Below are 57,330 nucleotides of genomic sequence, written 5' to 3'. Positions count from 1 at the left end.
CAAATGGTGAGATTATGGATAAGTTTAATTTACACGAGCATATAAAAGGTAAGTATGGCCTCGTATTTTTTTATCCTCTAGATTTTACATTTGTATGTCCTTCTGAGTTGATTGCTTTAGATCATCGGATTGATGAATTCAAAAGTCGTAACGTTGAAGTGGTCACTGTTTCTATTGATTCACACTTTACTCACAATGCATACAGAAATACTCCAATTAATAAGGGCGGCATTGGTTCTGTTCGATATACTATGGCTGCAGATATGACGCATAGCATCTGTCAATCTTATGGAGTTGAGCATCCAGCTGCAGGTGTTGCATTCCGTGGAGCATTCATTATTGATACCAATGGAGTAGTTCGTTCACAAATCGTTAATGATCTGCCTATTGGTCGTAACATGGACGAAATTTTAAGAATTATTGATGCTGTTCAGCATTTTGAAGAAAATGGTGAAGTTTGTCCTGCGGGTTGGCAAAAAGGGAAGGCGGGAATGAAAGCATCTACAGAAGGTGTTGCTGCTTACCTAACAGAACATTCTGACGCATTATAATATTTAACCCGGGCATCGCGAAGCGTAGTCCGGGAAATCTTTCTTTTTTTATCTGAATTACTCTTGCATCTAAATGATTCTGGTCTTCGCAAGACGTATCAAATATAATCCTTCCTTGCCAGGGGTGAGCTCCTCTCTCCGCGATATGCAAGCTAAGCATTTTGCTGTATGCTTTTCCACAAGTTGGCCATGTGGCAAAATAAATCGGCTGTTTTTTCTGCGTCATAAATGGCTGAATGTGCTTCCTGAGCGTTAAAAGGAATTCCTGCTGCTTGTGTTGCTTTGGCTAATACAGTTTGTCCATAAATAAATCCACCTAAGGTAGCTGTATCAAAGCAGGTAAAGGCGTGAAATGGCGATTTTAACCCGGTTCTTTTTATGGCCTCCTTGATAAACAATAAATCAAACCATGCATTATGGCCAACTAAAACAGCGCGCTGGCATTGAGTTTTTTTTAGTGCGGCAAAAATGGGACGAAACAAATTTTCTAAAGCAATTTTTTCATCTATAGCAAAGCGTAGTGGCTGGTAAGGATCAATTTGATTGAACTCAAGAGATTTTTGGTCCAGCTCTGCTCCAGGAAAGGGTAAAATATGTTCAAAATGACTTTCTCCTCGGTAAAGATCACCTTGTCCATCCATAAAAATTAATACAATACACATTTCCAACAATGCATTTTTATAAGGATCAATACCAGCAGTTTCCACATCAACTACTACGGGCAAAAAACCACGAAATCGCTCTTTTAAATTCATATAAAATAAATTATCGGGTGGATTCATGAATGCTCCATTGAATAATTTCACCCGCAGCGATTGGTACCACTTTATGGGGACCTAATGGCAGATAATCAGGTATCGTTTGTGGGGATTTAATTAATTCAATGAGTTGTTGATTGATGGGGAGTTGATAAAAGTCCGCACCAAAACGACTGAGAAAATGGTTGAGTTGTTTTAATTGATTCAACTCATCAAATATTTGTGTATATAAAGCGAGGGCGAATGGAGCAGAATAAATTCCTGCACAGCCACAGGCATTTTCTTTTGTGCTTACGATATGAGGCGCGCTATCTGTCCCGGCAAAAAACTTTGGGTTGCCACTGCACGCAGCATTTTGTAATGCTTTCTGATCTTTTTCATGCTTTAAAATAGGAAGGCAATAATAATGAGGCCTGATTCCTCCAACGAGCAATTTATTTCGATTATATAATAGATGATGGGGGGTAATCGTTGCAGCAACCGTTGCAGGGGCCTCTGTAACATATTCGACCGCTGCTTGTGTCGATATATGCTCAAGGACTATTCTTAGTTTGGGAAAATTTTTAACGATCGGTTTTAAATACTCATCAATAAATAAGGATTCGCGTTCAAAAATATCACTATGAGTGACTTCTCCATGAATTTGGAGTACCAGGTTATTATTTTGTAATACTTCAAAAAGAGGATAAAGATCTTTTAGTGATTTTGCTCCTGCTTCAGAGTTGGTTGTTGCACCGGCTGGATAAAGTTTTGCGCCGAGAATATAAGAAGTATTTGCTGCCTGATGTAATTCTTCGGCGCTTACTGAATCATTTAGGTAAAAAGTCATATAGGGTTCAAAAGTAGTACCTTTAGGCAGTGCAGTTAAAATCCTACTTCTATACTCATCAATGGATGCCAACGATGTTAGTGCTGGCTTGAGGTTCGGCATGACCAACGCGCGAGCAAAATGTTGCGCGCTGTCTGCTACCGTATGGTGTAACATTTCATTATCCCTAAGATGGATATGCCAATCGTCAGGGCGATTAATCATTAGCGTTTGCATAATAAAGATTCCTGCGTTTTTGCCGATAGCTAAGAATAACATGAAATAAGTCGCAGGAATGAATAAAAGATGGCATTTGTGGACCAGAAAGGACAATTTATAGCATGTATTGCCTTAAGTGCAGTACTTACAATGGACACCGGGTACGCAATGACCCAAGTTCATTTTGCAAATCCTTTAGGTGCAAAGGGATGGCGCGTGAGCCGTAACCAAATTCGTTGCGGATTGTCACTTACGATTCCCAACTATGGTATTGCTTATTTTGAACAATATGCAGCAAAACCACCTCATTTTATTTTACGTACATGGGATGAGGTGCAACGATTTTTACCTGCAAAAATTATTGTAACAACTCCAAACTGGAAAACAGAAAAGCCACCTATTTTAGTTGGGAGGCTGATGGTTAAGCCAGGGGAGTATGGAATTTATCTAAGACGAGATGGTGCTTTAAAATTACTCGCTTTTCTAGCTCAAGGCTACGAACCAAATTTTACTTATCGTGCGGAAACAGGGTTTAACACGATGGTTACATTGTCGCCAGTCGGCTTTCAAAAACCATATTCTCGCTATCAAGAATGTATTGGAAATTTATTACCATTTGGTTATCAACAAGTTAGAGAAAGTATATTTCATTATAAAGAAGATAGCGGAGAGTTGACTGATGAAGATAAAGAGCAATTACGGCGTATTGCACGATATGTAGAGGCCGATGCGCAAATAAAAGAAATACGAGTTATTGGTTATGCTGATGCAAATGGTCGTAAAGGGTACAACAATGCGATATCTGAAGAAAGAGCACGAACTGTTGAAAAATATTTACTTAAACTTGGCGTACCTACAGAACAACTTTCAGTAACTTGGGTCGGTGAACTCTATCCTGTTGCGAGAAACGATACCGATGCAGGTCGAGCTGCAAATCGAAGAGTTGTGATTACTTTAATAAAAAAATGAGGACAATTAAGGTATCAAGGAATGCGATGCATGACTCATTGAATCTTAAAGGTTGCATGTTTTAATAGATATTTTATAGTACTTGTCAAGCATATGATGCTTGCTCTCCTTAAGGAGTAGTGCAAACAAGTCGTTTTTTAACCATAAATAAAAAGAAATATCATGCTGAGCAAAAAAAGAATTCTATGGATAAAAAATGCATATCTACTTGAAAAATATTAATTTTTTTTAATAAAATTCCTTGACTTATTCTATTCCACTGCTAATACTCACACTGTTGCATGCATCGACCTGAAGCGACGAAGGCATGCTAATGACAACTCCTAGTAGAGAGTTATCAATTAAAGAAAAACCAATAATAATAATTTATGCGGAGACATAAGCATGTTAAGTTTAAAGAAAACCACTATAGCAATTTTAGCTTTAGGCAGCAGTGCAGTATTCGCTGGCACTATGGGCCCAGTTTGCACTCCCGGTAACGTCACTGTTCCTTGCCCAGCTACCGGATGGGATATCGGCGGACAAGCATTAATTTTACAAACCATGACCGATAACGATGTATCATTAAATATCGCCAGCACTCCAACAGGTGTTGCGATTAACACTGAGCTGGATGCGCAATGGAACTGGGGATTCCAGATTGAAGGTTCTTACCATTTCAATACTGGAAACGACATTACTTTGACTTGGTATCATTTGGATACAAGTTGGAACAATCATGAATCCTTCCTTAATGCTCCAAACGGATTGGTTGATACTGAAGAAGTGTTGGTTGGCTTTGGCCACAAGAACAGATGGGATGCAGTGAACGGTGAGTTCGGTCAATTTGTTGATTTCAGCGCGAACAAGAAAATCCGTTTCCATGGTGGTTTCCAATTTGCGAGCATCAAGAGAAGCGTTCATGCGTTTGCAACAGATTTTGATGCCGGTATCCCTGACTATACCGTTGGATTCAATGGCGATACTCAATATAATGGATTTGGTCCACGTACTGGTATTGACATGAACTACGTATTTGGCAACGGGTTCGGAATTTATGCTAAAGCAGCTGCTGCAGTATTAGTTGGTTCGCAAAAGCATGGCTACAATGTTGGTTTCGTTGATGCAGATGGTTCTGTTCCTTTACTTCCTGTTGTGTACACAGCTGATGTAAGCGGCACCAGAACATCAATCGTTCCAGAATTAGAAGCCAAGCTAGGTGCTAGCTATGCATATCCAATGGCGCAAGGCAACTTGATTCTAGATGCTGGATACATGTGGTTTGACTACATCCATGCGTTAAACACAACTGTATTACCAGTTACTTCAACTGACTTCGCTGCTGCTGGTCCTTATTTCGGCCTGAAGTATATAGGAAACATTTAATTCGCTATCATTTTAAAAATTTAATTAACACTGTTGACTTTATAAGGGTCAGGTAAGATAATTGAGCAAGGTACGCTCTCGGTATAGAGCGAAAATGCGTACCGTTGCTCAATTTAAAATTGGTAACGAACGGAAATAATAATAAAAAGTGGAGATAAGCATGTTAAATTTGAAAAAAACAGCGTTAGCTGTTCTTGCTTTAGGTAGCAGTGCAGTATTCGCTGGTACCATGGGTCCAGTTTGCACCCCAGGTAACGTCACTGTTCCTTGCCCAGCTACTGGATGGAACATCGGCGGACAAGCATTAATTTTACAAACCATGACCGATAACGATATTTCATTGAATATCGCTTCTACTCCAACAGGTGTTGCTATTAACACTGATCTGGATGCGCAATGGAACTGGGGATTCCAGATTGAAGGTTCTTACCATTTCAACACTGGTAACGACATCACTCTGACTTGGTATCACTTGGATACTGGTTGGAACAATACTGAATTTGCTCCTGCTTTTGATCCAGATACATTAGTTGGTTTTGGCCACAAGAACAGATGGGATGCAGTAAACGGTGAGTTCGGTCAATTTGTTGATTTCAGCGCGAACAAGAAAATCCGTTTCCATGGCGGTTGGCAATTTGCTAGCATCAAGAGAAGCGTTCATGCGTTTGCAACAGATTTTGATAACGGTGTTCCAGACTATACAGTTGGATTCAATGGCAGCACTCAGTACAACGGATTTGGTCCACGTACTGGTATTGACATGAACTACGTATTTGGCAACGGTTTCGGAATTTATGCTAAAGCAGCTGCTGCAGTATTAGTTGGTTCGCAAAAGCATAACTACAACGTTGGCTTCGTTGATGCAGATGGTTCTGTTCCTTTACTTCCTGTTGTGTTCACAGCTGATGTAAGCGGCACCAGAACATCAATCGTTCCAGAATTAGAAGCCAAGTTAGGTGCTAGCTATACTTACGCAATGGCACAAGGCGATTTAACTCTGGATGCTGGATACATGTGGTTTGACTACATCCATGCGTTAAACACAACTGTATTGCCAGTTACTTCAACTGACTTCGCTGCTGCTGGTCCTTACTTCGGCCTGAAGTATGTAGGAAATGTTTAATTTCTTAATAGATTAAGATTTTATAAAGCCCATCTTCATGATGGGCTTTTTTTTTCTAATGGAGTATTCATGTTTAAGAAAGCAACTATAGCTGGATTGGGATTGGCAGCAAGTGTAGCTACTGCCGGAAGTATGGGCCCAGTTTGCACCCCAGGTAATGTCACAGTTCCATGTGTGACGAATTTCTGGGACTTCGGTGCGCAAGCACTGTATTTAAGATCGATTTATGGTGCTGAGAAAGCATTTCAACCTGGAACAGTACCTTTAAATAAAGAATTAAAAAATGAATTGGACTGGGGCTATCTTTTAGAAGGCTCTTACCATTTTGGTACAGGAAACGATATTACTGTCAACTGGATGCATTACAGTACATCTGCAGGGCCAACAGAGCTTTTCGGTTTTTTAACCATTCCGGCAGTAGATATTCCAGAAATACCCGCGCCATTTGAATTCATTAATCGCAATAGAATTGATCAAGTTAATGTAGTGATGGGGCAACATACTGATTTCAGCATAAGAAAAAAAATACGTTTCTATGCTGGTGTGCAATATGCAAATATACAATCAACAGGTAACAATTATTATATAACCTCAATAATTCCTTCACTTGCGAGCAATCCATTTAGCAAGTTTGACAATACTGATTATAAAGGCATTGGTCCTGTAGCGGGAATTAATTATGCCTACAAAATGACCGACTCATTTAGCATTACCGCAAATGGAGGCGGTTCTATTCTCTATGGAACAAACCGATATCATGCGGGTTTTGTCGCCTCTCCTGTTCATGCTATTGTTGAGCAAGTATCCTTACGAAAAAATGGTATAGTTCCGAGCCTGGAAGCAAAACTTGGAGTTAATTATTCTCATGCAACGCCTGTAGGCATTGCTAATATTCAGGCAGGTTATCAAGTCGTCAATTATTTCCATGTGCTGCAAGAGCAGACTCTTCCTAACTTATTTGGTTCTGTCCGCCCAGTTGATTACGGAGTTTATGGCCCATACTTCGGCCTTAAGTTGATCGGTAGCGCCTAATCAAATCATCATAGCTGTATTCGTTAAAGCCCATACTTCCATATGGGCTTTTTTTATACAAATAATAGTTACAAAATTTAAGCAAAAAATGTAAAAAAGAGGCTAGCCACTCCTTGTTTCCCAAGCTATAATTTTCTGCCATTCCGATGTGGAAGTAAAAATAATGAACAGGAGTACCGCATGCAGTATAAAAAAATAATATTGGCCCTAGTCTGTTTGTCAACGCCACTCTATGCGGAACATGATCAACAGTTGCAACGTCAAATAGCGCGTCTACAGAAACAAGCACAACAATTACAAGCACAATTAGACTCATTACAAAAGGAACTGGTTTCTCATAAAGTGAAACATGTGGATAAGCCGAGCAAAAAGGAAGCAAAAAAACAGGAGCCCAAAGATCGTGTAAAACATGGGAAAAAGCACGAGCATGACCAGGTAGCACAAGGCAACATGGTCAAATATCACTCATCAACGCTTTCGGTGCATACACCCGAAGAACATCCAGAATCAGTAGGATTCTATCCAACTGCTTTAGTTGCTGAAGGTCGAGTGGTTACCTACATTGCAGGAACACCGGTGATTGCTTCCCCATATTTAGGGGATAGGCCTGCGTTTGATGGGTCAGATTATATTGTTAATATCTCGAGTATTAATCGGGACATCCGTTTGTTGCAACAACGCCGAAGATTATATAGAGCATATCGGAATATGGGCTACCCCATACCTGAAAGACCAATCATTGCACTTAGTGGTAAAGCCGAGCCCGTAGGCATGCTCAATAGTGATTATGTTGGCGGTACAAATGTTGACTTAACTCTTGGCTCAAGTGAGCTCAATGTTGCTGCAGCGCTAAACCAAAATGTTGAAGCCTATATAGCAATCGCTTATGATGCAAGCCCACCAGAGGTAGGTCCAAGGATTAATAATTCAGCATTTAACCTCAATATGGGCTTTGTGAATATTGGTAATCTGGACAAAACACCTTTTTATTTTACTGCGGGCCAGGTATACGTACCCTTTGGTCGTTATTCCAGTTCGATGATCAGTTCTCCATTAACGTTAGATATGTCTCGCACTAAAACAAGGCCCTTTATAATAGGCTATAAGTCCCAAGAAGATACTGGCCCATTTGTTTCAACATATATTTATCGAAGTGATACCACACTGGGGAGAGCTGGGGTTGGCGGTGTGAATGGTGGGTATGTCTTTGCATTGGACAAAATGAGTGGTGAAATAGGCGCAAGTTACATAAGTTCGATTAATGATGCAGCTGGAATGCAAAATACTGCCGCAAATCCTGGAACTTTTGGCGGTTTTGGCTCCTTACTCAATGGAAGTGAGCTAGTACGAAAAACGCAAGCTATAGATGTACACGGTAACATAGCTTACGATCGATTTAATTTTGCTGCTGAATGGGTCGGAACAATTGATGCGTTTAGAGCTCAGGATTTAAGCTTCAATGGCCGTGGCGCAAAACCACAAGCATTACAAACAGAAATTGATATGACATTTAGGGCATTCAATAGACCTGCATCTATTGGTGTTGGTTACCAAAGGACTCAAGAGGCACTCGCACTAAATTTGCCAGAACATCGATTTATTGGAGTATTTAATATTTCTATTTGGAAAGATACTGTAGAAAGTATTGAATACCGACATGAAATTGATTATGGCTCGAATGATATTGCCAATGGTGCTGCACCACCTGGTCTTGTAAACGCACCGACAATAGGAACTGGAGGCACAGCAGATACAGTTTCGGCACAGATTGGCGTATATTTCTAAAACTATCTCTAATATGAAGCAGCCCGGGCATGTGTGCACATAGCCTGGGTTTATCTGGAAAAACTCCATAATACAAGCGATTTATTAATAATCATGCAAGTGTTCAGCCAATAAATGAATCAAAGTGTGCTATCTTTTATCATATGCATATATTCATGAAGGAAAGGAGCATGTGTGAACCTTACAGCATGCCAAAGTCCATATTCTCACCTACAGGTCGGAGCGTATTCTTATCGCGAATAGGCTTACTCCTAATTCTTTTATTCATTTGTACTTCCAGCTCTTATGCAGCAAAAATCGTCGAACTTAAAATCAAAGGAGCAATAGGACCAGCCACATCTGATTACATTATACGCAATATTGATAATGTGCAAAATGCAGATTTAATCCTGATTACTCTTGATACTCCAGGTGGGCTTGATGAGGCTACACGAGAAATTATACAAAAGTTTTTATCATCTAATGTTCCAATAGTGACTTACGTCAGTCCAAATGGTGCGCGAGCCGCAAGTGCAGGAACTTACTTACTCTACGCTAGTACCATAGCAGCTATGGCACCAGGAACTCAATTAGGAGCAGCAAGTCCAGTCAATATCGCTATGACTGGTTTTACTGAGGAAACCAAATCAAATAAGCAGACAACGATGGAGAAAAAAATTACTAACGATGCAGTGGCAACTTTAAGATCATTGGCGCAATTGCGGGGACGCAATCCAGATTTTGCTCAAAAGGCAGTTTTAAATGCTGAGACTTTAACTGCCACAGAGGCTTTAAAGGAAGGTGTTATTAACTATATTGCACGTGATGAGCATGACTTACTTTCACAGTTGCATGGCATTTCAGTAATGCAAAATAATCAGAAAATAACACTCAACACAAGCAATGCACAAATCGAGTTAATCGAACCTGATTGGCGTACACGATTTTTATCAATAATTACTGATCCTACAGTTGCTTATCTCCTTCTTTTGCTGGGAATATATGGCATTTTCTTCGAATTAGTTAACCCAGGTCATATACTACCTGGAGTAATCGGTGCCATATCAATGTGTATTGCACTGTACGCACTGCAATTATTACCGATTAGTTATGCAGGTTTCTTCCTTATTATATTGGGAATAGGATTTGTTATCGCGGAAGCATTTGTCCCGGCATATGGTTCTTTAGGCATCGGGGGCACAATAGCATTTATCATCGGATCCATTATGTTAATTGATAGCGACAACCAGGCATATCAAATTGCATGGTCGGCAATTGGAGCAATGGCTCTCGTGAATATTTTTTTCTTTGTGATCGTACTTGGGATGGCGCTAAAAGCGCGACGACAAGGTGTAAAACATGGTTTAATTGTTTTAATAGGGGCCAAAGGCCGTACGCTTGGTGACATTAATCTTGACGGGCAGGCATTTATTCGTGGTGAGATTTGGAGTGTACATTCGAAAAAGTTTATTGCAGCAAGAAAACCAATAAAAGTAATCGGAGCCTCAGGGCTCGTCTTAGAAATTGAAGAAGATTTAGGTAATCAAGGAGGGTAAAATGGGACCTTTTTTCACGGTGATCGTTATTGCAATCGTATTGCTTTTGGTATCAGCAATTAAAGTATTTAGAGAATATGAGCGCGGTGTTGTATTCATGTTGGGGCGCTTCTGGAAAGTGAAAGGACCTGGATTAGTACTTATTATTCCCGTGATCCAACAAGTGGTACGAGTCGATTTACGTACTATAGTTATGGATGTGCCAAGCCAAGATGTTATCTCCAAAGATAACGTCTCAGTAAGAGTAAATGCAGTTTTATACTTTCGTGTGGTGATTCCAGAAAATGCAATTATCCAAGTAGAAAATTATTATGAGGCAACCAGCCAATTGGCACAAACGACTCTGCGTTCTGTGTTAGGACAGCATGAGTTGGATGAAATGCTTTCTGAACGTGAACGATTAAATAGCGACGTACAAAAAATACTGGATTCCCAAACAGATACCTGGGGGATTAAAGTATCTAATGTTGAAATTAAACGTGTTGATTTGGATGAAAGCATGATACGTGCCATTGCAAGACAGGCTGAGGCAGAGCGTGAGCGACGCGCGAAGGTGATTCATGCTGAAGGGGAGTTGCAAGCTTCTGCTAAGTTATTACAAGCGTCACAAGTTTTAGCGCAACAACCACAGGCAATGCAATTACGCTATTTGCAGACATTAGCAGCTATAGCAGGTAATAATAACTCTACCATTGTGTTTCCAATGCCAATGGAGCTGGGCGATGTTTTGTCCAGTATGGCTGCAAAGAAAAAATAGATTAAATTCCAACGCTCATATTTCTGGACAAAAATAAAGTATTCTTCTTTTTGTCCAGAATAAGCATAAGGGACAATTACACCTTTCGGGATATAAATGAAATTAGCACAATAATCCTTATTATAGGTATAAAGTGCAAATAACATTGTTAAGATTAGATCCTCTCTCCTTTCTTTAAAATTATGAAATGATCCGCAGAATAAACAGGATTATCAACTTAAACTTTCGTTTAGTTCACTTTTATGATAGAACACTTATTTTCAAAGAAGTCATGAGGTTTTTATTGTGTCGATTAAATCAGATAGATGGATAGAAAAAATGGCGCTTGAACATGGAATGATATCTCCATTTCAACCCGGACAAGTGCGTGAAAATAACAATGGAAGGATCATTTCATACGGCGTATCCAGCTATGGGTATGATGTCCGCTGCTCTAATGAATTTAAAATTTTCACCAACATTAATTCTGCTATTGTGGATCCTAAAGCTTTTGATGAAAACAGCTTCGTTGACGTGCAATCAGATGTGTGTATTATTCCGCCCAACTCTTTTGCATTAGCAAGAACCGTAGAATATTTCCGCATTCCACGCAATATACTGACTATTTGTCTTGGCAAATCGACTTATGCACGTTGCGGCATTATTGTTAATGTGACTCCTTTGGAGCCCGAGTGGGAAGGTCATGTAACTTTGGAGTTTTCGAATACGACTACTTTGCCCGCTAAAATTTATGCGCATGAAGGCGTTGCACAAATGCTATTTTTAGAAGCTACGGAAATTTGCGCTGTTTCATACCGAGATCGCAATGGAAAATATCAGGGACAAACAGGAGTTACTTTACCTCGTACTTGATATTTATAATAAAAAATAAAAAGATTCCTGGGGAATTGAAGAAACCCAGGTTTTGTTATGAAATTCCTGAGTGCAACAAAAGCAGTACCCAGGAACCACCTCTTTCGTAAGTGCTCAAACCCATCGTTCAACTACATATTTTGGGAACCTGAGTTATTACCTTATTCTTCATCAGGTAATTTATATTTATCACGTGATACATCGACTCGTTCCCGTAATTCTTTTCCTGGTTTAAAATGAGGGCTGTATTTAGCTTTTGTCACAACTTTTTCACCAGTTTTAGGATTATGAGCGTTGCGGGGTGGACGATAATGGAGAGAAAAGCTGCCGAATCCCCTAATTTCTATCCGTTGATTTTTAATGAGTGCTTCACTCATTAACTCCAATATTCTATTTATGCCATCAGCCACTTGCTTTTCAGTAAGATGCGTCATTCGAGCAGCGATGTGTTCTATGAGTTCCGATTTGATCATACCCACCTCGTGTTGTCGCGTGTTTCAAAGTCTGCTACCAATACAGATTAGGTGCTGACAATTGTCCTTGTTTTATAAGTATAGACTGGGAAAAAAATTATTCAATCTTTTCAAGACAGTTAGTCGAAAGTTGTTTTCGCTTATGGATATAAGCAAACACAACCCCCCAACTCATTTCAACTTTAGTGCGTGTCATTACAGTAAAATGAGTACTAGATAATGTTTTGCTGGTGGTAATCACTGTGGTGAGATGGGGTAAATGATCGAGTTTAGTACATAGTTTTTCCCATGTTGGACCAAAAAAAGCAGTAGAATTAATAAAAACAATCGTTGCATCATCCAAATTTTCCTTGAGAAAATCCCCCAAAATAAACTGAATTTTTTTTGCTTGTACGGCATAGTTTGCCACAGCAGCTAATTGATCACGTCGTTTGCAGGCATCGAGGTAGAGTTCTGGAAATAATTCGATGCCAATACTTTTGCATATTGGGAACACCATACTGCAGGCTAATACTGCTTTCCCTGTTCCCGAACCCAAGTCATAGAAGACGGTGTTTTCATTAGGGCTTGTTAGAGATAACAGCGCAATAAATGATAAAAATTTGATTTCTCCATAAGCATATTCCATTGCATCTTGTTCGTGACGCGCATTCTGAGACAGCATAAAGCCATTAGCTCCAGCGTAAATTTGATGGAAAACGTCAAAGTGTTCTTGCAAATTTAATTTTTTTTGCCAATGGGTCACGTTGATTTGTTTTCTTTTATATTTTAAATGAAGAAGTAACGTAAAGAGCACAGGGAGCAAACAAATAAGATAAGGGGTCAAATGGCTCAAGAGTAAGTCCTTAATTGATGTAAATCTGATTTAGCAGTAAAAAACCATTTTAGCTTCTTGGTATATTGAGAAGCTACTTAACGGTAGTAACTTTTGAACGCAAACTCAATTATTTTCTTGACGACGTGCCAATAAATATTTCCTTAAGTCATAAGATCGCTATAAACTTCATGTAATCATCATAAATATGTATATAAAGTATAAGCATTGTCTTATTGCGGCTTAATAGAGTAAAATTATTACATGTAGTATAGAATTGTAATATAACGTACTATTTTGTTGCTGTGGGTTGTTTGAAAAATGGGATTAACTGTAAATTTAGATCTCATAATGTTACTACTAGTTAATATTTCCTTAATTTTGATTCATTAGAATGAAGTTATATTGAGGTTGGGAGAGCATCATGGCGGGTTTTTTTAGTAATAGAGCTTATGTACAGCATGAACCTAGACCACGTGCAGAATATAGTTTTATCAATGTCGGTAATGAGCAATTTCATGCCGTTGCTGTGGCTTTGATTGATTCTTTGCAGAGTAATAGCCAGCGTGGTAATGATGCAACGTTGAAAAAAATTTTGGAGCGCTTTTATCAGCACTTTCCCAAGTATATAAGCAACCAACCGTATTTAACACTTCCTGAACGCATGGGCATGTTACTTAATAGCTCTCGTAAGTCAGAATTAGTGGAGTGTATGGCATACGTATTACGCCAGTTAGTGGTGGATGAGTTATATACCCATCCTTTAAAGTATATTGAGGTATTTGATGGGTTGAGTGCGGAAACACCCAAAAGTTACTTACGCGATCCCGAAGTCCAGCTGCCACCAAGTGCTTTAAATGCCTTGGCTCAGACACTAGGGATTACTGTTACTCTATCTTTTAAAGAACTTGGCAAAGAGCTGAGAAAAAGAGAAGTATATGATGGAGAAGAATAATGGCTAATAAAGTTCATTTAAAGATTCAGATTCAAGATAATAAATATTTCCCAGCTGTAACTGATAAAGCCAGGTTTGCTTATGTTGGTCAATTAGCCATTCCGGGACCTAAGCCTGTCGAAAATACAAATGAACAGGGGCAAACCCTAGGTGGTATTATTAGTATGATTGCGGAACATAAGAAACATCGTGCGCAATCTCACGACCAATGGTGTAACACTATTTTAAGCATGGTTGCTGCGGGCGAATTAACTCGTGAACAACTTATGACGCTCTACATTAAATTTTTACCTGTCCAATTGAAGAATGCCGTATCTGTATCTGACTTAACTCAAACAAGGCAAAATTCTGTTATTGCCGGAGAGCCACAAGAACAAGAAAAATACACAATAGATCTGTTGGCTAACTCTATAGCGGCTTGGATTGTTGCAGGACAAGTTGAGCCTGATGACTTGTTTGATCAATTAGAAAAAGAAAATCAATCCACTATGTCATTGAGATAAAACCGGTAGTCAATGAAGCAGAATCAGCTCGGTTAAAGTAATTCTGCTTTGAGTGTTTACTTACAGAAATCCGTGTTTTTTCATCCATTCATCGTTAGCAAATTTAGACATGTAATTGCGAATTGAATCAGGTAGGATGACCAGGCATTTTTGGCCATTAACTAGGGATTTTGCAGCATGCAGCGCAGCCCACATCGCCGCTCCTGAAGACCCTCCTACTAATAAACCTTCTTTACGAATTAAATCTCTTGCCGTTCGAAATGAATCCAGATCATTCGTTTTAATGTACTGATCAATTAAATTGTTATCTAAAACCTCCGGAAAGAAATCATAGCCTATTCCCTCTACTGCATAGGACTTTATTTCAGTTCCACCGCCTAGAATCGAACCCTCGGGGTCAACGCCTATGATTTTAATTTGCGGATTATATTCCTTAAGCCGTTTGGCAATCCCGGTAATTGTTCCTCCAGTTCCTACTCCGGCAACAACCATATGCAAGTCTTTGCCAAAATCATCAATAATTTCCTGGGCAGTACCGTGGTAATGGGCATTTGGGTTATTAGGGTTAGCATATTGATCAAGGATATAAGAATGGGGAATTTCTGCCTTCAGCTTTTTAGCCAAAGAAATGTGGCTTTCCGGATCATCATACGCCGCTTCTGTTGGAGTACGATAAATCTTTGCTCCTAAACGTTCCAGCACAGATTGTTTTTCTTGGCTCATTTTTTCAGGCATGGTAATGATTACTTTGTAGCCTAATACAGCACCTGCCAGTGCAATGCCGATCCCTGTATTTCCAGAAGTAGGTTCAATTAGTGTATCGCCAGGCTTGATATGTCCGTCGCGTTCTGCATTGACTACCATTTCATACCCAATGCGATCTTTAACAGAGCCGCCTGGATTAAAAAACTCGCATTTTGCATACAGCTCGCAATCAAGATCATGGCCGAGACGATTAATTTTTACTACAGGAGTTTGTCCTATGGTGGCAAGGATATTGGGGTAGATCATAATAAGTCCTTTATTGAGAATGGTATGATTTGATTATATGGTTTTTTAGGTGAAAAAAAAATTCTTACTGGATTTTGGTGGTGATTTTAAGTTTTTTAATCTATATTTATCTTTTGAACTAACAAAGCAGGGAGCTAAATATGATAAAATTAAAGTCACTTAAGTTGGGTTTTGGTATTGCTTTATCCTTAGGATTGTGTGCATGCATGGACATGCAACGTTCAGAACAAAATACCCAGGGCTATGAGAAAATAAATACCCAGCAGGGTCAACAACAAACAACAAATAAGCAGCCTAAAGCGCAAAAGACTTATGCCTCAAAAGATCCTACTCAACGATCAACTCCAGGACCTAAACGCAACGCTGCGCCACAGATTCCAGTGATAGAATAATTTTATTATCTGAATTGGCTTTCCTGCTGCTAATGTGGGAAAGCAATGTCGACGCTGTTGCATGTATTATTGGTTCAATAGAGTTCTAGCATAACCTGTGAATTTTGCTTTAGTGCAAAATGCAAATGTTTTCGGGAGTGGAGTTTACATTGAGTAAATAAGGACCGGAGAAACGATTGCAACGCAGCAATAAAGTAAAAGACGTAGGTTATGCAAGAGCTCTAATATAAGAAGTATTTATTCATGCTCGCAGAGTTGAGGGTTCAACCCCACGCTACAGAATTACCAGGGAGTAAAGCTTGTCGTTTCCTCCTCCTTGGCTTTACCAGCTTCTTCCATTTCTATTTTTATTTGCATTAAATCCAGCCCGTCCTTAATCATTTCATCTCTCACAAATTGTCTGCAAGCACGATCCCCAAAAAAACTCATTTTTTTATGACTTGCTTTTTCGAGACTTTGATGGGATGCCCTTGCGTTTTTATGATCTATTGTTTCAGATTTTTGTGTCAAATGAATAATTGTTTTTTGCTTCATACTTGAACCTTATTTTCCTATAAACTTTTTAAGAAGTTCGTCCTTGCATAATATTATTAAAGCAAAAATTCCAGTTTTGCTCCCAAATGAGTTAACTTGATTCAATTTAGTAAACTCTCCCTTTACGAGAGAGCATACTTTCAAATTAACAGGGGCACACTATGCAATAGAACAGCATCGTTTTTCAAGAAATTTTCCCATGGAATCACTGCGGTCCAATCATCTCTTCAGGCCTTACCAGTTCTGCAAAGCGTTCTGCAGTTAAAAAGCCAAGTTTGACTGCAGCATCTTGTAAGGAAGAATTGTCTTGGTGAGCTGTTTTAGCAATTTTAGCTGCCTTGTCATAGCCTATATGTTGGTTGAGTGCGGTAACCAGCATTAGGGAGTGATGGAGATAATAGTTAATAACCTTATGATTTGCTTCAATTCCTTCTGCACAAAACTCCTGGAATGAACGGCAAGTGTCTGTCAGTAAATTAAGCGAATGAAGTACATTAAAAATAATCACGGGTTTAAACACATTCAGTTCAAAATTACCTTGGCTGTCGGCTATTCCTACAGTTGCATCATTCCCCAGAACCTGGGCACAAACCATAGTCATGGCTTCACATTGAGTTGGATTGACTTTTCCTGGCATGATGGAAGATCCGGGTTCATTTTCTGGAATGATTAATTCACCAATACCACAACGTGGTCCCGAAGCTAGCCATCGAATATCATTCGCAATTTTCATTAAGGCACACGCCAGTGCTTTCATTGCACTATGGGCATTAACTAACGCTTCATGGGAGGCCAGCGCAGCAAATTTGTTGTTTGCGGTAATAAATGGCAATTGAGTGATTTGGGCAATGTACTCTGCTACTTTGGTTGCAAATTGGGGGTGGGTATTTAGCCCGGTTCCTACAGCTGTTCCTCCCGCTGCCAACTCGTATAATTCAGGCAATGTACTCTCAAGTCGACGAATACAGGCATCAAGTTGGGCAACATAGCCAGAAAACTCCTGACCTAAGGTGAGCGGCACAGCATCTTGTAAATGAGTTCGTCCGATTTTAATTATATCTTTGAAAGCAGCCATTTTAACAGCCAGGGCCGCGCGCAAGTTTTTTACTGCTGGGATTAGTTTATTATTGAGGGCAATGGCGGCTGCAATATGCATAGCGGTGGGGAATGTATCATTCGAAGACTGAGACATATTCACATGATCATTAGGATGAACCGGCGATTTACTACCCATAGTTCCGCCTGCTAACTCAATAGCACGATTGGAAATGACTTCATTGGCATTCATATTGGATTGAGTACCGCTTCCGGTTTGCCAGACATGCAAAGGAAAATGGTCGTCCAACATCCCTTTGCTGACTTCATCAGCCGCTTGAATAATTAAATCTGCTTTGTCTTTCGGTAATTTACCCAAGTCAAGGTTTGTTAAGGCTGCAGCTTTTTTTAAGATACCAAAAGCGTGGGTGACTTCACGTGGCATAATGTCTTTGCCTATGTTAAAGTGATGTAGCGACCGCTCGGTCTGTGCACCCCAATACCTATCGGCGGAAACAGTGATTTCACCCATGCTGTCAGATTCAATACGTGTTTTGCTCATTATTTTTAATTTCCTTACAGTGTTTAGTCAAATAAAAAATTCTACCACATAGGGTAAAAATAAGTAATTTTTGTTATAGTATTGGGCAAGTACAAAGAAGTAACTGAATGCAGTTTCACTGCATTCAGTGAGGGTTATACTCCCATTAGTTAGAAATGCACCCTACGTTCTGCAGCTTGTCCGCGTGATTCAAGATAGGTATCATTTCTGGAGCCTGCAGACAAGCAGCAGAACGTGGGGAGTAAGTCAAAAATTGTTCTTCATATAGCGAGACTTAAGTTTCAGAGTCATTAAAACACATGAGAGCCGTACGCATTTATCAACCTGGAAACTACCATACAGGTCAACTTTTAGAATTATCTCCTGAGGCGAGTCAGCATGTCGGTGTTGTTTTGCGCATGCAGGTTGGCGAGCATATTACTTTATTTTGTGGTGATGATCGTGAGTTTGATGCAACAATAAAAGTTGTGAAGAAAAGACAGATTACTGTAGTCATAGGCGCAATAAAAGATGTGAGTCGAGAGTCCCCATTAGCTATCCACTTAGCACAAGCTATTTCCAAAGGAGAGCGTATGGAGTTTGTAATGCAAAAGGCAGTTGAACTTGGTGTTGCCAGCATTACCCCTATTATTACGGAGCGTTGTGTTGTTAGGTTAGATAAGGAACGGATGACAAAAAAACTTCTTCAATGGCAGGCAATTGTCATTGCAGCGTGTGAGCAATCGGGGAGAAATACAGTTCCCACAGTACATCCTTTTGTTATGCTAGAGCATTATGTCGGTGAGGTTCAGGCGACGCAATTAAAATTGATTTTGCATCCAGGTGAAGATAAAAACTGGAAAGATTACACGATCGGGCCTTCTGAGGTCGCTTTGCTTATTGGTCCTGAAGGGGGGCTCAGTGATAATGAAATCCAGTGTGCTCGCCAGCATGGGTTTCAGCCTTTATCCTTAGGTCCAAGAATTTTACGCACGGAAACAGCTGCAATTACTGCATTGAGTATGTTGCAAGCCGTGGGGGGTGATCTATAATAGAAGTTGCAGCCAGTTTCTCTTAATGCAAGAATCTGGGATAGTAGATTTGAGCGCAGATTGAATGAGCAGTCTTTTGGGTCGGGTAACATGAGTTTTCAGAGGATTTTTCATTCAAGCTATGCCCAATATGAGCATTCCTTAATGCAAAGTGAATGTTTGGCAATTAACGAATTTTAAATAACCGAGGTTGATACATGAGTGATCTTATTAAAACGATAACAGATGCAAGCTTTGAACAGGATGTGCTCAATGCAAATAAGCCTGTATTAGTTGACTTTTGGGCTGAATGGTGTGGTCCATGTCGTGCATTGACACCTATATTGGAAGAAGTGGCTGTTACTCATGGCGAGCAAGTAACTTTCGCCAAAATTAATATTGATGAACACCCACAAACTCCTGCAAAGTTTGGTGTGATGAGTATTCCTACATTGATTTTATTTAAAAACGGCCAAGTCGAAGCAGTTAAAATGGGTTTGCTTTCAAAGTCTCAATTAAGTGCTTTTGTTGAGAGTCACGTTTAATTTTTATTTTTGTATATAAAAAATGTTGTATCTTTTACTAAAGCTGTGATAGCCTGTCTGCAATATGTGATATAATATAAATATGTCACATAGGCAGCAGAATCCTTAGCTGCATTCTTAATAATATTTTTCCCGGATACCCAATTCAATTAATCAACAAATCAAGTGAGAAGTATGAATCTTAGTGAACTTAAGCAATTGCCTATTGCCGATCTTTTTAACATCGCACAAGAGATTGGCGTCGAAAACCCTTCCCGTATGCGCAAACAAGAAATTATTTTTGCCATTCTTAAGGCGCACGCCTTAAAAGGTGAAGACATCCACGGAGATGGTGTTTTAGAAGTCTTGACTGATGGTTTTGGTTTCTTGCGTTCTGCCGATGGCTCTTATTTGGCGGGCCCTGATGACATTTATGTATCCCCCAGCCAAATCAGACGTTTTGGTTTGCGTTCTGGTGATACTATTTCAGGTAAAATTCGTCCTCCTAAAGACAGCGAACGTTATTTTGCTTTGTTGAAAGTTGATGAAATCAATTATGATTCACCTGATAGTGCCAAACGAAAAATTTTATTTGAAAACCTTACTCCTTTATTTGCTACAGAGCGCTTGGTTATGGAGCAAGGAAATGGCAGTACCGAAGATTTGACTGCGCGGGTAGTTGACTTATGTGCTCCTTTTGGTCGAGGTCAACGTGGCTTGATTGTTTCCCCTCCTAAAGCGGGTAAAACATTAATGCTGCAAAACATCGCACGTTCTATAGAAAAAAATTATCCTGAATGTTATCTCATTGTATTATTAATTGATGAGCGTCCTGAAGAAGTAACTGAAATGCAACGTTCTGTAAAAGGAGAAGTGGTTGCCAGTACTTTTGATGAACCTGCAAACCGTCATGTCCAAGTTGCTGAAATGGTAATCGAAAAAGCCAAGCGCTTGGTCGAACACAAACGTGATGTGGTGATTTTACTTGACTCGATTACTCGCCTGGCCCGAGCTTACAACACAGTGATTCCCTCATCAGGTAAAGTACTGACTGGAGGGGTTGATGCTAATGCATTACAAAGACCTAAGCGTCTATATGGTGCTGCACGAAATATTGAAGAAGGCGGCAGCTTGACAATTATCGCTACAGCTCTGGTAGACACCGGTTCTAAAATGGATGAAGTGATTTACGAGGAATTCAAGGGAACGGGTAATATGGAAATCCACTTGAGCCGAAATATCTCTGAGCGTCGTGTATTCCCTGCGATTAACATTAATCGTTCCGGTACACGCCGTGAAGATCTGTTATTATCTCCAGAGGATCTACAACGTACCTGGATATTGCGCAAAATCCTGCAATCTATGGACGAGTGTGATGCAATTGAGTTCTTGCTTGAGCGCATGAAGAATCATAAAACCAATGCTGAATTCTTTGATGCAATGAAACGCCAAGAGTAATTTAAGTATTCTAACCGTCTTAAATGCAGCCTGGGAAAAGCACAGCGGAGGTTTTTCCGGGTATGGCTGTTGCTCATCTTAAGTTAAGGAAGCAAGCGTCCTACTTCCCGCGGACAAAACGGGGGAAGTAGGGTATGGAAGCTACTCACTTAAATTGGCAGGCTGTGTCTTCACCCAGGCTACTCCAGGGGATTATTAATGAAATACTCTGATCTAAGAGATTTTATTGCACAATTAGAAGCACGAGATTTATTAAAACGCGTATCCTATCCTGTATCTCCTTATCTTGAAATGACAGCTGTCAGTGATCGGGTATTACGCGCAGGCGGCCCGGCTCTTCTCTTTACCAATACTCCAAATCATCGAATGCCTGTTCTGACCAATTTGTTTGGTACCGTTGAGCGTGTAGCTCTGGGAATGGGTGAAGAAAACATCAGTGCATTGAGAGAGGTGGGAAAATTATTGGCTGCATTAAAGGAACCTGATCCACCTAAAGGATTTAAAGATGCATTTAATAAGCTCCCTTTATTAAAACAGGCATTAAATATGGCACCAAAATATGTAGGAGGTGCGGAATGCCAAACTCATGTTTGGGAAAAGGATCAGGTAGATCTAAATTCTTTACCTATTCAAACCTGCTGGCCTAAAGATGCTGCCCCATTAATAACCTGGGGGCTTGTAACCACTAAAGGGCCTCATCAAACACGTGAAAACATGGGGATTTACCGGCAGCAAGTATTAAGCAAAAATCAATTAATCATGCGTTGGTTATCCCATCGTGGAGGCGCATTGGACTATCAAGCATGGCAAAAAGCTTATCCCGGGGAACGTTTTCCAGTTGCAGTGACATTAGGTGCAGATCCAGCAACCATCCTTGCCGCGGTGACCCCAGTCCCGGATACTTTGTCTGAATATGCTTTCGCTGGACTATTGCGGGGTCAACGCACGCGTCTCACTCGATGTATTGGAAATGAGTTGCATGTTCCAGCTAGTGCAGAAATTATTTTAGAGGGTTATTTAGAGCCTGGAGTAGAGGCACCTGAAGGACCTTATGGAGATCATACGGGCTATTATAATGAAGTACAATCTTTTCCGGTGTTTACGGTGGAACGTATCAGCCATCGAGACGCTCCCATTTATCATAGCACTTACACTGGTCGACCTCCTGACGAACCTGCTATTTTAGGTGTTGCGTTAAATGAAGTATTTATTCCCTTACTGCAAAAACAATTCCCTGAAATTGTTGATTTCTATTTGCCCCCAGAAGGGTGTTCTTATCGTTTGGCTGTAGTCACAATGAAGAAACAGTATCCTGGGCATGCAAAGCGCATTATGATGGCGGTTTGGTCTTTTTTAAGACAATTTATGTATACCAAATTTGTCATTGTTTGTGATGATGATATTGATGCGCGTAATTGGAAGGATGTGATTTGGGCAATGACTACACGCATGGATCCTGCTCGAGATACGGTCATGATGGAAAATACACCGATTGATTATCTGGATTTTGCGTCACCTGTTTCAGGTTTGGGTTCTAAAATAGGAATGGACGCAACCAATAAATGGCCAGGTGAGACACAAAGAGAATGGGGGGAGCCCATTGTAATGGATGAAGAAATACTAAATAAAGTCAATGGTTACTGGTCTTCTCTGGGGTTAGGTGAATGAAGAAAAAAACAATTCAAGCTATTGTAGAGGACATTTCACCCTTGACAGACAGCATCATGCGTTTGATTTTAACTCCTGAAAAATACATTGATTATCAAGCGGGGCAATATCTGCAAATTCTTTTTGGTGAAGAGGCATTTAGTTATTCTATTGCTAACGCGCCATTAGGATCTCATAAATATGAGCTCCACATTCGTCATAGCTTGGAAAATCCCTACAACCAGCGCTTATTTGCCCACATCAAGGAATATGGTTTTGTGAATATCCGCCTGCCCTTTGGTGAATGCTCCATTAAACATTTGGATCCGCGACGCCCTATATTATTTATTGCAGGTGGGACTGGGTTTGCACCAGTAAAAGCGATGATTGAACAGTTATTATCTACTTCAGATACTCGAACTTTTGAATTATTTTGGGGCGCACGGTTGCAAAATGATTTATACATGGATGAAAAGGTAAGCAGTTGGCAGAGCCATGTGAGCCATTTTAAATATTTTTCTTCGGTTTCTGAAGACAATGCTGTTCCTCTTGCTTCTATTGTACTAAGCAAGCATCCACAAGATCTGGGCGAATGGCAAATAGTTATTAGTGGACCTTTTGATATGGTATACAGTACTCGTGATGTATTAGTAAACAGCGGTGTTTCCTCCGCACATTTATTTTCAGATGCATTTAGTTTTGAAGCAAAATAAGGAAGAGTTTTATGGAGACTTTGTATCAAATTCTAGGTCTTATGGGTGCCGGACTAATCATTTTCATTTTGTACCGTGCAATCAAAGGACGTCCGGAGCAATTTAGTAAGGAAAATTTAAACAAAAGTTTTTTTACTATGGGAGTGTTGGCTCTTGTTTTGATTGGCTTTATTGCCCTTTTGGTTTTAATTTTAAGGAATACATAACAACATGTAACTTGGTGCAGCGAAGTGCAACGGGTTTAGAGCAATCAAATAAAAAACTTAATCCCGAGTTCCGCTTTGCTGCATCCAGGTACAAATTAGCGCGCTTAGTGTGTGGGATTTGCATTAAGGTAATACCCTTCTTTTTCTTTTAAATAAAAACGAATATTCGGGTTGTTAATTGGCCTTTGGCTTGTGTCCGCAATGAGCATGCATTCTTCAACATACGTGATTTGGCTGCTGTCATCAACCAACAAGCGATACCAAGGATTTCGTGTAGCAAATTCACGTTTATGAGCTTGTGGATTATAACGTCCTGAAGCTTGAAACAGTGGGTCTACATCCACCACGATTGCTCTGTAGCGACTGTTTTTATGGATCACGAAATCTCCAATGTTAAATTGTGCGATTTTATTCATATAAGCCTCTTTGTTGAGCATCTTGAGTAATATATCGGTAGAATTGAATTAAGCTTGAAGCTTATAGAAAATTTAAAAGAAAAAATAATGAGGAGAGTAATAAATAGGAGCCAAAGAGATGAAGTTATATGGCGGAAAAACCTCTATGAATCTAACGCCTGAAATTGATTCGGTTTCTGCACAAAGTAACTACAAAGTTAAAGCGTGTTCATTATTGAGTAACAGGTGTTTTCGTTGACTTTGCCATTCAGGATTTGATTGAAAATCAATGAGTTCAATCGAGCTTATCCCTCTTGCAGTATAAGATTTTTGTACTGTTGCCCATACTTCATCATAAGAGCTCATATTGGGGATTATCAGGTAATGCACGCAGGGATCAAGTACGCTTACTTTTTTCCCTGCTTTTGCCAGACCTTCGGCTGCTTGTTGCACACAAATATTTCCGCAGATTCCGGTAATCAATAGTTCGTTATACGCTTTATTTCGAAAAAATTGGAGAAAAGACAAAGCATCCTCGTCATAAATATTATCCATCTCTTTTAAAAAACATGGAGTACTTAAATCAACTCCTGCCTTAAGTTTCATTCCAGCTTCAGGAGCAGAGAAATTAATTTTAGCAAAGCGGTAAATTGAAATGCTTTGTTCCAGAGTTTTCAGGCGTTCTTCAATAGGCTGGGAAATGGCGGCACCTATTGTACCGTATAAGCAATGGAGCCCATATTGTCCGTTTTCTGGATTAAGTTGTTGCAATTCATGGTGCTCAATTTTGAGCATTCTCTGCGTATGTATGTCCCCATAACCTTGCGTCATAATTTGTACATCGATATGGTCTTGGGTTCGTCCAAAAACATGTGCATCCTGAGTAGTAATGATCTCGATTTGCTGACAGATCTGAGGGTGGTTTGCAATAAGCTCAATCAACGCATCAAGTAATGCCATATTGCTGAGCACGGTATTTTCGCCAGCGGGGGCATATAAGGCAAAGTCATGCAGCACGAAATCATTTTGTATGTCGATTAAAATAAAGGCTAATTTATGAGAGGCGCATAATTTTTTGAGAATAATCTTTTGTAGTTCTTCTTTTAAGCTAGATCCTGATTCAGCATATATTTTATTGATTTCATTGAAACGGTGAGTTGTACTTTGGCGTAAATGCTCTTGAATTTGCAGATGTACAGTAAGTCTTAATTCATTAGATGTATTCATTTTTGTAATAAAAAACATTTTGCGATGAATAATACAATATAAAAGGGGTATTACCCACGGAAAAATTAAATAGGGCATAATAGATGATGTACAGCGACATTTGGGGCAAGTAGTCTGGGTTTCGCTCTGTCATTCCTGTGCAGGACAACATTCGCTTCGTTTGGCTACCCAGACTATGCATTATTTAGATTGTATTAAGACTTAAAAAATCGCCTATATCTTCCAGTATTTCATCAACCGGGGCTTCGCTTGCTTTTTGCTCTTCAGTTTTATCAAACCAGAAAGATGCTCTTCCAGTTGTTACTTTCGAATAAATCAATTTACCTATAGTTGCTAGACTAAACAAAATATTGGCTAAAACCACTGGCCAAGATGTATATTCACTCATCAAATCATCTTGACTGTGTAATCGTGCTTTAACTTTCATTTTAAATTTTTGATATGCTTCTTTTTCTGGAATGTCATCCCGATTTTGATAGATAAACTGGTCCACATCATTTTTAAGATCACCAGAGAGTTGATTGATGATTTCTTTTTCCTGTTCGGATAAATCTTCCGCAAAAGTTGTTATCCCGGCAATTTTTTCATATAGACCCCGCATTTTCAGGGCATATTCTTTCTGGCAGCCTTCTTTGCGTTCGAATGTTAAAAGTACTTGCTCCACTTTCCCAGAATAATCTTCTACCGCCTCAGGTTTTGCATCTGCCTCCATTAATTGAACTACAATTTTATTTAGTGTCGCCTGCATTTTGACGCCTGGAAATTTATCCACTTCTGTAGTAATTTTCTTAAGCACCGCTTCACTGTTTCCGGACTCCACATATACTTTTAAGAGGCCATTTTCCGCATTACCAATCTTTTTAATAAATTGATCGCGAATATCTCTATCTTTTGAAATAAATAAATCTTTAGGGTGATAATGCTTGTTGCGATCATTGATGTATAGTTCAAGCATTCCTGCAAGCCTCTCAGCGAAGACTTTACGTTGTTCTTTCTTTTCTTTTTCTTGACGGTCTCTTTCTTCCTCTTGTTGTTTTTCTAGAGTTTTAATTTGTCGATCCAGTTCTGCCGCTTGGTCTGTAAGTTCTTTAATGGTCACTGTTTCTTTTTGGGTTATCTGTTGAGCAAGTAGAGCAACTGCTTCAGCGAGATTGTTTCTTTCATCATAGTTATTAGATAGTTTTAATTTAAGTTCGTCTAAAGTGTGTAAAGCAGATGAAATATCCCTTAGAGTCTGTTTATCTACAGCAAGAGTAAATTCAATGCTTTTCAATTTACGAGAGACAACGCTTAATAAGTTACGTCTATCGGTTGAGTCTAAGGTCCAAGTATATTTGCTTTTCTCTTCCTCAAGAATCTCCAGTAATAAATCAAATCCTATATTTTGTGGACTCCTGGTGCTTGTAATCCCTGATTGATTAGCACATGTTGCAAGTATATTTCTGTCATAACCTTCAGTTAAATGTTGTTCCACATTTTGCAGCAATAAATTTAATTTGTTTGTTTGCTCAAAAAGTTTTTTATTATTTTCTTCTGCTTTACGCAAAGCAATTTCTTGGTCTTGGACGTAGAGTAAAACCGCTTCTTTCTCTTCTTTATTTAAATTTGCTGATGAACTGGCATTTATTTGGGCTAAATTTAAAGCTGATGGTACTTCGTTTTCGATGATGGTTTTATTTTTTTGATTAAGTGCTTCTATAGTTCTTTCTTTGTTGCTTTTTTGTTGTTTCAATTGCAGCAGCTGCTCTTTTTCTATCTCGATTTGTTGCTGTTTTTCCAGATATTGGCGGGTTAGCTCTTCTTTATTTATCATTTTTACATCTCACATCTAAATGGTTATAGCATGGGCATTATAAAACACATTGGCTGATGAATAAATAAACAAGTTTTCCATTTAAAAATCAGTGGGTTAAATAAAATAAATAGCCAAAATAATCCCTATTTCATAAAGGAAACAAAGTGGTAGCGCGAGCATGATTTGGGAGAAAACGTCAGGTGGGGTAAGTAACATCCCTACAATAAAAGCCCCAACAATGACATAGGGTCTGATTTTTTTTAGCGTAATCACATCAATGATTTTTAAACGCACCAGCACAAAGCAAATTAATGGTACCTGAAAGCAGAAACCAAAAATCATAAGCATTCTGGTGATAAAATCCAAAGTATAAGCCATATCAGGCATATAGCGCACTCCTTTAGGTAAGGCATGTGCAAAAAAGTGAAACATGAACGGTAAAACCAAATAAAAGCAAAATAAAACCCCAGCGAGAAAAAGCGCAAGACTGAAGATTAGAGCAATACGTAGGGTAGTTTGTTCTCTTGGGTAAAGGCCAGGGCTGACAAAGCGCCAAAATTGAAATAAAGCGAAAGGAGCACTTAGTAACAGGGCTGCATCAGCAGCGAGCTTTAGTGGGGTAAATACTGGGGATGTAACTTGAGTAGCAATTAAACCTTCTTGAGCGGAAAGCGTATGCAGCAGTGGGCTAACCAAAGCTCGATATAAATCGTTAGCTAGAATAAAGAAAACAAGAAATAAGCTGCCAAACCATATTAAGGTTTGCAATCCACGGCGGCGTAACTCTAAAAGGTGATTTAGCATAGTTCTTGACCTTCCCCCCTCCGTACCGCCCTGAATGCGCGGTATCCAGAGATCTTCTCTAAAAAAGAACGCAAGAATTGTTCTGGATACTGCGCATAAAGCGCAGTACGTAGAGAAATTTTTAAGCCTCAGCAAGCGCTTTGTTTTTCACTCCAACTTGTTCGGGTCGAATTTCTCTTAAGCGGTTGAACTGATCAACAAACACTACAGTAGGAACGATATTCGCGCATTCTTCTTCCAATACTTGGGTAAAAGAAGCGATAATGACTAAATCACCTGGAGTTACCAAATGTGCCGCTGCTCCATTCACGCAAATTTCAGTAGAACCTGGTTTACCCGTGATGGCATAAGTCTCAAATCGGGTGCCTGCAGTGATATTCCACACATTGACTGCTTCATAAGGTAATATGTTTGCCGCCTTAAGCAGTTCCGGAGAAATAGTAATACTCCCTTCATAATCCAAATCGGCTTCAGTGACACAAGCACGATGAATTTTGGATTTCAGCATTTTTCTATTAGCCATAACAATCTCAGCCTTGTTCATAGTGGCCGAATTTTACACCAAATTGAGAAGTTTATGCTATATAAATTTGTCGTTTGATTTGCAGGCATATAACGTTACCCAGTAAGGGAAAACCAGAACCATCCTTCGCTTCACCTAGGCTACTTTTTATTGAGGATGCGCGTTATAATTGGCTTTTATTTTATGGGATGAACAAAGGTGAGGCATAGCCCACGCAAGCGTTTTGGCCAGAATTTTCTGCAAAACCGACATATTATTGATGACATTGTCCGAGCAATTAATCCACAAGCAGAAGATAATATGCTGGAAATTGGTCCGGGTTTGGGGGCCTTAACTGAGCCATTGTTGCATCGCTTAAATCATCTATCAGCAGTTGAAATCGATACCGATTTGCAACAATATCTGTCAGGACGACCCATGGCACAGAATAAGTTGCATTTAATTGCTGCAGATGCGTTAACTCTTGATTACAGCCAATTTGGTCCCCAATTACGTGTGGTAGGGAATTTGCCTTATAATATCTCCACACCGTTACTCATTCACTTATTGCACTTTTCGCCGTATATAGAAGACATGCATTTTATGTTGCAAAAGGAAGTAGTAGAACGTATAGCAGCCCAACCAGGCTGTAAAACCTACGGTCGGTTAACAGTAATGCTGCAATACCATTGTGCTGTGGAGCATTTGTTTAATGTTCCTCCAGAAGCTTTTGATCCACAGCCTAAAGTTGATTCAGCGGTGGTTCGTCTTATTCCCCATCGTGTTTCCCCCTTTGAAAAAATTTCTGTTGCGCAGTTGGAGCGTCTGGTAGCTAGTGCATTTGCCATGCGCCGTAAAACACTTAATAACAATTTGAAGGGAATCGTAACGGTTGAGCAATTAAGCACTGTCGGTATTGATGGAAGTAAAAGACCAGAACAAATTTCTGTCTCGGAATATGTTCAACTAGCGAAATTTATTTCCAATTAGTGTAAAATTAATCATCATGGATGTAATTTATCAATTTGGAGTTATTAATTATTATGGAGATGGCCTTGTTTCATCGTCAACGTCAGCGTAAAGGTTCCTTGTCTACACACGGTAAATCTTTAAAAGATTTAACACGCATTGTTAGTGCGAATCATTTTTTGTCGGAAGACAAAAGACAGGTACTACTAAAAAAGATGAGAATGTTATCTGGCTTGGAAACTGCGCGGTATGATAGCTTATGCAGCACTCTTATCAATAACCTAGTGCACTATTGTCAAAATTTACCTGAGACAGCAAACAGTTATTATTCCCAGCAAGGTGGATTGGTGGATCATGCATTAAACCGTACAGAAGCTGCGCTGAGCCTTTTTCAGGAATTTATGGTGCAGGATCAGCCTGACTTATTATCTGAAGAACAAAAGCTTTGGCAATATGCACTTTTCTCAGCAGCAGTTCTTCAAGGTATAGGTAAATTGTTCGTTGATTACCGTGTTAGTTTTTATGATGCAAACGGTCAATTTTTAAAAGAATGGAATCCTTTACTTGAAAATATGGCTAGCACTGGAATTTACTATTTTTATGAGTTTGAAAAAGAACCTGAAATTGAATTTCGACGTCGCCTCAATTTATTGATGGCAAAAACATTAATGCCGACAAGTGGATTTGCCTGGATAGCCTCTAATCCAGAAGTTCTTTCCATATGGCTTGCGTTATTAAATGAAGATGAGCGCTCTGCGGGTACTTTGGGAGCCATATTAATTCGCGCTGAAGCGATTGCAATTCAACGTTATTTACTTGAGTTTATGATGAGAGGCAGCCCAGCTCATAGTGGGGGGCGTTATCGTGCAGGAACTTTTTCTGGTGGCCAGCCAGAGACCTTATTAGAGAAGGAACAGGCTGTTGGCATGGAGTTTATCCAATGGATGATAAAAGCTTTAGATAGCGGCAAGATTATGATTAATAAAGCCCCCTTATTTATGGTCCCTGGGGGTATGTTGATGTGTGCTGAAATGTTTCAATTATTTGTACGGGAGCATCCTGAGTATAAAAATTGGCAAGCAGCACAAAATGGATTTCTATCTTTGGGTTTACATAGCCTCGCTGCTGATGGTGGCGTGTTAAGTCGATTTGAGACAAAAAATCAAATGGAGAAAGGGATTGTATTTTCCAAGTATACCCTCGCTTTACCCGAGTCAGTAAAAGTGGTTCATCCGAGTACTGGGAAAGTAGAATCAATGTCCGCTACGGAATTGATTCATAAAGCACAGTTCAACAGCCAGTTTATCCAGAAGCAAAGTATGAGTTTGGCAGGTTCGTTGCAGAAGCTGGATGCAGCGGGGAAATGGAAAGTCGTTGATAACGAAGGGAGCGCGCTAAGGCCAGGAGCAAAAAACGGTGCCTGATTATGCAATTGGTGATGTGCAAGGTTGTTATGAGCCTTTGCAACGACTGTTGGAATTAATCGATTTTGATGACAAAAATGATCGTTTGTGGTTTGTTGGCGATTTGGTGAATCGGGGCCCTGAATCTTTAGCTGTCTTACGTTTCGTCAGCACCTTACCCATTACGCCCAGGGTGACTTTAGGCAATCATGATTTACATCTATTAGGCTCCTTGTTTGGTGACAGACCGTGGAAAGGGCATGATGACACGCTGCATGAAGTGCTTGAAGCTGTCGATGGCGAGGCTTTAGGTCATTGGTTAAGGAAACAATCCATTTTGTATTACTCACCAGAATTTAAGGTAGTGATGTGTCATGCTGGAATTTGTCCTTTATGGGACTTGTCACAGGCAATACAACGTGCCAAAGAACTTGAAGAGGTGCTTTCAGGTGATAACTATCGTGATTTTTTATCGCATTTATATGGTAATCAACCCGATATATGGTCTGATGATTTAAAAGGGGTGGATCGGCTTCGGGTAATTACCAATTATTACACACGCATGCGTTTTTGTGATGCACAAGGACGGCTGGAATTGAGTTATAAAGAAACTATTGCTCAAGCGCCAGCAAATCTTTATCCTTGGTATGAAGTACCGCATCGTAAAGAAATTAATGTGGATATTGTTTTTGGGCATTGGGCTGCTTTAAAGGGAGAATGCCCCAATCCCAAAATTCATGCACTAGATACCGGATGTCTTTGGGGTGGCCAACTCACTGCATTACGCTTGCAGGATATGCAACGATTTGCAGTCTGGAACAAAAAATGATGTTAGTAAAAAACTTTAACTCCATATGCTTATCTTACATGTCGTGGCTTGTTTTGGGGGGGCGGAAAGGAACAAAAAATAATTTGCTTTTTTGTCGTCGCTTATCTCCACGCTACGTCTTGCGTTTCCGACTTGTTCGCGGACAAGCCGTGGGACGTAGGCAAAGGAGAGAAGTTACGTTTTTCTTACTATGTTGCCTGTTCGGATTTAATGCTTGGTCACTCCCCATTACTGAAGATCTGCAGGTAAAACAAGCAGAAGAGCGCTTACAAAAAGCGATAGAGAATCCCGAGTTTATGCTGCATAACTGGATAGAGTTGCCTACTTCACCTGCCGCACGCCATAAAACCGTACATCATTTAAGTTTAAGAGAAGCGATTTTACTTGCTTTACGCTATAACCCTAATATTCAAAATGCCGAACTGGATCGAATCGTACAGCGTTATCAGTTGCGTTTGGCACACAATCAGTTCGAACTGCAATATGCTTTGGGGGCTTCTGGGGTAATCCAAAAAAGTAAATTTAATGGAGTAGGTACCGATACAACACGTACATTCTTAGCTAGCCCTGAGTTTAATTTAAAAACAAAACTAGGAACCGAAGCTAATTTATCAATAAACAATAACGTCAATGACAATAACAATTACAATCCAGTGTTGAACTTTTCTTTAACTCAGCCTTTATTGCGTGGTTTTGGAAAAGCAGTAAACGAAGCAGCGCTTTTAGATGCCCAGGACAATGAATGGTTAAACAAATTAAACTTACAGCAATCGGTCGCGGATCAGGTTACCCAAGTTATTATGGCTTATCGAATGCTTATTTTAAGCGGAAATAATTTACAGAATCAGCGCTTGCAGTTAAAAGAAGCAAAAAAATCGTATGAAATTAATGAAAAAAAAATAAAGGCAGGTCAATTAGAACCAACAGGCAACATTCAGCAATCCTATCAAATTGAATCTTTAAGTTTAATGGTGGAACAAGCGGAGAATGAATTTCAAACTACATCCCAGGATCTCTTGCAGACCATTGGCCTTGATCCAGAAATGCATATATCAGTCCCTAGCGATGTTGCTTTAGACACGCTTGCAGTTCCTGATTTACAGAAGTCTATTGAGCAGGCGTTGAATCATAATACCGTTTATTTGGCACAAAAAATGACATTGCGAGCGGATGAGCGTGCTTATAAAGTTGCCAAGAATCAACAGCTTTGGCAATTGGATGTCTCAGGAAATGTGCAAAGTGGTGTTTTAAATGATGTGACAGGCGCTAACGGAGGGGTTAGGGGCATTTACAACGGAAATAACATCACCGAGGCCGCCCGTTTGACATTAACTGTTCCTTTGCATGACATCAGTCGCCGCAGTCAGTTAATTAATGCTAAAGTGCGCTTGGAAAAAGATCGTTTAAATTTACTTGCAACGAAACGTGCATTAATAACAAATATCACCAATACCATAAACAATATAAAAAGTTTGGCAAAACGTTATCAATTAGCATTAAAACAAGTGAAATTGGCAGAGCAATCTTATGCCTTGGAAAAGAAAAAACAACAAGCAGGAATATCCAGTGCGTTGGATGTAAACAACACGCAGAACCAGCTTATCCAGGCTCAGTCCGGATTAATTAATGCAAAAATTGCATATCTTACTCAGATATCAAACTTACAAAGAACTCTGGGAACAACGCTGGAGCATTGGCAAATTAAATTAAGGTATGGTGGATGAATAAGTATTTAAACACATCAAAAGTTGTCATTTTATTATTAGCCGGGTTTCTTTTATCCTCATGTGGTGATCATGAGAAGAAAAATGCGGTTGCGTTACACCAATATAAAGTCGAGGAACAGCCAATTCATAAAACCTTGCATTTTACAGGAACGGTGCAGCCTTTACATGAAAATACCATAGCCAGCCCAATGGAGGCAGTGGTTGAAACAATGAATTTTCATTATGGACAAATGATCAAAAAAGGTGATGTGATTTTAACTCTAAACTCAACTGAGTTACAAAGGCAGTTTAATGATACATTAACAGAGTATTTAAAAGCCAAAGACAGCTACACCATAGCAAAAGCCAAGTTTGTTGGAACTCAGGATTTATGGGACTCTGGTTTATTATCCAAAAATAACTATATGAGTGAAAAATCAAATGTGGATACAGGCCGGGTTACTTTAATGCAGTCCACACGTAAACTGACAGAGATGTTAGAGAAACTCGATGAAAACAGTCCCAAAAATTTATCTGCACTAAGTTTGGCTGATTTTGCTAAGATAAAAAAAATTTTGGCATCCAAGCATAATATCATTCATTTAAAGTCACCCGGAGATGGAGTGTTACTGTATCCTCCTAAAGCAGGTGAAGATAAAAGTGTACGTGTTAACGTGGGATCTACAGTGAAATCGGGCCAAGTTATTGGATTGATTGGTGATTTATCCGGGATCAGTATCGAAATTGATGTTCCGGAAATCGATATTACCCAAATTCAAACAGGCATGAATGCCGTAGTGAGTGGCGTCGCTTTTGGTAAATATCCATTAAAAGGGCAATTGGTTGCAGTGAATGCCCAAGCATCAAATAACAATGGACTCCCCTTCTTTACGGCAGTAGTTGAGGTTAAGAAATTGACCCCAGAGCAGCAACAATGGATCAAAGTTGGTATGAGTGCATCGATTGAATTAAGCGTGGATAATGGCAAGCAGCTCATCATACCTATCGCTGCAATAAAGCGAGAAAAAGGACAAAGTATAGTTAACTTGCAAAACAAGTCAGGCGCTATTGAAAAGCGAGTTATAACAACAGGTGCGGCACAAGCAGATTCAGTTGTCGTTGAGACTGGTTTAAAAGCCGGCGATGTGGTGGTTTATGAGTGATCTCGTAATCAATTCACATACCTTGTCTGAGGATTTGTCAGTTGACTCAAGTGTTCTTGAAAGGCTTGTGCATCCTGCGATAAACCCGTGCCAAAAAGGTGATCTTAAGAAGACTCAGCAATCATTAATGGTATTGACGGATATTGTAAAAACGTATCATCTCGAAGGAGTGAGCAGTACCATCTTAAAAAAAGTATCGCTTACGGTATATGAAGGAGATTTGCTTGCTATTGTGGGAGCCTCTGGCTCAGGTAAGTCTACTTTGATGAATATTATGGGGCTTCTTGATAAAGCAGATGCAGGAACCTATCTATTGAAGAATCGCAATGTTGCTGCTTTGACCGATGATGAAGCAGCAGAGCTGCGGAATCAAAATATCGGTTTTGTTTTCCAGCAATTTAATTTGTTACCAAGGTTTAATGCTATGCAAAATGTAGCATTGCCTTTAATCTATCGCGGCATTGGACCTGCTGAAACTAAAGAAAGAGTGCTGGCTGCCCTTGCGCGAGTAGGTATGCATCAATATGCACACCATCGGCCCACACAATTATCCGGCGGACAGCAACAAAGGGTTGCCATTGCTCGTGCTTTGGTCACAGAGCCCCAAGTAATTTTGGCAGATGAGCCTACTGGGGCGCTTGATTCACGTACCGGTAATGAAGTAATGAATTTATTTTTAAGCCTACACGCTCAGGGGCGTAGTATCATTATGATTACTCATGATGAGCAGATTGCTGCAATGTGCGAGCGAAAAATTACTCTTGTGGATGGTGTGGTTATGGCGGAGACCGGGTCATGAATCTTGCCGGGCATTGCCAGCAAGCATTGGTTAATTTAACCGCTGCCAAATTGCGTTCCTTTTTAGCCATTCTAGGTATTTTAGTAGGTACTGCAGCTGTTGTTGCGTTAATTAGTTGCGGTCAGTTAGCTACAGAAAAGGCATTGGCCCAATTTAAGGCTTTAGGTACCGATTTATTGGCAATTTCTGTTTACCCCAAAACGACAGATAAATCTTCTGGAAGTATGGAGTCAATCTCTGCAGATCAATGGGAGCAGTTGCCTGAACGAATACCGTATATTGTGGATATGGCTCCTTATAGCACCGCATATCAACCTTTGAGTTTTCAGGGGAAATTAATGCAGGGCGCAGTTATAGGAGCCAACGAGCATTTACCAAAAATTGTTCATATTAAACTAGCTGCCGGACATTTTGTTTCTTTTGTTGAGTCTTATGAGCATTATTGTGTGATTGGCGCAGGTTTAGCGCGGCAAATCAAAGAGATAAGCTTTGATGATCCCATAGGAAAACAATTACGTATAGGGCAATCTTTATATACGATTATTGGAGTGGCCGAACCCTGGAAGGAAAATGGTTTTTTCAATGAGGACATAAATCAAGCGGCTATTATTCCCTTGGCTGGGATTAGTATGATTAGCAAGGATGCCAAGGTAAATAACGTGGTTTTGGAGTTGAAACCGGATAGCCCCATAGATGAAGTGATTGAAGAAATAAAACAAATCATTGGTTCCATGGCCCCTAAATTGAGTGTTTTTTCCCGTAGTGCAAAACAAATTATTGCCAGCATGGAAAATCAGGGACAAATTTTTACCCTATTACTTGGTGTAATCGGTGGTATTTCGCTTTTGGTGGGTGGAATTGGCGTGATGAATGTCATGTTGGTTTCAGTGAGTGAGCGCAAAAAAGAAATTGGTATTCGTAAAGCGGTGGGCGCCAAAAATAGCGAAATTCAAGCGTTATTTTTAGTTGAGTCGGTTATGCTTTCTTTGTTGGGAGGCGTCCTTGGGGTAATCTTAGGATTAATTTTTACGCGTATTCTGGCCTATTTTAGTGATTGGAACTTTTCACTCTATCTTCTTCCTCCAGTAGCCGGTTTTTTGGTATCGGCGGCCACTGGAATTTTCTTTGGGTTTTATCCTGCACGACGTGCTGCAAAATTGGAGCCAGTGGTTTCTTTGCGCAGCGAGTAATTTGGGCTTTTCTCCTCTAGCCGCATTTATTGATGTGCTAAAATTAATATTAAATCCTTAGATTAAAAGCAATTTAGATTGAACGCTTTTTAAAAACAACATTTGATTTTTTGCTTCTTAATTTGAATTTTAATTTTCAAAATTAGAATGACGGAGAATAAAATGACGAGGAAGTCGATTTTTCAATTACAGGATGAATGTTTTTTATTGCTTCTCGAGAGCTCTCTTAAAGCAATTCCTTTTAATGTCTTAGTGTCTACTGTGATAGCGGGATATTTATTGTACCGTCATGCATCAATAATGCCTGTGGCTGCATGGTATCTGGGCATGATCGTTTTAAGCTTTACCCGCTGGATTAATAGTAAAAATAGTATTGCCAGTAAAGATTACATTGTCAAAAAAGAAAATACTAAAAACCATTTTTTATTTTTTACCTTCTTAACAGGAGCTTTGTGGGGATCCTGCTATATTCTTTTCTATCCTCATTTCTCTGAAATGCATCAAAATGTTATTACTCTGGCTTTAGGGGGGATGGCATCAGGGGCTCTGGCATCACTTTCAGTATATCTACCAGCATATTATTGTTATTTAATCCCCATGTTCTTACCTCTAATTGTTTATAATTTTTGGCTAGGTGGCCTGGATCGTATTATTTTAGCAATTATGTTTATTCTTTTTGTGATTATGTTAATAATTACAGCCAAATTTCCTTCAAGGTTGTTGCAAGAAACCCTTCAACTCAGCAAAGAAAAAGACGATGCTTTGCAAGAAGTCCGCCGAGTTTCAATTACTGATGGATTAACTGGCCTTTATAATCGCGGTTATTTTGATAAGCGGCTTGATGAAGAATTTAAACGAGCAAAAAGAAACAATCACCCTCTTAATTTGGTATTAATCGATGTAGATGACTTCAAAGATATTAATGATAATTATGGTCATCCTTCCGGTGACTTATTTTTGAAACAATTAGCTGCTGCTATCAAAAATTCTGCAAAAAAAGCCAATGACAGTGCATTTCGTATTGGGGGTGATGAGTTTGCAGCGATTTTGACGAATACCTCGCTTGATGATGCTATTTTACTGTGTAATAAACTGCAAAATAAATTTAAAAAACAGAGAGAAAAAGGTGAAACTACAATTAGTATAGGAATAGTCAGCGTTTCTCCATTTTATGTTAATGATGTGGATGAAGTGATTTCTGCAGCAGATAAAACATTATATGAAGCGAAAAGAGCTGGAAAAAACCAAGTACGTTCTCAACATATTAATTAAAATGATTCAGAATATCTAAGAGAAATTCTTTTCATAATTTCTTCAATGGGCAAACCCATCACATTGTAATAAGAGCCTTTTATTTCTTTTATAAATGTATCATATACATTCTGGATACCATATCCGCCAGCCTTATCATAAGGATCTCCTGTATCAATATAATTTTGTATTTGTTGCTCTGTAAGTGTGTGAAAAGTAATGCTGCTTGCGACACAATCAACCCACCACTGTTGTTCTGGTAGAAAAATTAGAGCATAGCCCGTATAGACCTCATGAGAATTGCCGCTTAACATGCTTAACATTCTATATGCATCTTGATGATCGCGGGGTTTTTCTAAAATATGATCCTGGTAGGCTACTGTAGTGTCTGCTGCTAGAATGATATCCGCGGTACCTGCTTTGACTTGTGCCAAAATAGTTTCCGCCTTTTCTCTGGCAAGTCGTGTAACATATATTTTAGCTTCCTCGTCTTTTTGCTGAATTTCTTCAATGTCGGCAGGCATAACAACAGCAGGCAAACCGTGCTCTTGCAAAATGTGCAAACGTCTTGGAGATGCGCTGGCGAGAATAATTTTTAATAGATGATTCGGTTTCATAAAAATAGGATTGGTGTTTTGCAGCATATTATAAATCGCATCATTTTTGGCTCAATCTGGCGAATTGTCAACAGACTTGAAATCAGACTTAAAAATTTATTATTTTGGGGATTTGCTATGCTGGCTCCAGGTTATAAATATCTGGAGTTTTGATTCTATTGCACTGAATTTATAAGTATTTTATGATGAAAAAATTCTTTTCATATAAATGGATTTACGTATGTTAAAAAAATCTTTAGGAGTGATGCTCTTAACATCAGGCATTTGTTCTTTTGCTTTTGCCGCTGATACAGCGCCGTCACCCACTAATCCTTCTAATTCGTCTTCTTCTAGCGCATCAGTACCTACAAGTTATTTACCGGTGGTGCTTCATGAGACTTTTGCAAGCATTTTGCAGCGTATGAGTAGTGAAAAACAAGCGATTAATGAACGGCAGCAAGAGCTATTAAAACAGCGTTATGATTTGAGTAATAAGCCTTCTCAAACAGCAAAGATGTCTAATGGAAAGCCTGTGCAAGAAGGTGTTCGAGTCAAGTTGTCTGAGGGACTAACATGGGATCAGCTTGCAAAAATGACTCCTGAGGAGATTAAGAACAAAGGTCTATTTCCGAAAGGCTTCTTACCATTACCCCATCCTAATCATCCTGAAGGGGGTATGTTATTTCCCAAGTTTTCTATTAATGAAATTAAAAAACAAGAAGACAGGGACTTGACTCGATTTGATTTAGACTTTGATATTCCCGATCATTTTTTACCACCCCATCCTGCACCGATTTTTTTAGTCACCAGGCCTGATCTTGGGGATGTATCTCAAGGTAAATTGGTAACCATTGAAAATTATTATGAATTATTTAACGGTCTATTGAATCCCAAACAACTGGAGGGTTTACGTTTGTTGGTCACTCCATTTCCACAACAACAATTTAACCAAACTGAAGACCGGCGTACTGTAAGGCCAAGCCGTGGAGTTGCTTGCTTTGATTGTCATGCGAATGGTCATACAAACAAAGCAACCCATTTGGTTGGTGATATTAGACCTCAGGAGTTTCGCCACCGGATCAATACGCCAACATTGCGTGGACTAAATATACAAAGATTATTTGGGTCTCAACGTGCATTGAAAACTGTGGAGGATTTTACAGAATTTGAACAAAGAGCAGCTTATTTTGATGGTGATCCAGTAATTGCGACCAAAAAAGGCGTTAATATTTTAGAACGTGGCAGCCAAGTTCACTTCATGTCTGAGTTTCAGTCAATTCTTGATTTTCCTCCTGCACCTAAATTGACCTGGGAAGGCAAGTTGGATCCAGTAAAAGCGAGTCCAGCAGAGTTACGTGGACAGGAGTTGTTTTTTGGCAAGGCAAAATGCTCTACTTGTCATGCTCCTCCTTACTATACTGACAACACCATGCATAATTTACAAACCGAACGTTTCTATCAACCACAAATGATTAATGGTATGAAAGCAGTTGGTGATGGCGCTATAAAAACATTTCCTTTGAGAGGAATTAAAGATTCCCCGCCTTACTTGCATGATGGTCGTTTGTTAACTTTGGCTGATACTGTAGAGTTTTTTAATTTAGTATTGCAATTACAGTTAACTCAAGAAGAAAAGGCAGATTTAACAGCATTTATGGAAGCGCTTTAATACTCACTGTATAATCTTTTCTGTGCTGGTAGTCTGGGATTGTGACCTATTCCATCAAGTCAAGCAGAATGCTGTTACCTTCGGGGTGACAGAATTACTTGCGAATTGAGTCAAATGGAACATGAAACACTCTTTGCTTGACGGCCGTGGGGTTGGAGCCCGGACTACTTGTTTTATGATAAATGGTCTATCTTTAAATATTGAGATGGCAATCAGGTAATAGAAAATCAGGGGGAAAGGCTATGAAAAAATGGGGACTTGCGATAATCGCATACGTTCTGGTACATCATGTTGCCTTCGCACAACAGAATTGGAGTACTTGGGTCGCTGGAATTAGGGCAGAAGCATTGCAACAAGGAATATCACCAGAAATTTTTGATGAGGCATTTGCAGGAATCCATGCGCCAAGTCATCAAATTAAAGGATTTTTACGTTCTCAACCAGAACATCGCCTCACATTTATTAAATACCGCAATACACGTGTTGATAATTATAGGATTGCTATAGGACGCAAGGAATTCAAAAAGAATCAGGCCGTATTAGAAGCTGTAGCAAAGCAATACGGAGTAAATCCTTGCTTCATCGTTTCATTCTGGGGAATGGAAACCAGTTATGGCACATATATGGGTAACTTCCCTGTCGTGAAAGCTCTAGCCACCTTAGCGTATGACTCCAAACGCAAGGATTTTTTCCGTAAAGAATTATTTATTGCCTTACATATCCTGAATGAGGGCCATGTGAGTCTTTCTGATTTCAAAGGTGAGTGGGCTGGCGCCTCAGGCCAACCGCAATTTTTGCCTTCAAGCTGGGTGAAATATGCTGTGGATTATGATGGCGATGGGCGAAAGGATATTTGGAGAAGTAAACCAGATGTCTTTGCTTCAATTGCAAATTATATGAAGCAAAATGGATGGCAAACAGGCGAGCCCTGGGCAATCCAAGTCAAATTACCCCATAAATTTGATATGGCTATGCAAGGAAAAAACATTATAAAACCTGTGAGTGAATGGAATGCAATGGGTGTACGCACTGAAGAGGGCGAGCTATTACCCTTCCAAAATCTGCAAGCGAGTATTGTTCAACCATTAGGCGGACCAACCTTCTTGGCCTTCCCGAACTATAAGATGATTTTGCATTACAATAACTCCATCTACTATGCAGGAGCTATAGGTTATTTAGCAGATAAAATTTGCCAAGCACAACATAGGTAAAAATTATGGATGATTATCTTGATAAAACTGCCAGTTTAACCCCTTTAGCAAAAAGGATCATTTGTGATAAAGCCACAGAGTATCCTCATACTGGAGCATACAATTCTGTCATAACGCAAGGGACTTATTTATGCAGACGTTGTGGTTTGGCCTTATTTCGCGGGTCAAGCCAATTCAGCTCAGGGTGCGGCTGGCCGAGTTTTGATGATAACATCGTTCATGCAGTGAAACAGCTCCCAGATCGTGATGGCCAACGTACAGAAATCCTCTGTTCACGCTGTGATGCTCATTTAGGTCATGTTTTCACAGGTGAGTGTTTTACCCAAAAGAATTTACGTCATTGCGTCAACTCCGCCTCCATTGATTTTGTTGCAGAAAGTCAGGTATTGGATACTGAAGAAGCAATAATCGCTGGAGGATGTTTTTGGGGGGTTGACCATTTTTTAAAGCAAATCTCTGGAGTTCTTCGTGTAGAAGTGGGTTATACAGGTGGTGTTACTTCAGAACCCAGCTATGACCAGGTGTGTCAGGGCAATACCGGACATTATGAAGCAGTACGCGTTATTTATGATAAAGCTAAGACGGACTACCACCAAGTACTGAAACGTTTTTTTGAAATCCATGATCCCACACAAAAATCGGGACAAGGTCCAGATTTAGGTGAGCAGTATAAGAGTGCGGTGTTTTATTATAATCAGGAGCAATTGGATGAAGCAGAAACCTTAATCCAAATGCTGCAAAAAAGAGGCTACCAAGTCGCGACTCGCCTTTTGCCAGCACAAACATTTTGGCCCGCAGAAGAATACCATCAGGATTATTATGCCAAACATCATAAACCTCCTTATTGTCATCAACCTGTAAATCGCTTTGGGTAAGATTTTAAGTTGTTAAGGGGGGTATATGGAATTTACTTTTCGAATTGCTAAGAAAAAAGATAAAGCAGAAATTCTGGGTTTAATAAAGAAATTGGCTGAGATTGAAAGAAAAAAACCTGAGGAGATTCATTTAACTTTGGAAAAAATTGAATCTCATGGCTTTGGTCGAAATAAATATTTTTATGTTTTATTAGCTGAATATAAGAAAAAACCAGCGGGTTACGCTTTATACTTTTTCTCTTACTCTGCCTCTGAAGCAGCTCCTATTTTGTATATTGAGGATCTCTTTGTAGATGAACCCTATCGTAGTTTTGGCTTGGGTACGGGCTTGTTAACTTATCTTGCGCGTGTGGCGATTGAAAAAGAATGTTGTCGATTGGAAGGACATGCGTTTACCTGGGATAAAAAAACCATTGAATTCTTCGAACTTATAGGGGCGCATCCACGTACGGATTTATTGCAATTTCGCTTATCAGGCGAACCATTGCAGCAATTGGCTGCAAAAGAATAGAGACTTTATTCTAGTTTTTCATGACCATGCCCCAAGAAAGGAAACGTGAGCAACTGGATTATAATGGGAACTAAATGCCTACATCACGCAGATAGGCCGCGGGATGGAAGCAAAAACTTAATAGCAGTCCGGGCGCGTCTTCAAACAGACTATTACAAGCATCTTAATGAGTCCTTAAATACATATGTTCAAATCCTGAAAAAGACAAACTGTGATGTTTTCTTTGCGCAGGGTTGCTCGCATCAAGACGTAAAGAAGGGAACTGCGTCAACAGGGATTTAAAAATGTGGTGCATTTCAACACGCGCCAATTTTGCCCCAAGACAAAAATGACTTCCGTAACCATAACTGAAATGCTGTGTTTGCTTTTTCTCGAGCGTTATAGTGTCCGGATGATTAAAATAGTGTGGGTCACGATTAATTGCATGTGTTGATATGAAAATTACCTTTCCTTTTTTAATCAGCTGATCACCAAGCATAGTTTCATTTTTAGTTACCCGAAAAATGAAAGTTACTGCCGGATCAAGACGGTTGCATTCTTCAATATAAGCATCAAGAGCATCAATGTTATTTCTTATCTGCTTCCAGAGTCCTGGTTCATTGAGCAAAACAAATAAATTATTACATAGTTGATCCGTTGTTGTTACCTGACCGGCAACCAGCATCATAATGGCCTGGGAAATGATTTCATCATCAGTTAATCCAAAATGAGCTTGATGTTCCAATAAGATACTTAAAAAATCTGTTCCTGGCTTAAGCCGGCGGTGACCCATGAGATCAGAAAAGTAATTATATAATTGTTGGGCGCTATGATTTACCTTGATGCCATCTTCATCTTTATAACTAGTAGAGCCGCCAAAGAACTGGGTCATGTTATTGGACCAATGATAAAAATCATTACGTTCACTATCGGGAATTGCAAACAATTCTGCAAGCGTTACCGAGGGAATGTTTTGTGCGAGTTGGCTTACAAAGTCAAAAGGTTGGTTTTCAGTAAATTCAGCCAGACAATTTGCTATGGTCCGCTGAATCAATGGTATTAATTGTTGGAGGCAATGGGTGCTTAATCCATGATAACAAATCCGTCTGCGAGCCGTGTGTTCTGGCGCATCACTCATGACCATCATTTGACTGACGACTTTGAAAAAATTAGTAATTAATGACAAATTCATTTCGGGCATACGGGAGATAAAAAAAGGCGAGCGATCACAACTGAAATCTTCGCTTGTGAGTACTTGTTTGGCTAGTTGATAAGAGGTAATAACAAAAAATTTCCCCGGATCCCACCAGAATAGCTCCCCCATTTCCCGTAAATGATGACTGAATTGCTCTGGCGTTGTCGTTTGCTTGAGCTGCATTAACGTATAGGATTTCATAATATTTGGATCCTTCTTAAATGTCTTGGACTATGGCGGTGAAATGAATTGCGCCCATGTAAGAGAGAGAAATTATCTGCGAGTAAAAAATCACCTTCTTGCCATTCGTGCTGGTAGAGGTGTTGGAGTCTGCGCATGCTCTGGCTTAAAGAGGATAAAATAACATGTGACTCATCCTCACTTTTACCAATTATTTTGACGTGTACGGGATTTAAATAATCTTCCCCTACCGGTTCAGCAAAGCGTAAAATTACCTGCTTCGTATCGGGATGAATATTGATTAAATTACGCGTAATGGAACCCCCATAATGTGCTAGTTTCTCGGTATGAAATGAGAGAGAATAGTGTCGCCATTCATTTTTTTGTAATTCGCTTGCAGTCTTCCAAACCGTCTCCGTGTTTACAAATATGGTTTCGCCACCGCTTCCAACCTTAGGTGCTTGCAGACAATTAAAGAGTAAAAAACGAGGCTCTTGATGAAAAGCTCCGTCCCAGTGCAAGGGAACATCACTCTCAGTAAATAAATAGTTTTTGGACTGTTTATCTACTTTCATTTCCATTACCGGACCAAAATCCCAAGAAAGTAATTGTGCTTGGTTTTGGCAATAATTAAGTAACGTATCACGCTCAAGAGATTTGAAGCCACGTAAAAGGACAATTTTATGATGAGTTACCTGGGCTAGGAGTTTTTTTAACGGGAGGACAGTCAAATTTTTATTTGTATTTGCTTGGATCAGATATGGGGAAAATAATTTTGAGTTATTCATTAGCATGCCTCCAACACATAATGATCGTCATTTAATCGAGCTCCCAGCCGCTCCGCTTCTTCTTTTTTTACTAGTTGCCATCCTTGCGCATTTTTAAGTAAAACACTATGCCAGGGAGTGCTCCAGCAATTTGATACGGGAAGAAAGTGAATTCCCACTTTTTCTGAGCCGCAAGGTTGTGGGTGAATCGACAAACGTACAGATTGGGGAAAATAATGTGCGAGCAATTTTGACCATGCATTCGAGCGGCGGATTACCTCATAAGCAATCTGCTTGGCTTCCTGGCGTATTTTGTTTTTCGTTTGTCCTGGCTTCAAAGCAAGTTGATCTTCAACAATAAAACGATGAATGCCATTAAATTGATAACGTGCACTCTGTGCGGTTGCCATGTGTTTTTTTAATTCGCCTAAAGATTGTCCAAACTCGATCATTAATGATTCACGCATGATTTGATAGTTATGACAGGGATATACATCATCAAGTGAAAAAGTCGATAAATGGTTTAGTTGATAATCCTTAATGATGTTTTGGATTCCTTTTTGGTACACATCCACATGCAGATCATTCACCAAAACCAAATCATTAAAAACACGACCATCAGAACAAATAATTAACTTTACTCCTACTGGATAAGCTTCTTGCATGCTTTGACAGAGTTGATTCAGATTGCTTAAGCCAATAATTTCACCTCGATCGGGTTTTTCTGACAGGGTTTTCTGCCTGTTGGCTGATTTTGCCGGGAAGGCAGGAAGAATTAAAGTAAGTATTCTTTGTTCAGTAACTGCTTGTTGAATTTTATTCCGCGGATGACGAGTGCATTCAGGACATAAAACTCCAGAACACTGTTTTTCGGTTAATTCACTAACTCGCCTTTGATTGAGCAATAACTTTAACAATGCAATTGTTGTTTTCTGAGTTATCGTCACTGACATACTTTGCCTCCAAATTGTTTTCCTGGGTAAAGTAACTCTATTCCTGCGCCCCGCCGACAAGCCGCGGGGACGTAGGCATATACGTGTTCAAGAGACAGATAAAGTACGTAGCCCAATTCAGCGAGCATAACCAAGGCTGTAGAAATTATTTCTATTTGATCTCGGGTATGCTTCGCTGCCCTGGACATCGTTTTACCATCCATTGGAGTAAACAGATTAGGTAAAATCTTTATAAATTGATAATATTAAGTTTTAATAAACTATATAATATAAATTAATGGATATTGATTTTGATGCCCTGCGAGTTTTTGTTGTTGTAGTTGAATGCGGTGGGTTTAACGCGGCAACGCGAGTTTTATTTAAAACCCAGCCTGCAATCACTTCCTCGATAAAAAAACTGGAGGAGCAACTCAATTTGGTATTGTTTGATCGCAGCCACTATCGACCTGAATTAACTATAGAAGGAGAAAAACTATATCATCGAGCTCAGTCTTTAATTGGCCATTGGAAGAATATTAGCCAATTTGCAGAGCAGCTCCAGTCAGAGGCAGAAAGCGATATTACGATTGCTATCGATGTTTTTTTTCCTTTATCAAGCTTGAAAAATCTATTACGGCATTGGATTAACAGTTTTCCTAATACACAATTTCATTTTCGCACTGAGTCACTTGGTGGTGCTTGTGAGCGCTTATTAAGAAATCAAGCAGACTTGATTATTAGCGAAAATTTGCTCACCAAGAGTGCAGTCGAAGTGATACCGCTTCGTTCTGAGTTTTTAATCGCAGTAGCATCTCCTGAATTCATCGACTATTACAGCAAACAATTAGGTGATTTGGATACTCTTTCTGAATGCATGCAAGTTATTCTGCGCGACTCATCACAGTCTGATTTTTCATTTGGGGTTGTTGAGCATGCACGCCGCTGGACAGTAAGTGATGTTATGGCCAAAAAAGATATCATTGTGGCAGGCCTTGGTTGGGGGCGGTTGCCATTACATATGATTACCCACGAATTAGCTGATGGCAGCCTGCAGTGCTTGCAAGGAAATCATTTTGATAGACGATTAATTACCATGGGCGCAATAAGATTGCAAAAACCAGCGCGAGGTCCGGTTGCAGAAAAGTTATGGCAGGATTTGAACAATAAAAACATTGTAAAATTTGAGCAGTGAGAAACCTTTCCTCTATATTCAAATACTTCAAGCAATGCCATTATTCAATAAATAGTACATTTATCACCTACGACTCGCGGGACGCTGGAATAAAATGATAAAGGAAAAGTGACGAGCTCCCAAAGGTAAGCACCAGTAAAACTAAGAAGTGTGTTCTTCTTTTTTATATTGTTCATCTGCTTCCCTCGCCTTGCGTTGATTTTCTTGCAACTGCAGAGCATTAAGCTGCTGGTGCCAGAGTAGAGCAGCTTGGGCTTTGAGCTGGTTCAGCTTTCTTATTAATAACCCCAAATGTGTTGCCAGCATGGGAAGTTTTTTAGGTCCAAATACAATAAGGGCGACACAAAAAATGACCAGAAGCTCACCGCCACTCATGAGGATTTATTATCCTCTTTTGGTGGTTCATTGGTTTGTTCTTCATTCAAGGCCTTACGGAAATTTCTAATTGCTTCACCAAGATCTGTGCCTATCGTTTTCAATTTGGAAGTACCAAAAAGAGCAATTACAATAACTAGAATTAATAATAATGAAAGAGGGCTGATGCTGCTTAGTCCCATGTTAGTTCCTCGCACTACGGTTAAAAAGTACAAACAGACCCGTCAAAATAGCTCCGGTAAGAGCAAGTGGAGCGAGCTGTTTATGGTGGATAAAATGCAAATAGTCCAGCAGACTTACTAAAAGAAAAGAAAGTCCTGCGCCAATGGCAACGCTATTCCAGTGTACTGCCGGCTTTTCATTTTCTAACTGTGCATTCGCACGCTCTTTATTTATTATTAATTCTTCTTTTTTAAGCTCTAGAAAATCAAAGAGCAGTTTGGGCATATGCGGTAATTGTTCTGCAAAAAAAGGTAGATTCTTTTTTAATTGAGTAAAGAATGCCTTGGGACCGATTTGATCTCTCACCCACTTTTCGAGAAAGGGTTTGGCAGTGGCCCATAAATCCAAATCGGGATAGAGTTGACGTCCTAAACCTTCTACAGCAAGCAGTGTTTTTTGCAATAAAACCAATTGGGGTTGTACTTCCATATGAAAGCGTCGAGCAACCTGAAAAAGACGCAATACCACTTGCGCAAATGAAATGTCTTTTAAAGGTCGTTCAAAAATAGGCTCGCATACTGTACGAATGCTGCTTTCAAACTCATCAACCCGGGTATCACGGGCAACCCAACCGGACTCAACATGCAACTCGGCGACGCGTCGGTAATCGCGATTAAAAAAAGCCAAGAGGTTTTCAGCTAAATACCGTTTGTCATTATCGTTTAATGTGCCCATGATCCCAAAGTCTATGCAGATATATTGCGGATCTTTGGGATTTTTATAAGAAACAAAAATATTTCCTGGGTGCATGTCTGCATGAAAAAAACAATCACGAAATACTTGTGTAAAGAAAATTTCTACACCGCGCTCAGCCAGTTTTTTTATATCAACTCCATGATCCTGCAAACTGGCGATATCGGATACAGGTATGCCATGGATTCGTTCAAGCACCATGACGTTGGAGTGTGAATAGTCCCAATATACATCGGGAATATACAGTATGGGGGAATGTTCAAAGTTACGCCTTAATTGAGTGGCATTGGCCGCCTCTCTTAACAAGTCGAGCTCATCAAGCAAGGTATGTTCAAATTCTGTTACAATTTCCTTGGGCTTTAAACGTCTAATCTCAGGCCAATATCGATCTGCCCATTTGGCAATAGTATGCATAATACTCAAGTCTTGCTCAATAATGCGTCGCATATTGGGTCTAAGTACTTTGACAATGACTTCTTCACCTGTTTTCAGGGTGGCTGCATGTACTTGCGCCATAGAGGCTGATGCCAAGGGGATTGAGTCAAATTCAGCAAAAACTTCGTAGGGGGACAAACCATAGACCTTTTCCATAATGGCCATTGCTTTTTCACTGGAGAATGGCGGAACTTTATCCTGTAGTTTGCTGAGTTCAATCGCTATATCTAGAGGTAAAATATCTGGACGTGTAGAAAGTGCTTGACCGAATTTAATAAAAATAGGCCCCAGCTCTTCCAATGACTTACGAAGCGCTTCGCCATGTGTTAGCTGTTTTTTGCGAAACCAGTTCCAGGGATTTAAATAAACAATGAAACGGATAGGTGCAAACAATCTTAATGACACGACTACATTATCTAGTCCATTTTTGGCTAGAATGTAATTGATATGAATAAGGCGAATGAGTTTTTTAATGGATTTCATAGCGGCTTATTAGTTGATTAATATGAGCCTGCAAGCGCTCGACACTTAAAGATAGCTCATCGACTTCAACAAAAAAATCTTCCAGTTCATATTTTGTAGGAAACAGTCGCAATTCTTCTTGCAAGTATTCAGAGATATTTTGACGCATGGAATCATCCAATCTCTTTTTGAATGCCATCCCTTTTCGGACAAAGGAACCAATTTGATGAGCCACCACATCACCAGTAAAGTGGGCCAGATGCCCCTCCCAATCGATGTCCATTTCATCAAACAGTTTTTTTACTTGTTGCCCTAATTCGGTATTACCAGTCATGCGGATCTTATCATTAAATAAGGAGCGTGCCTTGGATGCAGGTAATAAACTGAGCCTGATTAAACCTAAAGGATTGCTATGAATGATTGTGTCTGCTTCTTTATCATAGTTGTCCAGCAAGATGATTTCCCCATCTTTAAAGAGGATAAAAAAATTAACATTCAAAGGGCTTATAATCATCTCAAGAATTTTATTATCAAGCGCTTGCAGTTTAGCTGGCATGTGTTCATCCAGTCTTGCGGCTTTGTTAATGGCTATTTGGAGAGCCTTCAGAGAATATTTTTTTAACATAATGCACTCAATATTTATAGGCAATGTGCAAGGCAACTATGCCGCCGCTTAGATTGTCATAATGACAATCTTCAAATCCTGCATGCTCAATCATTTCTTTTAGTTTGGCTTGATTCGGGTGCATGCGTATGGATTCAGCAAGGTATTGATAACTGGCTTTGTCCTGCGCAATAAACTCTCCTATTTTAGGTAAAATATGAAACGAATACCAGTCATAAATCGGTTTTAAGCCGGGAAATGTGGGCGTTGAGAACTCAAGAATCATCAATTTTCCACCGGGCTTGCATACACGATACATCGAACGAAGCGCTTCTTCCTTATCCGTCACATTTCTTAAGCCAAATCCCATGGTAATGCAATGAAAACTATTATCAGCAAAAGGAAGACATTGAGCATTACCCTGTACGTAATCAATGTTTTTATATAAGCCTTCATCCAATAGGCGATTACGTCCCACGTTCAGCATGGCAGAATTAATATCCGCTAGAACAACACGGCCTGAATTGCCGACTTTTTTGCATAACAACCGGGTTAAATCCCCACTGCCTCCCGCTAAATCTAAAACAAATTGTCCCGGACGTACTTGGCTAAGCTCTACGGTGTAGCGTTTCCACAGATGGTGGACGCCTAAAGACATCAAATCATTCATCACATCATAGTTTTTTGCTACAGAATGAAAAACTTCTGCTACTTTCTTTTCTTTCTCATCCCAGGCAACAGTAGAGTAACCAAAATGAGTTTCTTTTTCTTGATCAGCCATTATGGGGAACACGGATTTGTTATTTAATGCTCCATATTAACTGATTTTAGTCAAGATACCCAGCCCTATATATCTCTAGTGTATCGGGTAAAGTCACTATGGATTTTAGTTTCATACTTGCAGTGTGCGATCTAACTGAATTTTCTGAGGTTAAACACCTGCTCAATTAACTGTGTAATGTGTTCCGGGTTAATGAATCCCTTAATTGCCAATTGCTCTTATGGTTTTTGGTAAAGAGGGTGTACAACACAATTAAAGCTCTCGGGATTTGTTCCAGCGGGAAAGAGATCATATGTGAAATAAACTCGTTCGAAGACTCCAAGCAAATCACAATGGTTATAAAAGAGAGTAACACGGTGGAATATTTTTATTATTAATAGTAGTGCAATATTCATTACTCAATATATATTTATTGACAAACAATAAATTATTTTTATAATTTAACAAAAATTTATCAATGGGAATTTATCATGAAAAAAATAAAAAACACCAGTCATCTGCTGTACCTGCTATTCCGTGCTCTCTGTTGGCTTATTCCCCTAACTACAACCTTCTTAATTTTATTTAAATTCGATTGGATGTGTTATATAGGAGCGTGGTCTTCTTTAATTTCTGCAGAACAAATTCGAGACCCCTCTCATTTTTCCTGGATGCATCGGTCCATCATATTGGCGATCGAATGGATGCCACTGACTATTACTATTTTAATCTGTCATAAATTAGCCAAACTATTTCGCCTTTTTGAGAAGGGATACCTGTTTGAAGAGGAAAATATCAAATTAATAAAACAGGTAAGCATTTACATGATTTTGGGTGAGGTAGTGCAGCTATTTTATCAACCTGTAATGACTGCGGCACTTACCTTTAATAATCCTACAGGTGAACGCATTGCCAGTATTACTTTAAATTCAGCGAATTTATCTACGTTAATTACGGCTTTCATTATTTTAGTTGCTTCCTGGATCATTCAGGAAGCGCATCAACTAAAATCAGAAACGCAATTAACAATTTAAGGAAATCTAGTGTCTATTATTGTTAATTTGGATGTGATGATGGCAAAACGCAAATGCAGGCTTAAGGAATTGGCAGAGGCAATAGGAATTACTGAAGCGAATTTGTCTATTTTAAAAAATGGTAAGGCTAAAGCCATACGCTTTGCGACATTGGAAGCGATTTGTGCGTATCTTAAGTGTCAACCAGGAGATATTCTTGAATATCAAATGGAACAGCAAGATGATGTGAGGGGAGATAATGAAAACTCATCTTTTCTGTTGATGGAGGAGGGTTAGTATTCTCCTGTGTAGCGCGCTATATGCCTAAAGTGATCCCAATACGCTGTCATCCCCCCTGCGCCGGGAGGACAGCATCCAAGTTTTGCTGAAATATCATGGCGTTTTGGGATTGCTGGCTTTTCCGTGGTATGGGGCGCAGCCCAAATTTCTTCTTTGTTACTGAAAGATAATTCAAAGACTGGCTAATGTGTGCAAATACTGCTGTTCATCAGGGGGCATGTTATTTTTTTGTGAGAGCCACAAGCACTCTGCTAATTGCTCCATCATTAAATGCTCCACAGATAATGAGTCCTTGTATTTTTTAATTAAATTCTTATAGATTTCGTGAATCCCTACAGGACGGTTAGTAGCGATTTGCTCTCTAATGGCAAGATGAAGTCCCATATGCATGAATGGATTTGCTTCCCCTGATTCGGGAAAATAAGATTGCTGCTGAAATTTATTCTGATTCTCAAGTATTTTATGATATTCAGGGTGAGCCAATATCACTTGAACAATTTCATTTTCTAGGGGTGACAGCAGTTTTTGATGCTGGTATTTTTCCCAACTAGAAAAAAACATTTGTCGTGTTTCTTGGATTGTGTCGCCGTAAAACATGTATTGCTCAATATTTATTAAAAAGCTTGAGTTTAACTGAAGTGAGTTAGAACAACAATGGAAAATGATTTTGCCGAGCACTTCCGATTGACATGGGTAAATGATTATGCGATATTCGCGTTGCGAGGTTGGACTTGCTATGTGTCATTCCACTGGGTCAATTGGCGACACACCGATTGGCCCTTTCTATTAAATTGATTCCCCAATTATCTTTGAAATTAAGCTCAAACAATCCGTACCGAGTTTCACACCTACAAAAGCCATAAGCAAGCCGCTAATCAACTCAATTCCCTTCCATACATTTGTTTTTGTCAAAACACCAGAAAAATATCGTGCGGTAAATGTTAATGAACTAAACCAGATAAAGCTTGACGTGAGCACACCCAGCAAAAAAATATGCTCTTGATTTGGATAACCGCTGCTGCCACCACCTATAATGACCAGAGAATCAATAATAGCGTGCGGGTTGAGTATACTAAAGCCTAAGGCTAAGAGAATGATTTGGGCTCTGTTACGTGGTTGATGTACATTTTCTGCATGCTCTGATGCCTTGAAAAATGCGTTGGTTAATGCTTTCGCGGAATAAAAAAGTAAAAAAAGTGTGCCTAACACCATCATCCATATTTGCAAAAAAGGGTGAATCTGAAGCAATTCGTGCAAGCCTGCAATACTGGAGCAAATTAAAATAAAATCACAGATAAAGCATATAACAGCAGAAAGAGCCGCATGATTTTTTTGTGCACTTTGTTTAATTAAAAAGACGTTTTGCGGCCCTAGAGCAACTATCAAGGATAAGCCCAAAAACAAACCATTAAGATAAACAAACATAATCACAATATAAAAAAAATCAAAGATAGCGATTATAACATTGCAACTTATGCATTGTGGAGTATAAAATGCGTCGATTATTCTGTCTCCGCAAGAGAAGCGTACAAAATAAGAACAAATAGGAGGGAGCGTGGGCTCTTTGTTACTAAGAAAGCTAATCGTCACTGCAACATTGACGGTGCTTGGCCTAGCAGGTCAATTATTACATGCAGAAAATGCCGTACCTGCCCAACAGAAATTACAAGTTCATGATGGATATTATCCTGTCTATCCACCTACTGCTCCAGCCACAGGCGAGCAACAGACTTTAATTGAACGTGGAGAATATTTGGCAAAGATGGGGGATTGTATTTCCTGTCACACCAATGTTAAAGCAGGTACGCCCGCTTATGCAGGTGGATTACCTATAGCAACGCCTTTCGGAACATTCTACAGTCCCAATATTACTCCTGATAAAGAAACAGGAATTGGTAATTGGACTGAAAAAGATTTTATCCGTGCACTCAAAGAAGGCCGCGATCCCAAAGGTCGAAATTATTTTCCAGTATTCCCTTATGTGTATTTTTCTAAAATAACCGAGGAAGATGCACGTGCTCTGTATGCTTATTTTATGAGCTTACCACCTGTTAATTTACCTAACAAGTCATTACCTTTCCCGTTTAACCTTCCCGGTGCCCGCTTTACACTTTGGGGATGGAACTTATTGTTTTTCTTTCCAGAAGGACATGAATTCCAATATGAAAAAGGCAGATCTCCCGAGTGGAATCGTGGCAAATATATCGTAGATGGTCTAGGCCATTGCAGTATGTGCCACACTCCATTAAATCCATTCGGTGCGCCAAAGAACAGATATTACCTGACTGGTGGATTTATTGATGGTTACTGGGCACCAAACATTACTAAGTATGGGTTGGAAAGTGCAACCCACGAGCAGGTCACTGATGTATTCAAATATGATAAGCTCATTAATAATGCAGGACCGGTAGCGGGGCCTATGGCTGAAGTAAATCGTAACAGCATGATGTACCTAACCGACGAAGATAGAATGGCTATCGCTACATACCTTAAAACAGTTGTGAGCGAAGAACCTTTAGGCTTACCGCCTTCAAATGATCCTCCTTCACTTGATCGTGGAAAGCAAGTTTATTATACCGCATGTGTGATTTGCCACCAAGACGGCGCAATGAGTGCTCCTTTGTTGGGAAGTGCGCCAAGTTGGTATGAACGCTTAAAAAGCAGCGGATTAACTGGATTATATCGTCATGCAATCGATGGATTTAACTTTATGCCGGTTAAGGGTGCCTGTGTGACCTGTTCTGATAATGACATTATCTCAGCGGTTGATTTCATACTCAATGAATCATTGACGCGTACGCAATTATTAGATCTAAAGTCTGGTGGGGCAAAAAAATATCCTGAAAGTGGCGAAACCGTTTATAACAAGCATTGCGCGATTTGTCATAATGATGGAAAAGATGGGGCGCCTAAAATTGGCGATAAAGACGCATGGAAATCCTTGATTGCAAAAAATATAGATGTATTGATTGAGAATACTGTTCATGGAAAAGATCATCCGCAAAATGGAGGCTGTGATCAATGCACTACGAACGAAATTATAGAAGCAGTAAAATACATGGTCAGTAAATCTAAAACTGAAGGAAACTACTCATTGTGGTAGGCTTTTTGATTGAATAGACCCCTCACCTTATGGTGATGGAAGAGCAAAGATTAAAAATGTATAAAAATAAATTGGAGCCAGATTAGTCTGGTTTCTTGACAAGACGAGGAATGGGGATGTTAAACAGGTTAAAGATCTGTAGATTATTAACGATGCTAGGTATCTGGGTTACGAGCCAACCAATATTCGCCGTGGATTTTTGGCAATTAAATATGTATCGGGGGGTGACTCCTATCAGTAAAGATGCATATTACCTGCATATGGTTTGTATGGTAGTCTGCGCCATTATTGGGGTCGTTGTATTTGGCGTCATGATCTATTCCATGATTCATCATAGGAAATCTAAAGGATATAAGGCCGCTTCATTTCATGATAATCCCCGCCTGGAAGTTGTCTGGTCCATTATTCCATTCTTAATTCTCGTTGGACTTGCAATACCCGCCACACGCGTTTTGATTCGTATGGATGATACAAAACAGTCAGAACTAACTATAAAAGTAGTAGGCTATCAATGGCGATGGCAGTATGAGTATCTAGACCAGGGAATTAGTTTTTTTAGCACCTTATCCACGCCATTTGATCAAATTCAGAATAGACAGAAAAAAAATGAGTGGTATTTGTTGGAAGTAGATAAACCATTAGTTGTTCCTGTTAATAAGAAAATTCGATTTTTAGTAACCTCAAATGATGTAGTACATTCCTGGTGGGTTCCTGAATTAGGAATTAAACGTGATGCGATACCTGGTTTCATGTACGAGGCGTGGGCTAAAATAGACAAACCGGGGACTTATAGAGGACAATGTGCCGAACTTTGTGGGGTGAATCATGGATTTATGCCAATCGTAGTTGAAGCATTAAATCAGGAAGACTTTGATAAGTGGGTTGCAACACAAACAACAAAAGAAGATCGGTACACTCAAGGGGAAGCCGTTGCTGCAACACAGAAAACGATGACCCGGGATGAGCTACTTGCTTTTGGGAAGCAAAAATACGAACAGTTTTGTGCTCCGTGTCATCAAGCTGATGGTAGAGGTATACCACCTATGTACCCGGCACTTAGAGGCAGTTCTGTAGCAGTCGGTCATCCTGTTTCACGACATATAGATATAATACTCAATGGTGTTGCCGGCTCTGCAATGCAGCCGTATAAAGATCAACTTACCGATGAAGAAATTGCTGCGATTGCGACCTATGAGCGTAATGCCTGGGAAAATAATACTAATGATGTAGTTCAAGCCGCAGAGGTTGCTACACAACGTCAGAAAGCTAATCAACAACCAACCATGGTTAATAAAGTTCAAGCTGGAGGTTTGCAATGAGTAGTTATACATTAGCGCACGATGAAAAACATGACGATCATGGTCCTGAACAAGGTAAGGGCGTCTTAGGATTTATAAAACGCTGGTTGTTTACTACAAACCATAAAGATATAGGCACACTTTATTTGTGGTTGGCAATGATCAGCTTCTTCTTAGCTGGCGGTATGGCCTTAGTCATTCGGGCAGAATTATTTCAGCCAGGTCATCGTTTCGTTGATCCCAATTTCTTTAACCAAATGACCACCCTACATGGCTTAATCATGTTGTTTGGGGTGGTAATGCCGGCATTTACTGGAATGGCGAATTGGCAAATTCCAATGATGATCGGTGCTCCAGATATGGCGCTGCCTCGCTTAAATAACTGGAGTTTTTGGATTTTACCTTTTGCTTTTACATTATTACTTTCAACCACATTTCATGCTGGAGGTGGTCCTAACTTTGGTTGGACAATGTATGCGCCACTATCGACTACGTATGCTCCCCCTAGTACCGATTTTATGATTTTTTCAATCCACATGATGGGTCTTTCATCCATTATGGGTTCGATTAATATTATTGCGACGATATTAAATTTACGAGCTCCTGGCATGACTCTGATGAAAATGCCTATGTTCGTATGGACTTGGTTAATTACTGCCTTTTTATTGATTGCAATTATGCCTGTGTTGGCTGGAGCGGTAACCATGATGTTGGCCGATCGTCATTTTGGCACTAGCTTCTTTAGCGCAGCAGGTGGTGGTGATCCCATATTGTTTCAACATGTGTTCTGGTTTTTCGGGCATCCTGAGGTATATGTTCTCGTATTACCCGCTTTCGGTGTTATCTCTGAAGTTATACCTACTTTTAGCCGTAAGCCTTTATTTGGTTACTACTTTATGGTTTATGCTACCGTCAGTATTGCTGTATTGTCATTTATTGTCTGGGCACACCATATGTTTACAACAGGTATCCCACTGGGTGCGGAATTATTTTTCATGTACACTACGATGCTTATTGCGGTTCCCACCGGCATTAAGGTATTTAACTGGGTAAGTACAATGTTTCGTGGCTCTATGACCTTTGAAACACCCATGTTATTTGCTTTGGCTTTTGTGTTTTTGTTTACTATAGGAGGATTTACAGGACTAATGCTGGCATTAGTTCCTGCGGATTTCCAGTACCAAGATAGCTATTTTGTCGTAGCTCATTTCCATTATGTTCTGGTTCCTGGTGTAATTTTTGCCCTGTTTTCCGCTACGTATTACTGGCTTCCTAAGTGGACTGGACATATGTATAACGAATTGTTAGGTAAATGGCATTTTTGGCTGTCTGTT

General features: G+C 39.6%; 60 protein-coding genes (2 of these 60 only partly in view). 36 read left to right on the top strand and 24 right to left on the bottom strand.

Annotation, left to right across the window (positions count from 1 at the left end; translation table 11 throughout):
• Positions 1-551: the 3' portion of a peroxiredoxin gene (locus Lpar_RS03740; RefSeq protein WP_058516653.1), read on the top strand. The gene continues 55 nt to the left of window position 1, outside the view; the window shows 551 of its 606 coding nt (coding positions 56-606); the start codon falls outside the window, past its left edge; it ends in the stop codon at positions 549-551.
• 152 nt (positions 552-703) lie between these two features.
• Here Lpar_RS03740 and rnt read toward each other — a convergent pair whose 3' ends face one another.
• Both rnt and pyrC read right to left on the bottom strand, forming a co-directional pair.
• The gene (rnt, locus tag Lpar_RS03735; RefSeq protein WP_058516652.1) at positions 704-1,333 is read right to left on the bottom strand and encodes a ribonuclease T; all 630 of its coding nucleotides are present in this window, start codon (positions 1,331-1,333) and stop codon (positions 704-706) included.
• Positions 1,317-2,354: a dihydroorotase gene (gene pyrC, locus Lpar_RS03730; RefSeq protein WP_058516651.1), complete on the bottom strand. Its 1,038-nt coding sequence runs from the start codon at positions 2,352-2,354 to the stop codon at positions 1,317-1,319. Before pyrC ends, rnt begins: the two co-directional genes overlap by 17 nt.
• Positions 2,355-2,423: 69 nt before the next feature.
• Here pyrC and Lpar_RS03725 point away from each other — a divergent pair, with 69 nt between their 5' ends.
• From Lpar_RS03725 to dcd, 8 genes are all read left to right on the top strand, one after another.
• On the top strand, positions 2,424-3,305 hold the full coding sequence (locus Lpar_RS03725; protein WP_058516650.1) for a flagellar protein MotY: 882 nt from the start codon (positions 2,424-2,426) through the stop codon (positions 3,303-3,305).
• A gap of 384 nt (positions 3,306-3,689) precedes the next feature.
• Positions 3,690-4,670 (top strand): Lpg1974 family pore-forming outer membrane protein, encoded by a 981-nt coding sequence (locus Lpar_RS03720; protein WP_058516649.1) that lies wholly within the window; start codon positions 3,690-3,692, stop codon positions 4,668-4,670.
• 160 nt (positions 4,671-4,830) lie between these two features.
• Positions 4,831-5,793 (top strand): Lpg1974 family pore-forming outer membrane protein, encoded by a 963-nt coding sequence (locus tag Lpar_RS03715; protein ID WP_058516648.1) that lies wholly within the window; start codon positions 4,831-4,833, stop codon positions 5,791-5,793.
• A 69-nt stretch (positions 5,794-5,862) separates the two neighbouring features.
• Entirely contained in the window at positions 5,863-6,825 is a 963-nt protein-coding gene (locus tag Lpar_RS03710) for an Lpg1974 family pore-forming outer membrane protein (RefSeq protein ID WP_058516647.1), read from the top strand.
• Positions 6,826-7,005: 180 nt separating this feature from the next.
• On the top strand, positions 7,006-8,610 hold the full coding sequence (locus Lpar_RS03705; RefSeq protein ID WP_058516646.1) for an LbtU family siderophore porin: 1,605 nt from the start codon (positions 7,006-7,008) through the stop codon (positions 8,608-8,610).
• A gap of 188 nt (positions 8,611-8,798) precedes the next feature.
• Positions 8,799-10,145, top strand: a complete 1,347-nt coding sequence (locus Lpar_RS03700; RefSeq protein WP_058517065.1) for an NfeD family protein — start codon at positions 8,799-8,801, stop codon at positions 10,143-10,145.
• A gap of 1 nt (position 10,146) precedes the next feature.
• Positions 10,147-10,902, top strand: coding sequence for a slipin family protein (locus tag Lpar_RS03695; RefSeq protein ID WP_058516645.1), 756 nt, complete (start codon positions 10,147-10,149; stop codon positions 10,900-10,902).
• Positions 10,903-11,187: 285 nt separating this feature from the next.
• Positions 11,188-11,754: a dCTP deaminase gene (gene dcd / locus Lpar_RS03690; protein ID WP_058516644.1), complete on the top strand. Its 567-nt coding sequence runs from the start codon at positions 11,188-11,190 to the stop codon at positions 11,752-11,754.
• A 161-nt stretch (positions 11,755-11,915) separates the two neighbouring features.
• On the opposite strand, the gene Lpar_RS03685 is transcribed toward dcd, so the two are convergent.
• Both Lpar_RS03685 and Lpar_RS03680 read right to left on the bottom strand, forming a co-directional pair.
• Positions 11,916-12,227 carry an integration host factor subunit beta gene (locus Lpar_RS03685; protein WP_058516643.1) on the bottom strand — a complete coding sequence of 104 codons (312 nt, stop codon included), beginning with the start codon at positions 12,225-12,227 and terminating at the stop codon, positions 11,916-11,918.
• A 97-nt stretch (positions 12,228-12,324) separates the two neighbouring features.
• The gene (locus Lpar_RS03680; RefSeq protein ID WP_172465756.1) at positions 12,325-13,062 is read right to left on the bottom strand and encodes a methyltransferase; all 738 of its coding nucleotides are present in this window, start codon (positions 13,060-13,062) and stop codon (positions 12,325-12,327) included.
• A 403-nt stretch (positions 13,063-13,465) separates the two neighbouring features.
• Here Lpar_RS03680 and Lpar_RS03675 point away from each other — a divergent pair, with 403 nt between their 5' ends.
• Both Lpar_RS03675 and Lpar_RS03670 read left to right on the top strand, forming a co-directional pair.
• Positions 13,466-13,996 carry a hypothetical protein gene (locus tag Lpar_RS03675; protein ID WP_058516641.1) on the top strand — a complete coding sequence of 177 codons (531 nt, stop codon included), beginning with the start codon at positions 13,466-13,468 and terminating at the stop codon, positions 13,994-13,996.
• A complete protein-coding gene (locus tag Lpar_RS03670) occupies positions 13,996-14,499 on the top strand; it encodes a hypothetical protein (protein WP_058516640.1) in 504 nt (167 codons plus the stop codon). Before Lpar_RS03675 ends, Lpar_RS03670 begins: the two co-directional genes overlap by 1 nt.
• A 60-nt stretch (positions 14,500-14,559) precedes the next feature.
• On the opposite strand, the gene Lpar_RS03665 is transcribed toward Lpar_RS03670, so the two are convergent.
• On the bottom strand, positions 14,560-15,510 hold the full coding sequence (locus tag Lpar_RS03665) for a pyridoxal-phosphate dependent enzyme (protein WP_058516639.1): 951 nt from the start codon (positions 15,508-15,510) through the stop codon (positions 14,560-14,562).
• A 140-nt stretch (positions 15,511-15,650) separates the two neighbouring features.
• Here Lpar_RS03665 and Lpar_RS03660 point away from each other — a divergent pair, with 140 nt between their 5' ends.
• On the top strand, positions 15,651-15,902 hold the full coding sequence (locus Lpar_RS03660) for a hypothetical protein (protein WP_058516638.1): 252 nt from the start codon (positions 15,651-15,653) through the stop codon (positions 15,900-15,902).
• A 282-nt stretch (positions 15,903-16,184) separates the two neighbouring features.
• On the opposite strand, the gene Lpar_RS03655 is transcribed toward Lpar_RS03660, so the two are convergent.
• Together Lpar_RS03655 and fumC are read right to left on the bottom strand one after the other, a co-directional pair.
• On the bottom strand, positions 16,185-16,436 hold the full coding sequence (locus tag Lpar_RS03655) for a hypothetical protein (RefSeq protein WP_058516637.1): 252 nt from the start codon (positions 16,434-16,436) through the stop codon (positions 16,185-16,187).
• A gap of 205 nt (positions 16,437-16,641) precedes the next feature.
• Positions 16,642-18,033, bottom strand: coding sequence for a class II fumarate hydratase (gene fumC, locus Lpar_RS03650; protein ID WP_058516636.1), 1,392 nt, complete (start codon positions 18,031-18,033; stop codon positions 16,642-16,644).
• A 299-nt stretch (positions 18,034-18,332) separates the two neighbouring features.
• Between fumC and Lpar_RS03645 the strand changes: the two genes are divergently transcribed.
• The 6 genes from Lpar_RS03645 to Lpar_RS03620 all read left to right on the top strand — a co-directional run bounded on the left by Lpar_RS03645 (position 18,333) and on the right by Lpar_RS03620 (position 23,591).
• Entirely contained in the window at positions 18,333-19,064 is a 732-nt protein-coding gene (locus Lpar_RS03645; RefSeq protein WP_058516635.1) for a 16S rRNA (uracil(1498)-N(3))-methyltransferase, read from the top strand.
• A gap of 197 nt (positions 19,065-19,261) precedes the next feature.
• Positions 19,262-19,588 (top strand): thioredoxin, encoded by a 327-nt coding sequence (gene trxA, locus Lpar_RS03640; RefSeq protein ID WP_058516634.1) that lies wholly within the window; start codon positions 19,262-19,264, stop codon positions 19,586-19,588.
• A 174-nt stretch (positions 19,589-19,762) separates the two neighbouring features.
• Positions 19,763-21,025, top strand: a complete 1,263-nt coding sequence (gene rho / locus Lpar_RS03635; RefSeq protein ID WP_019232746.1) for a transcription termination factor Rho — start codon at positions 19,763-19,765, stop codon at positions 21,023-21,025.
• 198 nt (positions 21,026-21,223) lie between these two features.
• Entirely contained in the window at positions 21,224-22,693 is a 1,470-nt protein-coding gene (gene ubiD / locus Lpar_RS03630) for a 4-hydroxy-3-polyprenylbenzoate decarboxylase (protein ID WP_058516633.1), read from the top strand.
• Positions 22,690-23,385, top strand: coding sequence for an NAD(P)H-flavin reductase (locus tag Lpar_RS03625; RefSeq protein ID WP_058516632.1), 696 nt, complete (start codon positions 22,690-22,692; stop codon positions 23,383-23,385). The genes ubiD and Lpar_RS03625 overlap by 4 nt, the downstream gene beginning before the upstream one ends.
• 11 nt (positions 23,386-23,396) lie before the next feature.
• Positions 23,397-23,591 (top strand): hypothetical protein, encoded by a 195-nt coding sequence (locus Lpar_RS03620; RefSeq protein ID WP_058516631.1) that lies wholly within the window; start codon positions 23,397-23,399, stop codon positions 23,589-23,591.
• A gap of 104 nt (positions 23,592-23,695) precedes the next feature.
• On the opposite strand, the gene hspQ is transcribed toward Lpar_RS03620, so the two are convergent.
• The 5 genes from hspQ to panD all read right to left on the bottom strand — a co-directional run bounded on the left by hspQ (position 23,696) and on the right by panD (position 28,335).
• Positions 23,696-24,007 carry a heat shock protein HspQ gene (gene hspQ, locus Lpar_RS03615; protein ID WP_058516630.1) on the bottom strand — a complete coding sequence of 104 codons (312 nt, stop codon included), beginning with the start codon at positions 24,005-24,007 and terminating at the stop codon, positions 23,696-23,698.
• 189 nt (positions 24,008-24,196) lie between these two features.
• The gene (locus Lpar_RS03610; RefSeq protein WP_237759338.1) at positions 24,197-25,231 is read right to left on the bottom strand and encodes a cysteine hydrolase family protein; all 1,035 of its coding nucleotides are present in this window, start codon (positions 25,229-25,231) and stop codon (positions 24,197-24,199) included.
• 166 nt (positions 25,232-25,397) lie between these two features.
• Positions 25,398-27,026 carry a hypothetical protein gene (locus Lpar_RS03605; protein ID WP_058516629.1) on the bottom strand — a complete coding sequence of 543 codons (1,629 nt, stop codon included), beginning with the start codon at positions 27,024-27,026 and terminating at the stop codon, positions 25,398-25,400.
• 96 nt (positions 27,027-27,122) lie between these two features.
• A complete protein-coding gene (tatC, locus tag Lpar_RS03600) occupies positions 27,123-27,812 on the bottom strand; it encodes a twin-arginine translocase subunit TatC (protein ID WP_058516628.1) in 690 nt (229 codons plus the stop codon).
• Positions 27,813-27,933: 121 nt separating this feature from the next.
• Positions 27,934-28,335, bottom strand: a complete 402-nt coding sequence (panD, locus tag Lpar_RS03595) for an aspartate 1-decarboxylase (RefSeq protein WP_058517063.1) — start codon at positions 28,333-28,335, stop codon at positions 27,934-27,936.
• Positions 28,336-28,533: 198 nt separating this feature from the next.
• Here panD and rsmA point away from each other — a divergent pair, with 198 nt between their 5' ends.
• From rsmA to Lpar_RS03555, 8 genes are all read left to right on the top strand, one after another.
• Positions 28,534-29,304: a 16S rRNA (adenine(1518)-N(6)/adenine(1519)-N(6))-dimethyltransferase RsmA gene (gene rsmA / locus Lpar_RS03590; RefSeq protein WP_058516627.1), complete on the top strand. Its 771-nt coding sequence runs from the start codon at positions 28,534-28,536 to the stop codon at positions 29,302-29,304.
• A gap of 53 nt (positions 29,305-29,357) precedes the next feature.
• The gene (locus tag Lpar_RS03585; protein ID WP_058516626.1) at positions 29,358-30,707 is read left to right on the top strand and encodes a conjugal transfer nickase/helicase domain-containing protein; all 1,350 of its coding nucleotides are present in this window, start codon (positions 29,358-29,360) and stop codon (positions 30,705-30,707) included.
• The gene (locus tag Lpar_RS03580) at positions 30,700-31,515 is read left to right on the top strand and encodes a symmetrical bis(5'-nucleosyl)-tetraphosphatase (protein ID WP_058516625.1); all 816 of its coding nucleotides are present in this window, start codon (positions 30,700-30,702) and stop codon (positions 31,513-31,515) included. Before Lpar_RS03585 ends, Lpar_RS03580 begins: the two co-directional genes overlap by 8 nt.
• On the top strand, positions 31,512-33,239 hold the full coding sequence (locus Lpar_RS03575; protein ID WP_115341203.1) for a TolC family protein: 1,728 nt from the start codon (positions 31,512-31,514) through the stop codon (positions 33,237-33,239). The genes Lpar_RS03580 and Lpar_RS03575 overlap by 4 nt, the downstream gene beginning before the upstream one ends.
• Positions 33,236-34,384, top strand: coding sequence for an efflux RND transporter periplasmic adaptor subunit (locus Lpar_RS03570; RefSeq protein WP_058516624.1), 1,149 nt, complete (start codon positions 33,236-33,238; stop codon positions 34,382-34,384). The genes Lpar_RS03575 and Lpar_RS03570 overlap by 4 nt, the downstream gene beginning before the upstream one ends.
• Before the next feature lie 127 nt (positions 34,385-34,511).
• A complete protein-coding gene (locus Lpar_RS03565) occupies positions 34,512-35,183 on the top strand; it encodes an ABC transporter ATP-binding protein (protein ID WP_058517061.1) in 672 nt (223 codons plus the stop codon).
• The gene (locus Lpar_RS03560; RefSeq protein WP_058516623.1) at positions 35,180-36,373 is read left to right on the top strand and encodes an ABC transporter permease; all 1,194 of its coding nucleotides are present in this window, start codon (positions 35,180-35,182) and stop codon (positions 36,371-36,373) included. The genes Lpar_RS03565 and Lpar_RS03560 overlap by 4 nt, the downstream gene beginning before the upstream one ends.
• Positions 36,374-36,535: 162 nt before the next feature.
• Complete coding sequence (locus tag Lpar_RS03555; protein ID WP_058516622.1) at positions 36,536-37,645, top strand: GGDEF domain-containing protein; 1,110 nt, start codon at positions 36,536-36,538, stop codon at positions 37,643-37,645.
• Here Lpar_RS03555 and Lpar_RS03550 read toward each other — a convergent pair.
• Positions 37,642-38,241: a Maf family protein gene (locus tag Lpar_RS03550; protein ID WP_058517060.1), complete on the bottom strand. Its 600-nt coding sequence runs from the start codon at positions 38,239-38,241 to the stop codon at positions 37,642-37,644. The two genes, Lpar_RS03555 and Lpar_RS03550, sit on opposite strands and share 4 nt — an antisense overlap.
• Before the next feature lie 220 nt (positions 38,242-38,461).
• On the opposite strand from Lpar_RS03550, the gene Lpar_RS03545 reads away from it, so the two are divergent.
• The 4 genes from Lpar_RS03545 to Lpar_RS03530 all read left to right on the top strand — a co-directional run bounded on the left by Lpar_RS03545 (position 38,462) and on the right by Lpar_RS03530 (position 42,486).
• Positions 38,462-39,889, top strand: a complete 1,428-nt coding sequence (locus Lpar_RS03545) for a hypothetical protein (protein ID WP_058516621.1) — start codon at positions 38,462-38,464, stop codon at positions 39,887-39,889.
• Between the two features lie 242 nt (positions 39,890-40,131).
• Entirely contained in the window at positions 40,132-41,100 is a 969-nt protein-coding gene (locus Lpar_RS03540) for a lytic murein transglycosylase (protein WP_058516620.1), read from the top strand.
• A 5-nt stretch (positions 41,101-41,105) separates the two neighbouring features.
• Positions 41,106-41,975 (top strand): bifunctional methionine sulfoxide reductase B/A protein, encoded by an 870-nt coding sequence (locus Lpar_RS03535; RefSeq protein WP_058516619.1) that lies wholly within the window; start codon positions 41,106-41,108, stop codon positions 41,973-41,975.
• Between the two features lie 25 nt (positions 41,976-42,000).
• Positions 42,001-42,486, top strand: coding sequence for a GNAT family N-acetyltransferase (locus Lpar_RS03530; protein WP_058516618.1), 486 nt, complete (start codon positions 42,001-42,003; stop codon positions 42,484-42,486).
• Between the two features lie 163 nt (positions 42,487-42,649).
• Here the strand turns inward: Lpar_RS03530 and Lpar_RS03525 are convergent, their stop codons facing one another.
• From Lpar_RS03525 to Lpar_RS03510, 4 genes are read right to left on the bottom strand one after another with little or no spacing between them, the layout of a single operon-like run.
• Entirely contained in the window at positions 42,650-43,861 is a 1,212-nt protein-coding gene (locus tag Lpar_RS03525) for a cytochrome P450 (protein ID WP_058516617.1), read from the bottom strand.
• Positions 43,858-44,628 (bottom strand): TauD/TfdA dioxygenase family protein, encoded by a 771-nt coding sequence (locus Lpar_RS03520; RefSeq protein WP_058516616.1) that lies wholly within the window; start codon positions 44,626-44,628, stop codon positions 43,858-43,860. Before Lpar_RS03520 ends, Lpar_RS03525 begins: the two co-directional genes overlap by 4 nt.
• Complete coding sequence (locus Lpar_RS03515; RefSeq protein ID WP_058516615.1) at positions 44,628-45,560, bottom strand: isocyanide synthase family protein; 933 nt, start codon at positions 45,558-45,560, stop codon at positions 44,628-44,630. Before Lpar_RS03515 ends, Lpar_RS03520 begins: the two co-directional genes overlap by 1 nt.
• Positions 45,551-45,748, bottom strand: a complete 198-nt coding sequence (locus Lpar_RS03510; protein ID WP_058516614.1) for a hypothetical protein — start codon at positions 45,746-45,748, stop codon at positions 45,551-45,553. The genes Lpar_RS03515 and Lpar_RS03510 overlap by 10 nt, the downstream gene beginning before the upstream one ends.
• Positions 45,749-45,837: 89 nt before the next feature.
• Between Lpar_RS03510 and Lpar_RS03505 the strand changes: the two genes are divergently transcribed.
• Positions 45,838-46,731 carry a LysR family transcriptional regulator gene (locus tag Lpar_RS03505; protein WP_058516613.1) on the top strand — a complete coding sequence of 298 codons (894 nt, stop codon included), beginning with the start codon at positions 45,838-45,840 and terminating at the stop codon, positions 46,729-46,731.
• Between the two features lie 141 nt (positions 46,732-46,872).
• Here Lpar_RS03505 and Lpar_RS03500 read toward each other — a convergent pair whose 3' ends face one another.
• The 5 genes from Lpar_RS03500 to ubiE are packed head-to-tail and all read right to left on the bottom strand — an operon-like array spanning position 46,873 to position 50,303.
• Positions 46,873-47,106: a Sec-independent protein translocase subunit TatA/TatB gene (locus Lpar_RS03500; RefSeq protein WP_058516612.1), complete on the bottom strand. Its 234-nt coding sequence runs from the start codon at positions 47,104-47,106 to the stop codon at positions 46,873-46,875.
• Positions 47,103-47,288, bottom strand: coding sequence for a twin-arginine translocase TatA/TatE family subunit (gene tatA / locus Lpar_RS03495; protein ID WP_058516611.1), 186 nt, complete (start codon positions 47,286-47,288; stop codon positions 47,103-47,105). The genes Lpar_RS03500 and tatA overlap by 4 nt, the downstream gene beginning before the upstream one ends.
• 1 nt (position 47,289) lies before the next feature.
• The gene (ubiB, locus tag Lpar_RS03490; protein WP_058516610.1) at positions 47,290-48,939 is read right to left on the bottom strand and encodes a ubiquinone biosynthesis regulatory protein kinase UbiB; all 1,650 of its coding nucleotides are present in this window, start codon (positions 48,937-48,939) and stop codon (positions 47,290-47,292) included.
• Positions 48,926-49,543 (bottom strand): ubiquinone biosynthesis accessory factor UbiJ, encoded by a 618-nt coding sequence (locus tag Lpar_RS03485; protein WP_058516609.1) that lies wholly within the window; start codon positions 49,541-49,543, stop codon positions 48,926-48,928. The genes ubiB and Lpar_RS03485 overlap by 14 nt, the downstream gene beginning before the upstream one ends.
• Before the next feature lie 7 nt (positions 49,544-49,550).
• Positions 49,551-50,303, bottom strand: a complete 753-nt coding sequence (ubiE, locus tag Lpar_RS03480) for a bifunctional demethylmenaquinone methyltransferase/2-methoxy-6-polyprenyl-1,4-benzoquinol methylase UbiE (RefSeq protein ID WP_058516608.1) — start codon at positions 50,301-50,303, stop codon at positions 49,551-49,553.
• A gap of 470 nt (positions 50,304-50,773) precedes the next feature.
• On the opposite strand from ubiE, the gene Lpar_RS03475 reads away from it, so the two are divergent.
• Both Lpar_RS03475 and Lpar_RS03470 read left to right on the top strand, forming a co-directional pair.
• Positions 50,774-51,316: a DUF2975 domain-containing protein gene (locus Lpar_RS03475; protein WP_058516607.1), complete on the top strand. Its 543-nt coding sequence runs from the start codon at positions 50,774-50,776 to the stop codon at positions 51,314-51,316.
• 9 nt (positions 51,317-51,325) lie between these two features.
• Positions 51,326-51,592, top strand: a complete 267-nt coding sequence (locus tag Lpar_RS03470) for a helix-turn-helix domain-containing protein (RefSeq protein WP_058516606.1) — start codon at positions 51,326-51,328, stop codon at positions 51,590-51,592.
• 174 nt (positions 51,593-51,766) lie between these two features.
• Here Lpar_RS03470 and Lpar_RS03465 read toward each other — a convergent pair whose 3' ends face one another.
• Positions 51,767-52,192: a DUF1841 family protein gene (locus Lpar_RS03465; RefSeq protein ID WP_058516605.1), complete on the bottom strand. Its 426-nt coding sequence runs from the start codon at positions 52,190-52,192 to the stop codon at positions 51,767-51,769.
• Positions 52,193-52,381: 189 nt separating this feature from the next.
• A complete protein-coding gene (locus Lpar_RS03460) occupies positions 52,382-53,020 on the bottom strand; it encodes a LysE/ArgO family amino acid transporter (RefSeq protein WP_058516604.1) in 639 nt (212 codons plus the stop codon).
• A gap of 130 nt (positions 53,021-53,150) precedes the next feature.
• Between Lpar_RS03460 and Lpar_RS03455 the strand changes: the two genes are divergently transcribed.
• From Lpar_RS03455 to ctaD, 3 genes are all read left to right on the top strand, one after another.
• On the top strand, positions 53,151-54,698 hold the full coding sequence (locus Lpar_RS03455) for a c-type cytochrome (protein WP_058516603.1): 1,548 nt from the start codon (positions 53,151-53,153) through the stop codon (positions 54,696-54,698).
• Positions 54,699-54,814: 116 nt separating this feature from the next.
• Positions 54,815-56,017, top strand: coding sequence for a cytochrome c oxidase subunit II (gene coxB / locus Lpar_RS03450; RefSeq protein ID WP_058516602.1), 1,203 nt, complete (start codon positions 54,815-54,817; stop codon positions 56,015-56,017).
• Positions 56,014-57,330 carry the 5' portion of a cytochrome c oxidase subunit I gene (ctaD, locus tag Lpar_RS03445; RefSeq protein ID WP_058516601.1) on the top strand. Its footprint extends 303 nt past the window's final position, so 1,317 of the gene's 1,620 nt are visible here — the first part of the coding sequence; it begins with the start codon at positions 56,014-56,016; the stop codon falls past the right edge of the window. Before coxB ends, ctaD begins: the two co-directional genes overlap by 4 nt.

This window comes from Legionella parisiensis, from assembly GCF_001467945.1.
GTDB classification, from domain to species: domain Bacteria; phylum Pseudomonadota; class Gammaproteobacteria; order Legionellales; family Legionellaceae; genus Legionella; species Legionella parisiensis.
Note: the sequence above shows the minus strand (reverse complement) of the source record. Positions and strands in the feature narration are given on the sequence as shown.

Excerpts from the sequence above, each read along its gene's own strand:
- rnt (WP_058516652.1), bottom strand. The coding sequence starts at position 1,333 with ATGAATCCACCCGATAATTTATTTTATATGAATTTAAAAGAGCGATTT.
- pyrC (WP_058516651.1), bottom strand. The coding sequence starts at position 2,354 with ATGCAAACGCTAATGATTAATCGCCCTGACGATTGGCATATCCATCTT.
- Lpar_RS03725 (WP_058516650.1), top strand. The coding sequence starts at position 2,424 with ATGGCATTTGTGGACCAGAAAGGACAATTTATAGCATGTATTGCCTTA.
- Lpar_RS03720 (WP_058516649.1), top strand. The coding sequence starts at position 3,690 with ATGTTAAGTTTAAAGAAAACCACTATAGCAATTTTAGCTTTAGGCAGC.
- Lpar_RS03715 (WP_058516648.1), top strand. The coding sequence starts at position 4,831 with ATGTTAAATTTGAAAAAAACAGCGTTAGCTGTTCTTGCTTTAGGTAGC.
- Lpar_RS03710 (WP_058516647.1), top strand. The coding sequence starts at position 5,863 with ATGTTTAAGAAAGCAACTATAGCTGGATTGGGATTGGCAGCAAGTGTA.
- Lpar_RS03705 (WP_058516646.1), top strand. The coding sequence starts at position 7,006 with ATGCAGTATAAAAAAATAATATTGGCCCTAGTCTGTTTGTCAACGCCA.
- Lpar_RS03700 (WP_058517065.1), top strand. The coding sequence starts at position 8,799 with ATGCCAAAGTCCATATTCTCACCTACAGGTCGGAGCGTATTCTTATCG.
- Lpar_RS03695 (WP_058516645.1), top strand. The coding sequence starts at position 10,147 with ATGGGACCTTTTTTCACGGTGATCGTTATTGCAATCGTATTGCTTTTG.
- Lpar_RS03685 (WP_058516643.1), bottom strand. The coding sequence starts at position 12,227 with ATGATCAAATCGGAACTCATAGAACACATCGCTGCTCGAATGACGCAT.
- Lpar_RS03675 (WP_058516641.1), top strand. The coding sequence starts at position 13,466 with ATGGCGGGTTTTTTTAGTAATAGAGCTTATGTACAGCATGAACCTAGA.
- Lpar_RS03670 (WP_058516640.1), top strand. The coding sequence starts at position 13,996 with ATGGCTAATAAAGTTCATTTAAAGATTCAGATTCAAGATAATAAATAT.
- Lpar_RS03665 (WP_058516639.1), bottom strand. The coding sequence starts at position 15,510 with ATGATCTACCCCAATATCCTTGCCACCATAGGACAAACTCCTGTAGTA.
- Lpar_RS03660 (WP_058516638.1), top strand. The coding sequence starts at position 15,651 with ATGATAAAATTAAAGTCACTTAAGTTGGGTTTTGGTATTGCTTTATCC.
- Lpar_RS03655 (WP_058516637.1), bottom strand. The coding sequence starts at position 16,436 with ATGAAGCAAAAAACAATTATTCATTTGACACAAAAATCTGAAACAATA.
- fumC (WP_058516636.1), bottom strand. The coding sequence starts at position 18,033 with ATGAGCAAAACACGTATTGAATCTGACAGCATGGGTGAAATCACTGTT.
- Lpar_RS03645 (WP_058516635.1), top strand. The coding sequence starts at position 18,333 with ATGAGAGCCGTACGCATTTATCAACCTGGAAACTACCATACAGGTCAA.
- trxA (WP_058516634.1), top strand. The coding sequence starts at position 19,262 with ATGAGTGATCTTATTAAAACGATAACAGATGCAAGCTTTGAACAGGAT.
- rho (WP_019232746.1), top strand. The coding sequence starts at position 19,763 with ATGAATCTTAGTGAACTTAAGCAATTGCCTATTGCCGATCTTTTTAAC.
- ubiD (WP_058516633.1), top strand. The coding sequence starts at position 21,224 with ATGAAATACTCTGATCTAAGAGATTTTATTGCACAATTAGAAGCACGA.
- Lpar_RS03625 (WP_058516632.1), top strand. The coding sequence starts at position 22,690 with ATGAAGAAAAAAACAATTCAAGCTATTGTAGAGGACATTTCACCCTTG.
- Lpar_RS03620 (WP_058516631.1), top strand. The coding sequence starts at position 23,397 with ATGGAGACTTTGTATCAAATTCTAGGTCTTATGGGTGCCGGACTAATC.
- hspQ (WP_058516630.1), bottom strand. The coding sequence starts at position 24,007 with ATGAATAAAATCGCACAATTTAACATTGGAGATTTCGTGATCCATAAA.
- Lpar_RS03610 (WP_237759338.1), bottom strand. The coding sequence starts at position 25,231 with ATGTTTTTTATTACAAAAATGAATACATCTAATGAATTAAGACTTACT.
- Lpar_RS03605 (WP_058516629.1), bottom strand. The coding sequence starts at position 27,026 with ATGATAAATAAAGAAGAGCTAACCCGCCAATATCTGGAAAAACAGCAA.
- tatC (WP_058516628.1), bottom strand. The coding sequence starts at position 27,812 with ATGCTAAATCACCTTTTAGAGTTACGCCGCCGTGGATTGCAAACCTTA.
- panD (WP_058517063.1), bottom strand. The coding sequence starts at position 28,335 with ATGGCTAATAGAAAAATGCTGAAATCCAAAATTCATCGTGCTTGTGTC.
- Lpar_RS03585 (WP_058516626.1), top strand. The coding sequence starts at position 29,358 with ATGGAGATGGCCTTGTTTCATCGTCAACGTCAGCGTAAAGGTTCCTTG.
- Lpar_RS03575 (WP_115341203.1), top strand. The coding sequence starts at position 31,512 with ATGATGTTAGTAAAAAACTTTAACTCCATATGCTTATCTTACATGTCG.
- Lpar_RS03570 (WP_058516624.1), top strand. The coding sequence starts at position 33,236 with ATGAATAAGTATTTAAACACATCAAAAGTTGTCATTTTATTATTAGCC.
- Lpar_RS03565 (WP_058517061.1), top strand. The coding sequence starts at position 34,512 with ATGGTATTGACGGATATTGTAAAAACGTATCATCTCGAAGGAGTGAGC.
- Lpar_RS03560 (WP_058516623.1), top strand. The coding sequence starts at position 35,180 with ATGAATCTTGCCGGGCATTGCCAGCAAGCATTGGTTAATTTAACCGCT.
- Lpar_RS03555 (WP_058516622.1), top strand. The coding sequence starts at position 36,536 with ATGACGAGGAAGTCGATTTTTCAATTACAGGATGAATGTTTTTTATTG.
- Lpar_RS03550 (WP_058517060.1), bottom strand. The coding sequence starts at position 38,241 with ATGAAACCGAATCATCTATTAAAAATTATTCTCGCCAGCGCATCTCCA.
- Lpar_RS03545 (WP_058516621.1), top strand. The coding sequence starts at position 38,462 with ATGTTAAAAAAATCTTTAGGAGTGATGCTCTTAACATCAGGCATTTGT.
- Lpar_RS03540 (WP_058516620.1), top strand. The coding sequence starts at position 40,132 with ATGAAAAAATGGGGACTTGCGATAATCGCATACGTTCTGGTACATCAT.
- Lpar_RS03535 (WP_058516619.1), top strand. The coding sequence starts at position 41,106 with ATGGATGATTATCTTGATAAAACTGCCAGTTTAACCCCTTTAGCAAAA.
- Lpar_RS03530 (WP_058516618.1), top strand. The coding sequence starts at position 42,001 with ATGGAATTTACTTTTCGAATTGCTAAGAAAAAAGATAAAGCAGAAATT.
- Lpar_RS03525 (WP_058516617.1), bottom strand. The coding sequence starts at position 43,861 with ATGAAATCCTATACGTTAATGCAGCTCAAGCAAACGACAACGCCAGAG.
- Lpar_RS03520 (WP_058516616.1), bottom strand. The coding sequence starts at position 44,628 with ATGAATAACTCAAAATTATTTTCCCCATATCTGATCCAAGCAAATACA.
- Lpar_RS03515 (WP_058516615.1), bottom strand. The coding sequence starts at position 45,560 with ATGTCAGTGACGATAACTCAGAAAACAACAATTGCATTGTTAAAGTTA.
- Lpar_RS03510 (WP_058516614.1), bottom strand. The coding sequence starts at position 45,748 with ATGTCCAGGGCAGCGAAGCATACCCGAGATCAAATAGAAATAATTTCT.
- Lpar_RS03505 (WP_058516613.1), top strand. The coding sequence starts at position 45,838 with ATGGATATTGATTTTGATGCCCTGCGAGTTTTTGTTGTTGTAGTTGAA.
- Lpar_RS03500 (WP_058516612.1), bottom strand. The coding sequence starts at position 47,106 with ATGAGTGGCGGTGAGCTTCTGGTCATTTTTTGTGTCGCCCTTATTGTA.
- tatA (WP_058516611.1), bottom strand. The coding sequence starts at position 47,288 with ATGGGACTAAGCAGCATCAGCCCTCTTTCATTATTATTAATTCTAGTT.
- ubiB (WP_058516610.1), bottom strand. The coding sequence starts at position 48,939 with ATGAAATCCATTAAAAAACTCATTCGCCTTATTCATATCAATTACATT.
- Lpar_RS03485 (WP_058516609.1), bottom strand. The coding sequence starts at position 49,543 with ATGTTAAAAAAATATTCTCTGAAGGCTCTCCAAATAGCCATTAACAAA.
- ubiE (WP_058516608.1), bottom strand. The coding sequence starts at position 50,303 with ATGGCTGATCAAGAAAAAGAAACTCATTTTGGTTACTCTACTGTTGCC.
- Lpar_RS03475 (WP_058516607.1), top strand. The coding sequence starts at position 50,774 with ATGAAAAAAATAAAAAACACCAGTCATCTGCTGTACCTGCTATTCCGT.
- Lpar_RS03465 (WP_058516605.1), bottom strand. The coding sequence starts at position 52,192 with ATGTTTTACGGCGACACAATCCAAGAAACACGACAAATGTTTTTTTCT.
- Lpar_RS03460 (WP_058516604.1), bottom strand. The coding sequence starts at position 53,020 with ATGTTTGTTTATCTTAATGGTTTGTTTTTGGGCTTATCCTTGATAGTT.
- coxB (WP_058516602.1), top strand. The coding sequence starts at position 54,815 with ATGTTAAACAGGTTAAAGATCTGTAGATTATTAACGATGCTAGGTATC.